This is a genomic window from Streptomyces sp., assembly GCF_031181705.1.
GTDB lineage: Bacteria > Actinomycetota > Actinomycetes > Streptomycetales > Streptomycetaceae > Streptomyces.
In genome coordinates this window covers 1-57,171 of the sequence record NZ_JAPSKN010000012.1, presented here as the reverse complement: position 1 = coordinate 57,171, position 57,171 = coordinate 1, and the positions used below count along the sequence as shown (strand labels likewise).

The following is a 57,171-nucleotide window of genomic DNA, read 5'->3' as shown; positions in this document are numbered from 1 at the left end:
ACGGCGAGCGCGTCGGCGACCTCCGCGGCGTTGTGCTCCCAGGTGTTCTCCACCCGCAGCTGGAAATGCCGCTCGGACCAGTCCACGGAGCTCGTCCGGTGCACCGGCCACTGCCGCCCGGTCACGCTCCCGGCGTCCTGCCGGCCCAGCGCACTGCGCAGCTCGAAGTCCGCGCCCTTGCGGTCGATGGAGGCGACGACGCACACCGGGTCCTCGCCGGCCAGCTCCAGCAACGGCGTGACACGGGGCAGCGGCGCCCATTCGGCCCAGTCGCCGCCCCGCGGCGGACGCACCAGCGGCGGGTCGAGAACCACCTCGCCGGCACGGGCGAACAGGGCCCGGCCGTGTGGCTCGGACGAGTGCCGCAGATCCTCGATCGCGCTCTGCACGGCCCGGCAGGTCGCCTCGTCCGCGCCCTGCGCGGCGAGGTGCCGTGCCATCGCCTGGGCCGTGAGGTGTCGCTCGTGGGAGGTGTCCTCCGTATGCCGGGAGGTGTCGACGTACACCGAGGCCCAAGGGCCGGGGTGTTCGTACAGTGGGTGCAGGAAAGCGAGATCCATGGCTCCTCCGGATGCCGCTCCGGGGCAGTGCTCAGTTGCTCCCGGGGCGGGTACCCGGACCGCATGAACGAACACGACGAGCGGGGCGACACGATGACCGGAGTGGACCCTGACCGGCTGGACGACCAGCAGCTCATGAAGGAGCTGGAGACCATCCACCGCACGCGCCACGACACACTGCTGTACGGCTCGAACGACGCGCTGCGGGCCCACAACGAGCGCATGGCGCAGCTGGAGGGCGAGTACCTGCGCCGCAACCCGAACCGCCCGGTGGCCGCCGGCCGCACGCGCGAAGGGGCCCGGGAGCGCGGGAGCGGGGAGTCGGCGACTCCCACGACACCCGGCACCTGAGCCCCGCACGGCACCGCACACGACACACGGAGCCGCCCCACGCCGCCGAGGCGTGGGGCGGCTCCGTACCTCCGTGACGCCCGCGCCCGGCGCCGCCGCCGTCAGGCGGCCTCGCGGGCGAAGACGTCGAGGAACGTCTCGCAGAACACCTTCAGATCGTCCGGCTTGCGGCTGGTGACCAGCTTGTTCGCCCCGTGGTCGCAGACCTTCACCCGCTCGTCGACCCAGGTGCCGCCCGCGTTGCGGATGTCCGTCCGCAGGCTCGGCCACGAGGTCAGCACCCGGCCGCGCACGACGTCCGCCTCGACCAGCGTCCACGGCGCGTGGCAGATCGCCGCGACGGGGCGGCCCCGCTCGAAGAAGTCGCGCACGAACGCGACGGCCTCGCCGTCCATGCGCAGGAAGTCCGGGTTGGCCACGCCGCCCGGCAGCACCAGCGCGCCGAACGAACCGGGTGACACCTCACCCACGACCTCGTCGACCGGGAAGGTGTCCGCCTTGTCGAGGTGGTTGAACGCCTGGATCTCCCCCTCCTTCGTCGACACCAGCACGGGCTCGTGACCGGCGTCCTTCGCCGCCTGCCACGGATCGGTCAGCTCGACCTGCTCGACGCCCTCGGGTGCGACCAGAAACGCGATACGCATGGTGTTCGACGTCCTTTCCTGTTGCTTGTCTGCTGCTTCGGCTCCGCTGCCCGGATCCGGGCTAGCTGCCGCGGGCGTCCGGCTCGGCGCGGCTGATGTCCGCCAGCGCCGACGCGGGGTCCTCGGCCTCGGCCACGTCGCCGAGGCTGACGATGCCGACCGGCAGTCCGTTCTCCACCACCGGCAGCCGGCGCACGGCGTGCTCGCGCATCAGCGCCACCGCCGTCGTCACCCGGTCGTCCGGCGTCACGGTGACCGGGTTCTTGGTGCACACGGCCCGGGCGCTCACCGTCATGGGGTCGGCGCCGTCCGCGACGGCCCGCACCGCGATGTCACGGTCGGTGAGCACCCCGACCACGTCCTGCCCGTCGGCCACCACCACATCGCCGATGTTCTGCGTGCGCATCAGCTGCGCCGCCTCGACGAGCGAGGCGTCCGGGCGCACGGCGACCACACCCGCAGTCATCACGTCCTTCACCAACTCGGCCTTCACCGGTGTCTCCGTCCGTTGCCGGGCCGACGGGGGCACCGCGGCGCACCCGCCGGCGCGGCCGCGGTGCCCCCGCACGGCCCCTACGCGTACTCCTCCGGACCGGTCTCCCGGGCCCGGACCAGGGCCTCGGCCAGCTCCTGGACATTGCCGTAGCGCTCCTGGTGCGGCAGCCGCTCCAGCGCCTCGACGAGCGCGTCGGGCGCCTGACGGCCGCGCACCTCGCGGGCCAGCTCGCGCGCACTCGCGGGGAACGCCCTGCGGCCCAGGATCCGCGCCAGGTCCAGCCGCACCGACTCCAGGGACGTCGGCCCCCGGCCCGGCGTCACCGGCCCGTATGCGACGTCGGGGTCGTCCTCGGCGGCCGGCTCCGGGTCGTGCCACTCCTCACTGCGCGTGGGATGCCCGGACCTGAGCAGACCCTGCAGTTCGTGCTTCATCTCGTCGTCCCGGTGGACGCTCAGCCGGTCGCTGCCTCGCTGCATGTCTCCCTCCAGACCTTCGGGGGTCCGCACCGCGTACCCGAACACCGGGAGCCGACACGGATCCGGCGGCCCGGGATCCGCGGAGCGCCCCGGTTTGCGCCACCGGCTGCGGGAGACCCGGACCGCACCCCCCACACCTCCCTGGGGAAGGACACGCCATGGCGTTGCTCACTGTGCTCATTCCGCTGCTGATGCTCGGGGTGGTGCTGGGCTTGGGCCGATACGAGGAACTGCTGCTGCCACAGGGCGACACCGGCCGGCGCGAACCGGCCGGCGCTGCCCCCGCCACCGCGGCCGCTACTTCTTCTCCCGCCCCGGCAGGAACTCCTGCACCTTCGCCCTGAAGCCGCGCCTGACCACCGGTCCCCGGTCCGCGTCACCCTTCAGCAGCGACGCGGCGGTCGCCTCCATCTGCTCCCAGGTGGCGTGCGGCGGGACCGGTGGGACGGCCGGGTCGGTCAGGAACTCGACCACCGCGGGACCGTCCGCCTCCAGCGCGGTGCGCCAGGCCGCCTCGACGTCCTGCGGCTTCTCCACCCGGATGCCGGTCAGTCCCAGCGACCGCGCGAACGCCGCGTACTGCACGTCAGGCAGCTCCTGCGACGGCAGGAACGAGGGCGCGCCCCCCATGGCCCGCAGCTCCCAGGTGACCTGGTTCAGATCGCGGTTGTTCCACACCCCGATCACCAGCCGCGGATCGTCCCACAGGTGGCGGTACTTCGCCGCGGTGATCAGCTCCGCCATGCCGTTCATCTGCATCGCACCGTCCCCGACCAGCGCGATCGCCGGCCGGTCCGGATGCGCGAACTTCGCACCGATCACGTACGGCACCGCGCAGCCCATCGTCGCCAGCGTGCCGGAGAGCGAGCCGCGCATGCCCGCCCGCATGGTCAGGTGCCGCGCGTACCAGTTCGCCGTCGAGCCCGAGTCGGAGGTGACGATCGCGTTGTCCGGCAGCAGCGGGTCCAGCGCCCGGGCCACGTGCTCGGGGTTGACCGGATCCGCCTCCAGCGCGGCCCGGCGCTCCATGACGTCACGCCAGTGCGCCACGTTGTCGCACACCGTGTCGTACCACTCACGGCCGCGGCCTGCCTCGATCAGCGGGATCAGCCGCTCCAGGGTCACCTTGGCGTCGCCGACCAGGTTGACCTCGTAGGGGTAGCGCATCCCGATCATGTGCGGGTCGATGTCGATCTGCACGCCCCGCGCCTTGCCGAACTCCGGCAGGAACTGGGAGTAGGGGAACGACGAGCCGATCGTCAGCAGCGTGTCGCAGTCCCGCATCAGCTCGTACGACGGGCGCGTGCCCAGCAGGCCGATCGAGCCGGTGACGTAGGGCAGTTCGTCGCTGATGACGTCCTTGCCGAGCAGCGCCTTGGCGACGCCCGCGCCGAGCAGTTCGGCGATCCGCTCCACCTCGGCCCGCGCGCCGGCCGCGCCCTGGCCGACCAGGATGGCCACCTTGTCACCGGAGTTGAGGATCTCGGCCGCCCGCCGCACCGAGTCGTCGGACGGAACCGCCGTCCACCCACTGCGGTCCAGACTGGACGGCACCATCTTGAACTCGTGCGACGGCGGCGCGTAGTCGAGGTCCTGCACGTCGCCGGGGATGATGACCGCGGTCGGGCAGCGCCGCGCGTACGCGGTGCGGATCGCCCGGTCCAGCACGTTCGGCAGCTGCTCGGGCACCGTCACCGTCTCCACGAAGTCCGAGGCGACGTCCTTGAACAGCGTGTGCAGGTCCACCTCCTGCTGGTAGGAGCCGCCCATCGCGCTGCGGTGCGTCTGCCCGACGATCGCCAGCACCGGCACGTGGTCCAGCTTGGCGTCGTACAGGCCGTTCAGCAGATGGATCGCGCCCGGCCCCGACGTCGCGGCGCACACCCCGAGACGGCCGCTGAACTTGGCGTAGCCGACGGCCTGCAGCGCCGACATCTCCTCGTGCCGCGACTGCACGAACCGCGGCTCGTTCTCGGCCCGGCCCCACGCCGCGAGCAGGCCGTTGATGCCGTCACCCGGGTAGCCGAAGACGTGCTCCACCCCCCACTCGCGCAGCCTGCGCAGGACGTGGTCGGAGACCTTGCTGCTCATGTACGACCTCCCGGACGCGTGACGACACCGTCGGCCGTACGAGTCACCCTGTGCGACGGCAAAAAACGCGGACGTCCCGGCGTGGTCCGCGCCGACGCGCGCCCACGGCGACCGTCCGGCCCACCGGCTGAGCGGCACCCTGGGGTTCACGGACCCGGCGTTCACCCGGTCGGCGGGTGCCGTCCCGCTAATGGGGGTCGGCCGCGCGCGGCGCCGCGCCGGGCTCGTTGTGATGGCGGCAGGGCCTTCCTGCCGTCGCCCGAAGGAGCTCGCTCCATGCGCCGCACCCTCCACGCACTGTCCGTCGCCGCCCTGGCCGGTCCGGCCCTGGCGGGCTTCGCGCCGGCCGCGTCCGCCGAACCCGCCGCCGAGGTCGCTCCCGCCACCGTCCGGCCCGGGGGCACGCTCACGATCTCGGTCACCTGCGATCCGGACGGGGAACCCCCGCCCGAGAGCATCGACGCCACCTCACAGGCCTTCGACGAGGGCACGGTGGCGCTGCACAAGGTCAGCGGCAACGACGACGAGTTGTCCGGCCCCGCCTACCGCGGGACGGCCCTCATCGCCTCCGCCGAGAACTTCGAGGGCGATCCGGACGCCCTCGGCGAGGACTCCGCGTGGACCGTCGACGGCACCTGCCCGGCCGCACCCGGCGGGGAGGGCAAGCAATGGAGCGCGACCTTCACGGTGGCCCACGGAACCGGTCCGCACCCACCGTCCCCCCGGCCCACCCACAAGCCCACGCACCACCCCTGTCCCGAACCGTCGCACCACCGCGAGCCCCATCCCGGCGCGTGCGGTGAGGCGCCCGTCCAGCGCGGCGTGCGGGCCGGTGACGGCGGCGCCTTCACCGACTCCGTGCCGGCCCTGGTCGCCGGCGGGCTGCTGATCGCGGGCGCGTGCGGCGCCGCCGCACACCGCCTGCGCAACCGGGGGAGCGGCACACACCACTGACCTCGACCCACCCACTGACCACCCACGCACACCACTGACGCCCGGCGCACACCACCGCGCCCCCGGCGTGCACCACCGGTCTCCGGCGTGCACAGCGGGCCCGCGAGCCCCCCGCTTCCCCGGCCCCGCCCCGCTCATGCTGTGACCGTCACGACCCGGGCGGGGCTCATGCGGCGGCTGTCCTGTGGGTACTCAGTGGCCGAGGGCACGAGCCGCACCGTACGGACCACCGGGCAGCGGACGGCGCAGGCGCCGAAGGCGACCCGACACGGCGGCACGAGTCACTGCGGAGGTACGGATGCGGCGGACGGACCCGGAAGGCCACGGCCCGGTCCGGTTCGGGCCGTCGATCCCCGAGGACGGCCTGCCCGTGCTGCCGGAACTGGCCGCCGTGCTGGCGTCGGCGGCCTCCCGCGGCGGCCACGAGCCGGTCGGCGGCGGCCCCGCCCTCCGCGAGGCCGCCTGTGGCTACTGGGACCGGCGCGGACTGCACTGCGACCCCGGCCGCGTCGCCGCCGCCCCCGGCGCGCCCGCCCTGCTCCTCGCCCTGACCGCGGCCCTCGGCGGCGACGTCCTCGTGCCGAGACCCTGCGCCGCCTGGTGGGCGCCGTACGCACGCCTGCTGGGGCGCCCCGCCTTCCAGGTGCCGACCCCGCCGGAGAGCGGCGGCGTCCCCGACCCCTACGCCCTGCTGGAGACCGTGCGCCGGGTCCGTGCCGAGGGCGGCGACCCGCGGCTGCTGGTGCTGTCCGTCGCCGACGACCCCACGGCCACCGTGGCCCCGCCCGAACTGCTGCACGAGACCGTCGAGGCCGCCCAGGGACAGGGCCTGCACCTGGTCAGCGACGAGACCTGGCGCGACACCCTGCACGAACCGCACGACACCGTGCTGCTCAGCCCCGCCGAGATGCTGCCCGACCGGGTCGTCGTCGTCTCGGACCTGGCCGGTGCCCTCCTCCCGCCCGGCTGGCCGGCCGCCGTCGCCCGCTTCCCGGCCGGGGACGAAGCCGACGGCCTCCACGCGCGCGTGCTCGACGTGCTCACGGCCCTCGACGGGCGGGTCGCCGCCCCGGTCGCCGCGGCCGCCGGGTACGCCCTCGCGGAACCCGGACCGGTCACCGGGCGCGTGACCGCCGCCGTGCGCCTGCACGCACGCCTGGCCGCCGCCGCGCACGACGCCGTGGTCTCCGCCGGCGCCCTCGCCCGGCCCCCGCGGTCCGGCCGTCACCTGTACGCCGACCTCGGCCCGCTGCGCCCCGCCCTGGCCGCGCACGGCGTCGGAGACGCGCAGGAACTGGAGGACTTCCTCAGCGCCCGGCTCGGCATGCCCGCGCCGGGCGGCCACCGTTTCGGCGACGGCCTCGAAGCCCCGCGCGTGCGGCTCTCCACCGGCGCACTGATGGGCGGCTCCGACACCGAACGCGCGGAATGCCTCACCTCACCCACGCCGTTGGAACTGCCGCACGTGCAACGCGCGTTGATCCATCTGAAGTCGGTCTTCGACGATCTCCGCGACGACGCTCAGCGAGGGGAGCCTGCGCGATGACGCAGCAGTCCGAGTCGACCACCAGCACGGCCACCGGCCCGGCCACCCGGGACACCGGACCAGCGGCCCTCCCGTCCCCCGTGGCGGCCCCGTACCCGCCGCTGGCCCAACCCCGGCCGCTGGCCGAGCGCCGGGTGTGGCCGCGCACCTTCCACGACCGGCTGACCGCCCCGCTGCCCGGCCTGAAGGCCATGGCCCGCTTCGCCCGCGAAGGCGCCGTGAGACCCGGCCCGGAGGGCCTGGCCGACATCCCCCGCCTGCCCTACGCCCCGGCCCCGCTGCCCCGCGTCGACGCCCGCACGGTCGCGGTCACCTGGGCGGGACACGCCAGCTGGATCCTGAGGATCGGCGGGCTCACGGTCCTCACCGACCCGGTCTGGTCCCGCCGCATCCTCGGCACCCCGGCCCGCATCACGCCCGTCGGCGTCCCCTGGGAGGACCTGCCGCGCGTCGACGCCGTCGTCATCAGCCACAACCACTACGACCACCTGGACGCCCCCACCCTGCGCCGCCTCCCGCGCGACACCCCCGTGTTCGTCCCGGCCGGGCTCGCCCGCTGGTTCCACCGCCGCCGCTTCACCCGCGTCACCGAGCTCGACTGGTGGGAGGCGGCCGAACTGAACGGCGTCCGCTTCGACTTCGTCCCCTCCCACCACTGGTCCAAGCGCACCCTCACCGACACCTGCCACAGCCTCTGGGGCGGCTGGGTGCTCACCGACCAGGACGGCCAACGCGTGTACTTCGCGGGCGACACGGGATACGGCCACTGGTTCTCCCGCATCGGCCGCCGCTACCCCGGCATCGACCTGGCGCTGCTGCCCATCGGCGCCTACGACCCCCGCTGGTGGCTCAGCGACGTCCACTGCGACCCGGAGGAAGCGGTCCGGGCGGCCCAGGACCTGGGAGCGACTCGGATGGCCCCCATGCACTGGGCCACGTTCGTGCTGTCGGCCGAGCCCGTCCTGGAACCCCTCACGCGCGTGCGGGCGGCCTGGGAGAAGACGGGCCTGCCCCGCGAGAACCTGTGGGACATGCCGGTGGGCGCCTCGAAGGTGCTGTAGGGAAACGCCCTCGACGGGGCGCGGGGAGCCGCGCGAGCAACCACCGGCCACCCGCGCCCCGGGCACGACCACGCCCCCACGGCGTCACCGCACCCGCCGCACCACACTCGGCACCACGCTGATCAGCAAGGTCAGCCCGATCGCCGCCACGACACCCTCCCACGGCTCGTCGAACAACGACCCGCCGAGAATCCCGATCAGCTGGTACGTCACGGCCCAGGCCAGGCAGGCAGGGAAGTTCCCCCGGGAGAACCGCCGCAGCGGCCACTTCGCCAGCAGACACGCCAGCATCACCGGAATCCGCCCGGCCGGCACCAGCCGGGACAGCACCAGCACGGCGACCCCGTGCGAGGCCAGCTTCTCCTGCGCCTGCGCCAGCCGGTCCTCCGGCGCCCGCGCCCGCAGCGCCTCCAGCCAGCGCGAGCCGTTCTTCGACGTCAGCCCGCGCCGCCCCAGCCAGTACAGCGCCGCGTCCCCGAGGAACGCCGCCAGCGACGCCGTCACGAACACCATCGCCAGCGAGAACGGCGCCGTCTGGTGCACCGCGACCACCGCGGCCGAACTCACCAGCGCCCCCGTCGGGATCACCGGCACCAGCGCCCCGAGCAGCACCAGCACGAAGAGCGTCGGGTACCCGATCGCCTGCTGCGTCGCCTCCGGCAGCACGGACGCCGGCGTGACGGCCGGCACCGCGAGCAGGGGCAGCCCGGCCGCAGCCGCGGGCGCGGACCACGTCACAGAGCCGCCTCCAGCCGCACACTCTCGCCGTGCCGCAGCCGGTGCACCGCCGCCTCGGGCGCGTACCGGGCGGCCAGCCGGACGAACTCGTCCCCCGGCGCGTGGAACTCGTGGGGGCGCACGGCGTCCATCCCGATCGGCCAGTACGTGCCGTAGTGCACCGGCACCGCGCTGCGCGCCCCGAGGCGCGCCAGCGCCTGTGCCGCCCGGCCCGCGTCCAGATGCCCCTCGCCCAGGTACGGCCCCCAGCCGCCCACCGGCAGCAGCGCCGCCTCGACCGGCCCGACCTCCTTGGCCATCTCGTCGAACAGCCCGGTGTCCCCGGCGAAGTAGGTGCGGGCCTCGCCGGATATGACATAGCCGAGGGCGGGGGAGCGGTGCGGCCCGAGCGGCAGCCGCCGCCCGTCGTGCCGCGCCGGCACAACCCGTACGACGACGTCCCCGACCCGCGTCTCGTCGCCGGGCGCCACCTCGGCGACCCGCAGGTGCGTGAGCCGGCGCAGCGCGGGCACCGCCCGGCGCGCGCCCCGGGGCACGAGCAGGCGCGTGCCCGGCGCGAGCCGCATCAGCGACGGCACGTGCAGGTGGTCGGCGTGCAGATGCGAGATCAGAGCGACGTCCGCGCGGTGGGCGTCGGGGGGCGGCAGGTCCCCGCGCCGGCGACGCAGGTGCGCGAGCCGGCGCGCGAACAACGGGTCGGTGAGCACGCGCACGTTCGAGTCCTCGACGGTGCAAGTGGCGTGACCCCACCAGGTGATCTCCACCGGCACTTCTTTGCCTCCTTCGCGCGACTCCCCGAAGCCTACGTGCAGGAGTAGGGTCGGCGGCGAAACCCGGAGGTGAGGGGGGACGCCATGGGGCCGGTGCGGGTCACGGCGATCGCGAGTCTGACGCCGCTGGAGGAACTGGACCACGACCCGTTCCTGGTCGACTCCCGCAGCCAGCACGCGATGTGCGCCCGCTGGGCCGCCGAGCGGGGCTACACGGTCAGCCGCGAGTTGCTGGTGCGCGGGCTGCGGCCCGACCACGAGGCCCTGTGGGACGGCGTCCGGCCCGGCCTCGACCTGTTCGTGGCGCCCAGCCGGCGGGTCCTGGAGAGCGCGCTCGCCTCCGTCGAGGAGTTCACCGCGGAGTGCGCGCGGCGCGGCGTGCGGGTCGAGACGGTGGGCCACGCGGAACCGGCGTACGACGCGGCGATGAAGGCGTGTGTGCACCGCCGGCTGTCGATGCCGACGGCCGGGTACGACGGCCGCTGAAGTTCCCGGCGGGGGGTATGAGCCGGGGACGAAGGAGCCCTCCCGGGCGTTGTGACAGGGTGGGGGAGAGCCCGTGGACGCGGCGGGCCGGGACGTGAGGTGGCTGGGCGTGCGGGGCGTGCGGTGGCGGCGGGCCGCCAGTCAGGTGGGGCGCAGCGTCGCCGTGTGGGCGGTTTCCACCGTCACGATGCTGGTGCTCGCCGGCATCCTGCCCGACTTCCGGCTCCGCTCGGCGGACGGCGACAGCGCGACCGACATCGCCGTCACGGCCGCGTTCGGCGCCGGTGCCTTCGGCGTGCTGTCGGCCGTGGTGTGGCCGCTGCTGGTGCGGCTGCTGCTCCTCGTACCCGCGCTCGTGCTCGGCCTGTTGGTCTTCTTCCTGAACGGGGCGCTGCTGCTGCTCGCCCTGAACCTCAACCCCGCCGAGCGCGGCGCCGCCGACCCGGAGACCGCCGTCGTGGTCGCCGCGGTGATGTCGGCCGTGGCGTCCGCGACCGGCGCAGCCCTGGCCGTCCGTGACGACGACGCCTACCGCCGCCGGCTCTACCGCCTCTCCGACCGCCGCCGCCGCCGGTCCGGACCGCCCTGCCCGTCCAGCCCCGGTACGGTCTTCCTGCAACTGGACGGCGTCGGCCACGACACCCTGCTCGACGCGGTCGGCGAGGGCCTGATGCCCACCGTCGCCCGCTGGCTCGACCCGGGCCCCGGCGGCCGCCCCAGCCACCGGCTCACCCCCTGGCGCACCGACTGGTCCAGCCAGACCGGCGCCAGCCAGCTCGGCATCCTGCACGGCAGCAATCACGACGTCCCGGCCTTCCGCTGGTACGAGAAGGACACCCGCGAGATCGTCGTCTGCAACCGCCCGACCAGCGCCGCCGAACTCCAGCGCCGCGCCGTCGGATACGCCGGGCACGGCGGCCTGCTCACCGTGGACGGCGCCAGCCGCGGCAACCTCTTCGGCGGCGGCGCCGACCAGCAGGCCCTGGTGCTGTCCATCGCCACCCGCCGCCGCAGCCGCGAGAACCGCTCCCGCGACGGCTACTTCGCCTACTTCTCCGACCCGGCCAACGCCGTGCGCACGGCACTGTCCTTCCTCGCCGAGGTCGGCCGGGAGATCGGCGAGTCCACCCGGGCCCGCCTCCGCAAGCAGCGGCCGCGCGTCTCCCGCGGCGGCCTCTACCCGCTCGTGCGCGCCTTCGCGACCGTCGTCGAGCGGGACGTCGTCGTCGCCGCCGTCACCGGCGACATGCTCGCCGGACGCACCGCCGTCTACGCCGATCTGGTCGCCTACGACGAGGTCGCCCACCACTCAGGGCCCGCGAGCCGCGACGCGCGGAAGGTCCTGCAGCGCCTGGACCGCTGCCTCGCCCTGATCGAGAACGTCGCCGAGCACGCCCCGCGCCCGTACCGGATCGTCGTGCTGTCCGACCACGGCCAGAGCCCCGGCGAGACCTTCCGCTCCCGCTACGGCCTCACCCTCGGCGACCTCGTGCGGGCCGGCTGCGGACTGCCCGTGCCGCGCCGGGCCGAGCGCACCCGCAGCGGCGCGGAGGCCCGCGCCGCCGTCCGCGCCGCGCTGCGCATACCGGTCGAGGAGGGCCGCGAGCGGCACCGGCCGGTGCGCCGCGAGGAACCGATCGTGCTGGCCTCGGGCAACCTCGGTCTGGTCTCCTTCCCGGACGTCACCCACCGGATGAGCAAGGAGGAGATCGACGCCCGCCACCCCGCGCTGCTGCCGACCCTCGCCAACCACCCCGGCATCGGCTTCCTGCTGGTGCGCAGCGAGCAGCACGGCGGGGTCGTCCTCGGCGCGTACGGGGCCGAGATCCCGCTGGCCGACCTCGACCACGACCCGGGCCCGCTCGCCGCGTTCGGCCCGGGCGCCGCCGACGCGGTCCGCCGCACGCACTCCTTCCCGCACGCCGCCGACATCATGGTCAACTCCTTCCACGACCCGGTCGACGGCGAAGTCCTCGCCTTCGAGGAGCAGATCGGCTCCCACGGCGGGCTCGGCGGCGCCCAGGGCAAGCCCTTCCTGCTGTCGCCGCTCACGCTGTCCGCGCCCGTCGGGGACGGGGCGGAACTCGTCGGTGCCGAGCGGGTGCACCGGGTGCTGCGGCGCTGGCTGCGCGAGTCGAACGGACCGCAGGTGCCGCTGGAGGCCGGCGAGCAGGAGCGCGCCGCCTGAAAATCGGCTGCGCCTCGCGGGCCGTACGCCCACACTGTTCGTGCCGGACGTCGCGGACCTGCGCGTCCTTCTCGAACACCCGCAAGGAGTCGCTGCTTTGCAGGCAGCCGTCACGGTCACGCCCGCCCGCATCCCCGACCTGCTGCTCGGCCTGGCCACGGTCCGGCCGGTCTTCATCTGGGGCGCCCCCGGCATCGGGAAGTCCTCCCTCGTGCGGAACTTCGCCGAGTCGCTGGGTCTGGAGTGCGTGAGCCTGCTGGGCACCCAGCTCGCCCCCGAGGACCTCATCGGCGTCCCGCAGATCCGCGACGGCCGCTCGGTGTTCTGCCCGCCGGAGGCCATCGCCCGGGACGAGCCGTACTGCCTGTTCCTGGACGAGCTCAACGCGGCCACGCCGGACGTGCAGAAGGCGTTCTACTCGCTGATCCTGGACCGCCGCATCGGCAGCTACGAGCTGCCCGAGGGCTCGATCGTCATCGGCGCCGGCAACCGCGCCACCGACAACGCGCTCGCCCGGCCCCTCGCCTCCGCGCTGGTCAACCGGCTCACCCACGTCCATCTGGAGGCCTCAGCGAAGGACTGGCTGGCCTGGGCCGGCGGCAACGGCATCCACCCGTGGGTCGTGGACCACCTCACCGACCGGCCCGACCACCTGTGGTCCAAGCCGCCGAAGACGGAGGAGCCGTTCTCCACGCCCCGCTCCTGGCACATGCTCTCCGACGCCCTGCACTCCTTCGGCCGGGACCTCGACGAGGAGACGCTGCGGGTCCTCGCGCACGGCACACTCACGCCCGCCCACGCCCAGGCCTTCTGCGGCTACGTCAAGATCGTGCGCAGCCGCTACGGCATCGAGGCGATCATCAAGGGCGACGCCCGCTGGCCCAACCGCCCGGAGGACCGCGACCTGCTCTACTACCTCGCCGACTCCTTCCGCGGCCGTCTGGTCAAGGAACTGCCCGTCAGCAAGGAGCACATGTCGGCCAACGGCCGGCAGACCGCCTACCGCGCCAAGTCGCTGCTGGTGCAGCTCGCCGAGATCTCCGTCGAGGTCGCCCAGACCGTCATCGCCTCCGACGCCGACGGCAACCCCGTGCTGCCCTCCTGGTTCCTCGTCGAGGCGGCCAGGGACATGCCCCGGCTGGTGGAGGCGCGGCGGTGAGCCGCGCCCACGGCAAGGACCAGCGCAAGAAGAAGCGGGACCTCGCGGGGGAGGCGTTCGCCGAGGGCATGCGGCTGATGCGGGCCAACCCCGCCCTCGCGGCCGTGGAGTTCGACGTCTGCCGCCAGGAGGAGTGCCGCTTCGCGCCGCGCGACGGGCTCGTCGCCGTCGACTCCGACGGCGACCTGCACGTCCACCCGGACCGGCTCGCCGAGCCCGCCGCCTGGTCCTGGGCGCTCGCCCACGCCGTGCTGCACCTGGGCTTCGGGCACGTCCCCGCGGTCAAGGGCGAGCGCGTCCAGCCCGACCGCTTCGACCTCGCCGCCCGCTGCGTCGTCGTCAACCGCTTCCTGCTCGGCTTCACCGTCGGCGAGACTCCTGAACACCTGCCCGCCGCCTACCCGGACGGCGACGAGGAGCAGCTCGCCGCCCGCTGGCGGCGCGACGGACTGCCCCCGGTCTACGAGCGCTGCGGCACGGCCGGCGGCGAGCCCGACCAGGTGCTGGTGCCGTGGACGGGCTGGTCGCGGCCGCCCGACTGGCAGTTGGCCTTCGCCACCGCCCTGACCCGGACGGTGTCCGCCGCGATGGACATGGCGGGCGGGCGCCGCGACAGCCTGGACGGCGAGACGCCAGCTCAGCGCCCCTGGCAGCGGGCGCTGAGCTGGTTCATCTCCTCCTACCCGCTGCTCGGCGGCATCGCGGCCGGCATCAAGCTGGTCGCCGACGCCGAACTCGCCCGCGCCCACGGCATCGCGGTCGCCGCGGTCGACGCCGAGGCGGGCGAGATCTACATCAACCCCCTGCGCGGTTTCGAGGACGAGGAGTGGCGGTTCGTCCTCGCCCACGAGATGCTGCACGCCGCCCTGCGCCACGGCGACCGCTGCGGCACCCGCGACCCCTACCTGTTCAACGTCGCCTGCGACTACGTCGTCAACGGCTGGCTGACCGAGATGGAGGTCGGCACCATGCCGGAGGGACTGCTGTACGACCCGCAGCTCGCCGGCCTGTCCGCCGAGGAGGTCTACGACCGCGTCGCCGGCGACTTGCGTCGGCGGCGCCGCCTGGCCACCCTGCGCGGCAAGGGGGTGGGGGACATCCTCGGCGGTCCGCTCGGCTCGCCCCGGGACTACGTCGACCTCGACGCGTTCTACCGCCGCGGCCTCGCCCAGGGCCTGGACCTGCACCAGCGGCAGGAGCGCGGTTTCCTGCCCGGCGGGCTGGTCGAGGAGATCCGGGCGCTGAGCCACCCGCCGCTGCCCTGGGACGCGCGCCTGGCCCGCTGGTTCGACGAGTTCGTGCCCCGCCCCGAACCCGTCCGTTCCTACGCCCGGCCCTCGCGGCGCCAGGCGTCCACGCCCGGCATCCCGCGCGCCGGGCGGTACTTCCCGCCCGAGGAGATCGCCCGCTGCACCTTCGGCGTGGTCCTGGACACCTCCGGCTCCATGGACCGCGTCCTGCTCGGCAAGGCGCTGGGCGCGATCGCCTCGTACGCCGAGGCACGTGACGTCCCCGCCGCCCGGGTCGTGTTCTGCGACGCGGCCCCGCACGACGCGGGCTATCTGCCCGTGACGGAGATCGCCGGGCGGGTCCGGGTGCACGGCCGCGGCGGCACCGTCCTGCAGCCCGGCGTCGACCTGCTGCACCGCGCGGACGACTTCCCGCCCGGCGCGCCCGTCCTGGTCATCACCGACGGCTGGTGCGACACCCTGCGGGTGCGGCGCGAGCACGCCTACCTGATCCCGGCCGGAGCGCGGCTGCCGTTCAGCGCCAGAGGACCGGTCTTCCGCGTGAGTTGAGCCGGAGTGTGATCGGATGGGGTGAGGAACCCCGAACGACCGGGTTCCGGATACTCATCGAAAGGATGCGTCATGGCAGCCACGCGCTCCGCCCACACCGTGTGGGAAGGCAACCTCTTCAAGGGCAACGGTGTCGTCACCTTCGACTCCTCGGGCATCCTCACCGAGCAGCCGGTCTCCTGGGCGGCCCGTACCGAGGAGCCGGGCGGGAAGACCAGCCCGGAGGAGCTGATCGCCGCGGCCCACTCCAGCTGCTTCTCGATGGCCTTCTCCAACATCCTCGACAAGGCCGGCACCCCGCCGACCAAGCTGGTGACCTCGGCGGACGTCACCTTCCAGCCGGGTGAGGGCATCACCGGCATCCACCTCACCGTCGAGGGCACCGTCCCGGGCATGGACGAGGAGGCCTTCCTCGCCGCCGCGGAGGAGGCCAAGGTCGGCTGCCCGGTCAGCCAGGCCCTGAAGGCCACGCCCATCACCCTGACCGCCAAGCTCGCCTGACCCGATCCACCGGCGTCACACGGGCCCGCCCTCGGGGGCACGGCCCGTGTGCCGCCCGTGGCCCGGTGCGGCGCGGGCCGGGCCGGGTCGACCTGGCGGGTTCGCCCGGCGGGCGTCGCCGGTTCGCCGCGCGGGGCCGGGGTGGAGAACCAGTCGCTTCGCCACCGACGGGCCGGAAGGAACGCGATGCCGCCGGGAACGTCCACCAGCGCTCGGTGCATCTCCCACCCGTCCGCGGGCGTCAACGCACTCCGACTGGACCTCGCCTTCGGCGTCGAGGCCTACGTCGACGAACTGCCCTTCGTCGTCCCCCTCCCGCCCCCGCGCTCGCTCTCCCGGAGTCCCCGGCCATGACGCCACGCCCCGCCGTCTCCGCCCACCGGGGCGGCTCCGAGCGCGCCGGCGCCGCCACCTGGGAGGCGTACCGGGACGCGCTGGAGTCCGGCGCCGAGTACGTCGAGTTCGACGTCCGGCGCACGGGCGACGGTGTCCTCGTCGTCCACCACGATCCCCGGGTCGGCCCCGCCGGGCCGCCGCTGTCCGCGCTCACCCACGCCGAGCTGAGCGAGCGGGCCGGATATGACGTGCCCGTGGTCGAGGAGGTCATGGCGCTGATCGCCGGGAAGCTGGTGGCACACCTGGACCTGAAGGAGGTGGGCTACGAGCGGGAGGTGCTCGACCGGGCGGTCGCCCTGCTGGGCGAGGACGGCCTCGTCGTGACGACCCTGGAGGACCGTTCCGTCGCCGCCGTCGCCCGGTCCCACCCCCGGGTGCGCACCGCCCTGTCCCTGGGCCGTGACCGCAGCGAGCTGGCCCTGGCCCGGCTGCCCGGGACCCGGCTGAGCGAACTGTTCCCGGCCCGCCGCATCCGGGCCTGCGGCGCCCACGGCGTCGCCGTGCACCAGCGGCTGGCCAGGGCGAACGTACTGCGCGAGGCGGCCCGGCGCGGCCTGTTCACCATGGTGTGGACGGTCAACGACGACACCCTCATGCGCGCCTTCCTCGCCCACCCGCGCGTCGACGTGCTCGTCACCGACCGGCCCCGGCGCGCGGTGGCGCTGCGCGGGCCGATCAGCCCCACGCGGCATTGACAACGGCGCACTCAAGTTTTGTGCTGGAGAGTGTGGCGGAGCGCCCTGGCGGAAGGGGACAGCGATGGGACGTGCGGTCGGGATCGACCTCGGAACCACGAACTCGGTGGTCGCCGTGCTGGAGGGCGGTGAGCCCACCGTCATCGCCAACGCGGAGGGGGCCAGGACCACGCCCTCGGTCGTGGCGTTCGCCAAGAACGGCGAGGTGCTGGTCGGCGAGGTCGCCAAGCGGCAGGCCGTGACGAACGTGGAGCGCACGGCCCGCTCGGTCAAGCGGTACATGGGCGACGCGCAGTGGCGCTTCCCCGGGCAGGGCGACATCGACGGAACCCGTTACCGCGCGCAGGAGCTGTCCGCGCGGGTGCTGCAGAAGCTGAAGCGCGACGCCGAGTCCTACCTCGGCGAGGATGTCACCGACGCGGTGATCACCGTCCCCGCGTACTTCGACGACTCCCAGCGGCAGGCGACCAAGGAGGCCGGGGAGATCGCGGGCCTGAAGGTCCTGCGGATCATCAACGAGCCGACGGCCGCGGCCCTCGCCTACGGCCTGGACAAGGAGAACGACCAGACGGTCCTCGTCTTCGACCTGGGCGGCGGCACCTTCGACGTCTCGCTGCTGGAGATGGGCGAGGGCGTCATCGAGGTGAAGGCCACCAACGGCGACACGCACCTGGGCGGCGACGACTGGGACCAGCGCGTCGTCGAGCACCTGATCAAGCGCTTCAAGGGGCAGTACGGCGTCGACCTGGCCAAGGACAAGATGGCCGTGCAGCGGCTGCGCGAGGGTGCCGAGAAGGCGAAGATCGAGCTGTCCAGCTCCACCGAGACGACGATCAACCTGCCGTACATCACGGCCTCCGCCGAGGGGCCGCTGCACCTGGACGAGAAGCTGACCCGGGCCCAGTTCCAGGAGCTCACCGAGGACCTCCTCGACCGCTGCAAGGCCCCGTTCCACCAGGCGGTCCGGGATGCCGGCGTGCAGCTCTCGGCGATCGACCACGTCATCCTCGTCGGTGGCTCGACCCGCATGCCCGCCGTGACCGACCTCGTGAAGGAGCTGACCGGCAAGGACCCGCACAAGGGCGTCAACCCCGACGAGGTCGTGGCCCTCGGGGCCGCGCTCCAGGCGGGCGTCCTGCGCGGCGACGTCAAGGACGTGCTGCTGCTCGACGTCACCCCGCTGTCCCTGGGCATCGAGACCAAGGGCGGCATCATGACGAAGCTGATCGAGCGCAACACCACCATCCCCACCCGGCGTTCGGAGATCTTCACCACCGCCGCCGACAACCAGCCCTCGGTCGGCATCCAGGTCTACCAGGGCGAACGCGAGATCGCCGCCTACAACAAGAAGCTCGGCGTCTTCGACCTCACCGGACTGCCGCCGGCCCCGCGCGGCGTCCCGCAGATCGAGGTCGCCTTCGACATCGACGCCAACGGCATCATGCACGTGTCCGCCAAGGACATGGCCACCGGCCGCGAACAGAAGATGACCGTCACCGGCGGCTCGGCCCTGCCCAAGGACGACATCGACCGCATGATGCGCGAGGCCGAGCAGTACGCCGAGGAGGACCGCAAACGCCGCGAGGCCGCCGAGACCCGCAACCAGGCCGAGCAACTCGTCTACCAGACCGAGAAGTTCCTCCGCGACAACGCCGACAAGGTCCCGGCCGACACCACGGCGGAGGTCGAGGCCGCCGTCGCCGCCCTCAAGGCACGACTCGACCGGCAGGCGGACACCGCCGACCTGCGCACCGGCGTCGAGGAACTCGCCGCGGTCAGCCAGAAGATGGGCCAGGCGATGTACGCCCGGTCCCAGCCCCAGCAGGCACCCACGGAGGACACCCCCACCCCGCCACAGGACGAGGAGGGCGTGGTCGACGCGGAGATCGTGGACGACGAGCAGGACCGCCGTGACGAGAAGGGCGGCGCCGCCTGAGGCGGGTCCGCGCAGTCCCTCCCGCCCCGCGACGCCCCTAGCGCTCCGGGGCGGTGGGCGGCAGGGTCGCGCACACCGCGTCCAGCACGGTCGCGTACGGCGTGCCGAAATCGGTGAGGCGGACGCGGAGCAGGTCCAGGCCGTCGTGGTGGTCCGCCAGGAGCTGGGTGTCGCCGGTGCGGGCCGCGCACTCCAGGACCGCCGGGAGGAAGTCCGGCGGTTCCTCACCGGTGGTCTCCAGGCCGTGCGACCGGTACAGCTCCTCGGAGGGCGTGGGGGCCGCCTCGCGCCACGCGCTGAGATACAGGCTGTGGTCCGGCTCCGCCTCGAAGACCTCGACGTAGTGCGCCGCCAGCTCGCGCGGCGGGGTCAGCGCCGCGTGGTCGGCGAACTCCCGCAGCTGCGGGGCGGCTTCGCGCAGCAGCGGCAGCCGGGTGCGGAAGTCGTCGTCGGGGAACATCAGGCACAGCGCGGCCGCCTGGTACAGCACCTCGAATCCGGGCATCGGATCTCCTTCGCGTGCGCTCCCTGGGCTGCCCCGTGATGCCGACGCTAGGGGCGGGCCGGGGGGCGCACCTGCCGGCGGCGCCCGTACGGGTCAGTACCCGTGCCATGACGTCGGGCGGGGAGCGACCTGGGACGGGATCGGGCAGCCGCCTCAGAAGCTGTCGCGGTACCGCCGCAGCAGCGCCTGGGTGCGCTGCGTGGAGCCGGCGCGGGCGGTCATGTGGTCCAGGACCTCCAGGTGCGCCGAGACCTCCTTGCGGGAGTCGAGGTACAGCGCGCCGGTCAGGTACTCGGTGAACACCATGTCGGGCAGCTCGGGCTCGGCGAAGCGGAACAGCGAGAACGGCGCGTACGTCCCCGGATGCGGACCGTCCGCGAACTCGGCGACCTGGAGTGTGACGCGGTCCCGCGCGGCGTACTCCAGCAGCTTGTCCAGCTGGTCGCGCATCACCCGCCCGTCGATGCTCACCGGGCGGCGCAGCACCGTCTCGTCCATGATCACCCACAGGTGCGGCGGGTCGGCGCGCTCCAGCAGCCGCTGCCGCTCCATCCGCAGCGACACGTGCCGCTCCACCGCCTCGGCACCGGCGTTCGCGATGGTGCCGGTCTCCAGCACGGCACGCGCGTATCCCTCGGTCTGCAGCAGGCCCGGCACGAAGTGCGGCTCGTAGGACCGGATGATCCGGGCGGCGCCCTCCAGGCTCACGTACAGGCTGAACCACTCGGGCAGCACGTCGTGGAACCGCTGCCACCAGCCGGGCCGGTTCGCCTCCTCGGCGAGTTCGACGAACGCGCTCACCTCGTCCTCGGCGACTCCGTACGCGGTCAGCAGGATCTGCACGTACGGGATCTTCAGCGCGACGTCGGCGGTCTCCATCCGCCGGACCGTCGCCGGGGCGACGCGCAGCACCCGCGCGGCCTCCTCACGGCTGAGGCCCGCCGCCTCGCGCAGCTCCTGCAGCCGTCTGCCCAGCACCACCTGGCCCACGGTGGGTGCGGCCCGCCGTTCACTCACGCCACGCCTCCCCAACGTGCCACGTCCGCGATCAGTGTGGCACGCCCGGCCGTCCGCATCACAGGCCCGACGGCGAGGAGATCGCGGAGCAGGGGCGCGCGGCGGCATTACCCCACGGGTAATCGACCGGCCGCCGCCCGCGCGGGATCGTGAGCACACCGGGTCCCGGGCCGGCGCACTCCGGCCCGGGACCCGGCCCCGGCCGCACCACCCGCCCGGCCGCACACCAGCCGCCCGGACGAGCCCACACGTGCCGGCCCGGTCGGGCACCGCAACCGACGGAGGATGACGCCCCATGTCCACGACCCAGCTCGCCGCGCTCGCCCGGACCATCGAGCCGCAGTCCGCGCTGCGCCGCTTCCTGGCCCTGGACGCCGTCGTGACCGGCGCCAACGCGCTCGCCTACCTCGCCCTGTCCGGCCCGCTGGGACGGTTCCTCGGGGCCGACGCGACGCTGCTGCTCGCGCTGGGCGCCTTCCTCGCCGTGTACGCGACCGGCGTGGGCCTGCTGGCCGCCCGCCGCCGGCCGCCGGCGCCCGGTGTGCGGGCGGTCGTCGAGGCCAACCTCGCCTGGACGGTGCTGAGCCTGGTGGCCCTGGCGCTGTGGCTCTCGCCGAGCACGGCGGGCGCCGTGTGGACGGTCCTCCAGGCGCTGACCGTGGCCGGCTTCGCCGTGCTCCAGCACCTCGCCCTGAAAGCCCGTCAGGAAATCGACTGCTGAAGGTACTTGGCGGTCGCCGGGTCGGCCGGGAGCAGCGTCTCCACGGCCAGCTCGGCGACGGTCACGTCCATCGGCGTGTTGAACGTGGAGATCGAGGAGATGAACGACAGGGTCCGCCCTCCGTGCTCGATCCGCAGCGGCAGCGCGAAGTACGGCACCGGCTCGTCGGGGTCGTCGGCCGGGTCCTCGTCCGGCACCGGATACGCCGCGACCTCCTCGTACAGCGCTCGCAGCGGCTCAAAGCGGTGCAGCGCGATCTGCCGTTCCATCTGCTCCAGCAGATGCCCGCGCCAGGCGCGCAGGTTCCGGATCCGGGGTGCGAGGCCCTCTGGGTGCAGCGCCAGCCGCATCGCGTTCAGCGGCGGCTCCAGCAGGGCCGGCGAGACGCCGTCGACCAGCGCCGTGACCCCGCGGTTGGCCGCCACCACGTCGTAGCGCGCGTCCACCACCAGCGCCGGATACGGCTCGTACCCGCCGATCAGCCGCTCGATGCCCTCGCGCAGCGGGCCCAGTGCCGGGTCGTCCAGCGGGGTCTTTGGGTAGCGCGGGGCGTAACCGGCCGCCAGCAGCAGCGCGTTGCGCTCCCGCACGGGGACGTCCAGGTGCTCGGCCAGCCGCAGCACCATCTCCTCGCTGGGCCGGGACCGGCCCGTCTCGACGAAGCTGATGTGGCGGGCCGAGGAGTCCGCGCGCAGGGCCAGCTCCAGCTGGCTGACCCGCCGCTGCTCCCGCCAGGCCCGCAGCAGGGGACCGACGCCCCGCTGCGCGGTGGACGGGTGAGTGGTCATGCCGGGACCGTATCCGAGAACCGGCCGCGGCGGACAGGGCGCGGCGCTCTGACCAGGGTCTCGGACGTCGCGTTGTGGCAGGCTGAGAGGCGACGAGGACACCCGCAGCGAGGGAAGGAGCACAGCCCATGCCCGTCGAACCGCTGTCGCGCCAGGAGATCGAGGGCCGGCTGGCCGAACTGCCCGGCTGGTCCCTCGACGGGGACCGCCTCACCCGCTCCTACCGGCTCGGCTCGCACTTCGCCGCGACGGCGATGGTCGTCCACATCGCCCAGGTCCAGGAGGAACTGGACCACCACTCCGACCTCACGCTCGGCTACCGCACCGTCGCCCTGTCCGTGCACACGCACAGCGCGGGCGGCGCCGTCACCGAGAAGGACTTCGAGCTCGCCCGCAGGGTGGAGGACCTGGCCCCCGGACACGGGGCACACTGACCGCGTGCTCGACTACGACAAGGAAGCGGAGCGGTACGACGCCTCCCGCGGCGGCGAGCCCCGGGCGGCGGCCGCCGCCGACGCGGTGCTCGGGCTCGTACCGCGCCAGGCGCGCGGCCTGCTCGACGTCGCCTGCGGCACCGGCATCGTGACCCGGCGGTTCGCGGCCGCGCGCCCCGGCATGCGGGTGACCGGCGTCGACCTCACCCCCGCGATGGTCCGCCAGGCCGCCGCCCGGCTGCCCGGTGCCGTCGTCCGCGCCGACAGCCGCCGACTGCCCTTCCGGGACGGGCAGTTCGACGCCGTCTGCACCGTGTGGCTGCTGCACCTGGCCGCCGGGCCCGCCGACGTGCGGGCCATCGTCGGCGAGTGCGCCCGGGTGCTGCGCCCCGGCGGTGTGTACGTCACGACGGTCGACAAGGCCGCCTCCCACAACGTGGGCAGCGACATCGATGTCGTCCTGTCCCCCCGGCCGCCCAGCCCGGTTCGCGACGCGGCGGCGGACGTCGAGGCCCATGCCGCCGCCCACGGCCTGGTCCCGGCCGGGCGGGCCCGGTTCACCGGACACGGCCAGGGCCGCAGCCCGCGCCGCACGATCGCCGACCTGCGCCGGGGCTGGTTCGTCACCCTGCCGCCGGGCGAGCCCCTCGCGGAGGAGTTCGCCCGGCGGCTGGCGCGCCTGCCCGACCAGGACCGGCCGCGCCCCGATCCGGTGTTCAGCCTGCGGGCGTTCCACAAGCCCGGGTGAAGTCCCTGACCCGGCCGGTCAGCCAGTTCGCCCCGGGGTCCGCCGGGAACGCCCGCTCCCGGCGGGCCGACGTCGTGGAGACGACTGTGAACGCCTCGGGCCGGCAGAACGCGTGCCGGTCTCGGCGCGCGCCCTCCCGGGGGAGGTCCGTCAGGTCACCGTGCAGCTCTGGTCGCCCAGTCGGAACGCGGTCGGTTTCGTGTTCGTCCCCGACCAGCTCGCCGTGAAGCCGAAGCTCACCGACGCGCCCTTCGCCACCGTGCCGTTCCAGCCGACGTTCCTCGCCGTCACCGCCGCGCCCGACTGCGCCGCCTCCGCGTTCCACGCCTGGCCCAGCTTCTGGCCGTCGGCGAAGGACCACGTGAGGGACCAGCCGGTCCAGGGGCCGGTGCCGGTGTTGGTGAGCTGCACCTCGCCCTGGAAGCCGCCCGACCACTGGCTCGTCACCTTGTACGTCACCGCGCAGGCGCCGGTGGGCGTGGGGCCGGGGCCCGGGTCCGTCGTCCCGCCGCCGGAGGTGTCGCCGTAGATGACGCCGCGGCCGTTCGTGGAGACGTAGACACGGCCGTAGACCCGCGGGTCGCCCGTGATCGCCGCGCCCGTCCAGCCCCACTGGTGGGCGTCGTCGTTGACGCGGGTCCAGCTGGCGCCCTTGTCCGTGGAGCGGAAGATGCCGCGCACCCCGCCGATCTTCGCGCTGGTGTAGAGCGTCTGGTAGGAGGCGCCGGGCGCGGCCTTGCCGAAGCCGACGGTGTCGGCCTGCTCGACGCCGGGCAGCCTGGTGAAGCTCGCCCCGCCGTCCGTGGAGTGCCACAGGCCGTACGCGCCGTCCGCCGCGCCGCCCGCCAGCCACACGTCCCCCTTCCCGCCCGGCAGCGCCTTGAAGCGGACGCTGTCACCGCTGGGCAGCCCGGTGGCCGGGGACGCCTCGAACGTCGCCCCACCGTCCTTACTGATGTAGAACTTCCCCGACTTGAAGCCGTAGAAGGTCTTGGCGTCGACCCGGTCCGACTCGACGATCGCCCCGGCCGGGATGCCGCTCGACGCCTGCCACGAGGTGCCGAAGCCGGTGGTGTGGTGCACGCCGGCGCCGTTGGGGCTCCACACGAACCGGCCGCCGTCCGCGGCCGACGCGACCGTGCCACCGCCGCTCACGCCCGACGGGTCGGTCCCCGCGAACCAGTTGGCCCCGTTGTCCGTCGAGAACGCGATGTGCGGGCCGGTGTCCAGGTTGCCCACGCGGACCACGGTGTCCGGGTTCGACTCGGCGAAGTCCAGGCTGGTGGTCGTGGTGAAGTTCGGCTGGGTGAACATCATCGGCGGGACCTTCGTCAGGTCCGTGTGCCGGAAGCCGCCGATGTCACCGAGCGCGCTCAGCAGCGGGGCTCCGGACGGGGGAGAGGCGAGGTCGTTGACCGCCGTCTCCTCCAGCCCGCGCACCATCGGCTTGACGGTGAACTTGCCGCCGCTGTCCCAGTTGCCGAGGTTCTCCGTGCCGTAGATCGTCGCACCCGTGCCGTACATCATGCGGTTCGAGTCGAACGGGTCGATCTCCAGCGCCTCGGTCATCCAGCCCAGCTTCGGTGTCTGCTCGGGCGGCTGCGGGTTCGCGCCCCAGGTCAGCCACGGCGACGACGAGACGTCCATGGTGTAGCGGTTCTCGCGGTTCGGGTACGACGTGTAGTCCCACGCCCTGGTCCAGGTGGCGCCGCTGTCCGTGGAGCGGAAGATCTGCGTGTCCGGCCACCAGGCGCTGTACGCGGTCGCCATCACCGTGCCCGGTTTCTGCCGGTCCACGGTCAGCCCGCTGAAGCCGTGGAAGGTGTCGGCCTCGGCCACCGGGCTGATGTCCGTCCAGGTGCCCGTCCCCGTCGCGTAGCGCCACACCTGGCCCTTGCCGCCGTCGTACGGGCCGCCCTTGTCGCTGTACGCGAGGTAGAGGTGGCCGTTCTTCGCGTCGAGGACGCCCTTGTGGGCCAGGTACCCGGTCGGCTGGCCCGCGAGCCGCTGCCAGGTCGCGCCCGCGTCCGTCGACCGGTACACCGCGTTGTCCTTGTCGGCGACTCCGACGTAGACGGTCTTCGTGGCGCTCCCGGCCGTGCCCGTGGACTCGTCGAAGGTGACCCACACGATGCCCTGGTTGTCGGACGCGTAGCCGGACGTGTCGCTCGGATCCTGGACGTAGTCGCCCACGTTGGGGAAGTTCGTCACCTGCGACCAGGTCACCCCGGAGTCCGTCGACCGCCACAGCCCCTTGCCGCTGGGCGCGCCCAGGTACAGCACGCTGTTGCGGTGCGGGTCGACGGCCAGCCGCTCGCCCATGCCCCGCCCCGGCATGTTGCCGCCCAGCTTGAACGGCAGGTCCGTCTTCTGCCAGCTCGCCCCGCGGTTCGCGGAGCGCATGATCGCGCCGTTCTTCGGATCCCAGCCGTTGGTGTACGTCCCGACCGCCGCGTACACGCGGTTCGGGTCGACGGAGTCGGAGGCGATGCTGACGACGCCCGTGTGCCCCCAGTCGTCCCAGCCGACCGAGTCCAGCAGCGGCGTCCAGGACTTCGAGGACTCCTGCCAGCGGTAGGCACCGCCGATGTCCGTACGGGCGTAGGCCAGGTTCTTCTCCGTGCGGTTGAAGACGATCCCGGGGACGAAGCCGCCCCCGTCGATCCGGGCGTTCTTCCACGTGTAGGTGTCGGCGGCGAGCCTCGGCTTCGGCGGGTCGGCGGCCAGCGCGGTGGGGGCGCCGCCCGACAGCAGCCCGGCCGCCAGCGCCAGCACGGCCGTGAGGATGCGGGTTCTTCGCACGGCGGGGTTCCTTCCGGTGAGGGGGAACGTGCGAGAGCCGGGCGGCTCCAGTGCGGGTGGAGCCGCCCGGCTGGGGTGGCCCCGCGTCAGGTGCGGGGCCGCGTACGCGGAGCTTCGGGCGCCGCTTCGGGGGCGCGGGGGCTGCATCGGTGTGCGGCTCCGCCGCGCGGGCGCGACCAGCCACAACGGACCCGCAGCCGACCACGGACCCACCCGCGGAGCGCCCGGCGGGGGCTATTCGAGAAGCTCCGCGTACGAGCCCATGGCCAGGGCGATGTCCGCCTGGGCCCAGAACCGGTGGTACGTGAACGACGGCACGGCCCCGCCCGCCAGATAGGCCTCGATCTTCGACCACGCGGGGTCGTCCTCGTAGAAGGACCGGATCGAGTCGAACGTCGACGACGCGTTGATCGCGTCACCGTTCGGCATCGTGCCCGTCCAGCCGCTCGGAACGTGCACCGGGTCGTCGAACCGGTTGTAGTCGGCCCGGCTCTCCGGGACGGCGATCCCCAGCGCGTCCTGGTGGTTGTCCCACATGCCGTCCAGCAGCTTCTTCGCGGCCGCCGCGGCCTCGGAGTCACCCGAGCGGTCGGCGTAGTACGTCAGCGTCTTGGCGTACGCGGCCGCCACCCCGACGTCGTTGGTGTAGTCGACCACGCTGACGTGCAGCCCGCTGTTGGAACCGGGGCTCGACGCGTTCCAGGTGTCGGGCTGGCCCGACCACTGCAGCGTCGACGGGATGCGGAACGTGCCGTCCGGGTTGAACGTGGTCTTGGACAGCGCCCAGTCGACCCACTTGTCGAGGACCGTCTTGGCCTGCGCGTTGCCCGTCTGCTGGTACAGCTCGGCCACGCGCTCCATGGACCACGCCTGGAAGCCGAACCACTGGTTGGACGGCGGGTCGTGGTAGACCGGCTTCTCGTCGTAGTACATGCCGTAGAACGTCGACTTGCCCGCCGGCGGGGTCGCGTAGCGGCCCGCCCAGCTGTTGGTCGCGCCGCCCGCGATGGCTCCCTCGTCCGACTGCAGCCAGCGGTAGAACTCCAGTTGCCGGTCCAGGGACTTGGCCCAGTCCGCCGCGCCCGTCGCCGACTTGGGCTTCAGCGGGGCGTAGTTGGCGAGCGCGTACGCCGCCAGCGGGTTCTGGTAGCCGCCGTGGGCGTGGCTGGAGCCGATGCGCCAGGCCCAGCCGGCGCTGGTGTCGGTGGCTCCGCCCCAGGCGTAGTACCAGGACATCAGGTAGAAGGAGGCGTCCTTGCCGGTGCCCGCCGGGCAGGTGGTGGGACCGACGCAGTTGCCGACCTTCTTGAAGTACTTGTCGAACATGGAGTAGCGCAGGTAGTCGCCCATCTTGGCCGCCTTGGCGACCGTCGCGGAGACCTGCCCGCCCTTGCCCTGCTCCTTGGCCCACAGGTCCGCCCAGTAGGCGGCCTGCACGGCCCGGGCGTCGGCGTCCGGCGCGTTGGTGAACTTCCACTGCTTGGCGTAGGAGGCGTCACCGGTGAACAGGTCCAGGAAGCCGTTCTTGCCGCCGTACTTGAAGGCGTCGCAGGTCGGCTGCGGCACCGTCTCCCACACCGACTCCTGCGCGCCGCGCTGGAAGGTGTTGATGTACGACGGGCCGGTGTCCGACGGGCCCGCCTCGCACTTGCCGGGCGCGTTGCCGAAGCCGTAGACGTTGTCCACGTCCTGCAGCCAGTGCATGCCGTAGACGTCGTCCGTGCCGTACGCGCTCTTCAGCTCGGCCGCGATCGGGTCCGGGCCGACCGGGACGCCGGAGTCGAGCTTGGCCGGGTACTCGGCGGGGGTGTCCAGCTCGGGCGCGTAGGTCGCCGGCTTGGAGGCGTTGTAGAAGGAGTTGGTCGGCTGGTCGGCCTTGGTGGGGATCATGTACTTCTCCATGAGGTCCCACGCGCCGTTGAACTTCGACCAGTCGCCCGTCACCTTGCCGTACATGGCCTGCAGCCACAGCAGGTAGCTGTACGCCTCCGAGGTGGTCTCGTGGCCGTGGTCCGGCGCCTCGACGATCAGCGTCTCGACCGAGTGGTACGGGATGCCCTCGGGGGAGAAGTAGCCGTTCGCCGGGTTGGTGATCTTCCCGTAGAGCTCCAGGAAGCGGGCCTCGTACGCCTTCGTCGCGCCCAGCTGCGTCACCGTGACGGCGGCCTTGGCGTGGCCCGGCGCCGTCGACTCGAACACGGCCGATCCGGAACCGGAGTTCGCGGCGGTGACCGTCACCTTCTGCGCGGTGTTCCAGTTCTGCGGCGTGAAGGTGAGGGAGGCACCGGACGAGACCGACAGGTTCGTGTTGCCGCTCGCGCGGGCCGAGGACACGGTCACGTTGGCGGCGGGCTGCTTGGACAGCTTCACCTCGTACGTGCCCGACGTGCCGGACCGCACGCCCAGTTGGAGCGGTGAGGCGACCACGGCCGGGCCGGAGGCGACGGTGATGCCGACCGGGGTGGAACTGGCCGAGGCGCCCAGGCTGTCGTACGCCTTCGCCACCAGGGAATGACTGCCCACGGTCAAGTTGGAGACCGAGAGCGCGTAGGGCGCGCTGGTGTCCGTGCCGAGCAGCGTGGTGTCGTCGTAGAACTCCACCTTGCCGATCGTGGCGTTGTCCGCCGCGGCGGCCGTGGCGGCCAGCGGAACGGCCTCGCCCTGGGTGTAGACGGCTCCGGCGGCCGGGCTGGTCAGCACCGCGATCGGCGGCTGGTGCGCGCCGGTGCAGGGGGTGCCGTTGACCGAGAAGGACGTCGGCGCGGTGTTGGTGCCGCTGTAGCCGAACTGGGCGCCGGTGGAGACGGCGGCGCCCGCCGCGACCCGGGCGTTGTGCGCGGCGTTCTTCACGGTGATGTTCTGCCCGGACTGCGACCAGCTGCCGTTCCAGCCGTTGGCAAGTTTCTGGTTGCCGGAGTAGGCGTAGGTCAGCGTCCAGCCGTCGATGGCGTCCGTGCCGCGGTTGGTGAGGGTCAGGTCCACCGTGAACCCGGAACCCCAGTCGTTCGTCTTGTAGTCGACGCTGCACTGGAGCGGCGCCGCCTGAGCGGGCGTCGACCCCGAGGAGAGCATCGTCAGCGGAAGCGCCAGAGCGGCGAGGGCGGCGGTCCACAGGCGCCGCACGGCTCTGCGTCTGAGGGGTGGGGGATGCATGGTGCTGGTCCTCCTTGCGGCTCGGAGAAGTCAAGGCCTGAACCAGTGGGAGCGCTCCCATAGTGAGGACGGGCCAAGGGGCGGTCAAGGTCCGTGAAGAGTCGAAAAGATTCGACGACACCGGTTGCGGGAAAGTCGGCGACTCCCCTGTTCCTTGCCGGCACTTGGCGCTACCTTCCTTGACACCAGTGGGAGCGATTCCATCAGTCGACGCGTCCGTCACGGCGGGCCCGACCTGCAAGGAGTCGCTCATGCGACACCTCTCGCGTTCAGTACTTGTAGCCGCCGCCCGCGCGGCCGCGCCCTGCTGCGCGTGCGCCGGTGCCGGGGTCCTCGTGTCCTTTCGGAGCGCGCCCTGAACGGCCGACACCCCCCAGCGAAAGGGACACCCGCACTCATGAGCCGTACCAGAACAGCGTTACTGGCCGCCATGGCCCTGGTCGCCGGCGCGACCGGCACCGCGTTCGCCGTCGACCCCGGCGGCCCCGGCACCGCCGCCGTCCCCTGCACCGTCGACTACAAGATCCAGAACCAGTGGAGCACCGGCTTCACCGCCGCCGTCACCCTCACCAACAACAGCGCCGCCAAGTCCTCCTGGTCGCTGAAGTGGTCCTACGCCGGCAACCAGAAGGTCGCCAGCGGCTGGAACGCCAAGATCAGCCAGAGCGGCGCCGACGTGACCGCGGCCAACGAGAGCTACAACGCCCAGCTGGCGACCGGAGCCTCGGTGAGCTTCGGCTTCCAGGGCAGCTACAGCGGCAGCAACGCGATCCCGGCCACCTTCACCCTCGACGGCGTGACCTGCAACGTCGACGACGGCGGCTCCGGCGGCCCCACGGATCCGCCGGACCCGGGCGGCCCCGCCAACCGGGTGAACAACCCCTACGAGGGCGCCAAGGTGTACGTGAACCCGCAGTGGTCCGCCAAGGCCGCGGCCGAGCCGGGCGGCAGCCGCATCGCCAACCAGCCGACGGGCGTCTGGCTGGACCGGATCGCCGCGATCAACGGGGCCAACGGCAGCATGGGCCTGCGCGCCCACCTCGACGAGGCGCTGCGCCAGAAGGGCTCCGGCGAGCTCGTCGTCCAGCTCGTCATCTACAACCTGCCCGGCCGCGACTGCGCCGCGCTCGCCTCCAACGGCGAGCTGAAGCCCGACGAGATCGGCCGTTACAAGACCGAGTACATCGACCCGATCAAGGCGATCCTCGCGGACTCGAAGTACGCCTCGCTGCGGATCGTCACGACCATCGAGATCGACTCGCTGCCCAACCTCGTCACCAACACCGGCAGCCGTCCCACCGCCACCCCGCAGTGCGACGTGATGAAGGCCAACGGCAACTACCAGAAGGGCGTCGGCTACGCCCTGAACAAGCTCGGCGACGTGCCCAACGTCTACAACTACGTCGACGCCGGCCACCACGGCTGGATCGGCTGGGACGACAACTTCGCCCCCAGCGCGGCCTTGTTCAAGGAGGCGGCGACCACGGAGGGCGCCACCGTCAACGACGTCCACGGCTTCATCACCAACACGGCGAACTACAGCGCCCTGAAGGAGAACAACTTCTCCGTCAACGACAACGTGGCCGGCAAGTCCGTCCGCGAGTCGAAGTGGGTCGACTGGAACCGCTACGTCGACGAGCTGTCCTTCGCCCAGGCCTTCCGCAACCAGCTGGTCTCGGTCGGCTTCCCGTCCGGCATCGGCATGCTGATCGACACCTCCCGCAACGGCTGGGGCGGCACGGCCCGGCCCAGCGGCCCCGGCGCGCAGACCTCCGTCGACACCTACGTCGACGGCGGCCGCTACGACCGCCGCATCCACATCGGCAACTGGTGCAACCAGTCCGGAGCCGGCCTCGGCGAGCGCCCGCAGGCCAACCCGGCCGCCGGCATCGACGCCTACGTGTGGATGAAGCCGCCGGGCGAGTCGGACGGCGCCAGCAAGGAGATCGCGAACGACGAGGGCAAGGGCTTCGACCGGATGTGCGACCCCACGTACACCGGCAACCCGCGCAACGGCAACAACCCGTCCGGTGCCCTGCCGGACGCGCCGCTGTCCGGGCACTGGTTCTCCGCCCAGTTCCGGCAACTGATGCAGAACGCGTACCCGCCGCTGTCGTGAGCGGCTGACACCCCGTCCCCACGGGTCCGCCGGGGCCTTGCGCCCCGGCGGATCGGTGCGCGGGATTTTGCGGGAGCGGCAACAACGGTGGTCCTCTCGCGGTGCGCCGGCGCACGCTGGCCGCATCCGAGCGAGAGGCTGACCACCATGGCGCACGACCACCACGACACCGCACACGAGCACCGGCACGACCAGGGGCACGGCCACGGGCAGGGTCACCACGGCCACACGGACATCGACTGGGCCGGGATGGGCCCGATGCTGGAGTCCTCGGCGGAACTGTTCGCGTCCCTGTACGAGCGGGCCCTGGGATGGCTGGCGCAGGAGGTGACCGAGCCGGGGCTGATCGTCGACGCGGGCAGCGGGCCGGGCGTGGTGGCGTGCCTGTTCGCGGAGACGTTCCCGGGCGCGCGGATCGTCGCGGTGGACGGCGCCGAGCCGCTGCTGGAACGGGCCCGGGCCCGGGCCGAGCGGCAGGGGGTCGCCGACCGGTTCGGCACGATCGCCGGGGAACTCCCGGACGCGCTCGGCGAACTGGACTACCCGGCCGACCTGCTCTGGGCCGGCCGCAGCCTGCACCACCTCGGCGACCAGCGCGCCGCGCTCGCCGCGTTCGCGCGGCGGCTCGCGCCCGGCGGCACGCTGGCCGTCATGGAGGGCGGGCTGCCCCCGCGCTACCTGCCGCGCGACATCGGCATCGGCCGGCCCGGCCTCCAGGCGCGGATCGACGCGGTCGAGGCGGAGTGGTTCACGCGGATGCGCCAGGAACTGCCGGGCCATGTCGCGGAGACGGAGGACTGGCCCGCCCTGCTGGCCGCCGCCGGCCTCAAGCCCACCCGGTCGCACACGTTTCTGCTGGACCTGCCCGCACCCGCCTCGGACCGTGCGCGCGCCTATGTGATCGCGTCCCTGTCGCACATGAGGGACCGGCTCGCGCAGGCCCTGGACGCCGAGGACATCGCGACCCTCGACCGCCTCCTCGACCCCGGCGACGAGGCGAGCCTGCACCGCCGCCCGGACGTGTTCGTGCTGGAGGCGCACACCGTGCACACGGCGGTCCGGACGGTCTGACGCGCGCGGGGTCTTGACTTCGAGAGCGCTTGAACTGATGGACTCCCGGCATCGCTCATCCGACCGCATCGCAGGGGGAACACCATGTCCGAGTCTCAGGTCGCGCTCATCACCGGCGGCGGCAGCGGTATCGGCGCCGCCGTCGCACGGCGGTTGCTGGACGCCGGGTACCGGGTCGCCGTCACCGGGCGCGGAGAGGAACGGCTGCGGGCCTTCGCCGAGGAGCTCGGGCGGCCCGAGGAACTGCTGACGATCGCCGGGGACACCGCCGTGTACGACGACGTGCGGTCCGCGGTGGAGACCACCCTGGAGGAGTTCGGCCGGCTGGACACGGTCGTCGCCAACGCCGGCTTCGCCACCCACGACTCGGTCGCCGAGGGCGACCCGGCCGGCTGGACCGACATGGTGCTGACCAACGTCCTCGGCCCGGCCCTGCTGATCAGGGCATCCATCGACGCCCTGAAGGAGACGCGCGGGCGGATCGTGCTCGTCGGCAGCGTCGCCGGGTTCGTGTACACGCCGGGCAACATCTACGGCGCGACGAAGTGGGCCGTGACCGGGCTCGCCGAGAACACCCGGCGGCAGGTGACCGAATGGGGCGTGGGCGTGACCCTGATCGCGCCCGGCCGTACCGAGACGCCCTTCTGGGACACCTACGGCAGCCTCCCGCCCGGTCACCTCCTCACCGCCGGCCAGATCGCGGACTCGGTGGTCTGGGCGATGCGCCAGCCCGCCGGCGTCGACGTCAACACGGTGGTCGTACGGCCGGTGGGGCAGCCGGTCTAGCGGGCAGGCCCGGAAACGGCGGCGGCCCCGGTCCGCGGCCGCCAGGGCTTGGGGACCGGGGCGCCGGTGACGCGGTTCAGGAGCCGTTGAACTCGGCCGGGTCGGGGCCCAGGCGCCGGTCCTCGTTCAGGGCGCTGATGGCCGCCAGGTCCTCGTCGTCCAGGCTGAAGTCGAAGACCTCGATGTTCTCCCTGATCCGCGAGGGCGTCACGGACTTCGGGATCACCACGTTGCCCAGCTGGAGGTGCCAGCGCAGTACGACCTGCGCGGGCGTGCGGCCGTGCTTGCGGGCGATGGCCACGATCGCCGGGACCTCCAGCAGGCCCTTGCCCTGGCCGAGCGGCGACCAGGCCTCCGTGGCGATGCCCTGCTCCGCGTGGTACTCACGGGCGTCGTGCTGCTGCAGGTGCGGGTGCAGCTCGATCTGGTTCACCGCGGGGACGACCGAGGTCTCGCCGATCAGCTTCTCCAGGTGCTCGGGCAGGAAGTTGGAGACTCCGATGGCCCGGATCCGGCCGTCGGCGTGCAGCTTCTCGAACGCCTTGTAGGTGTCGACGTACAGACCCCGCTCCGGCGTCGGCCAGTGGATCAGGTACAGGTCGACGTAGTCCAGGCCGAGCTTTTGAAGCGACGTGTCGAAGGCGCGCAGCGTGGAGTCGTACCCCTGGTCGGCGTTCCAGAGCTTCGTGGTGACGAAGAGCTCCTCGCGGGGGAGACCGGAGGCGGCGACGGCCTTGCCGGTGCCCTCCTCGTTGCCGTAGATCGCCGCTGTGTCGATGCTGCGGTACCCGGCCTCCAGCGCCGTCGTGACGGCCGCCTCGGCCTCGTCGTCCGGCACCTGCCAGACGCCGAAGCCCAGCTGGGGCATCTCGACGCCGTTGTTCAGGATGATCGGGGGGACCTTGCTCACGAGCTCTCGATCCTTCGGTTCGTGGTCAGTGGTGCTCCCATCGTCAACGATCACGAGCCGTGATGCATTCCTGACGGGAGAATTCACAACCGACGCATGCCCCGCCGGAGCGGACGTCACGCCCGGTACAGCGCCTCGACCTCGTTCTCGTACGCCTTCTCGATCGCCTTGCGCTTGAGCTTCAGCGACGGGGTCAGCAGCCCGTGCTCCTCGGTGAACGGCTGGGCCAGGATGCGGAAGGTGCGGATCGACTCGGCCTGCGAGACCAGCGTGTTGGCCGCGACCACCGCGCGCCGCACCTCCGTCTCCAGGTCCGCGTCGCGCACCAGTTCCGCCGGGGACATCCGCGGCTTGTTCCGCATGGCCAGCCAGTGCTCCACGGCCTCCTGGTCCAACGTCACCAGGGCGGCGATGTACGGGCGGTCGTTGCCGACCACGATGCACTGGTTGACCAGCGGGTGGTCCCGGACGCGTTCCTCCAGCACACCGGGTGAGACGCTCTTTCCGCCGGAGGTGACCAGGATCTCCTTCTTGCGGCCGGTGATGGTGAGGTAGCCGTCCTCGTCGAGCGAGCCGAGGTCGCCGGTGGCGAGCCAGCCGTCGTGCAGGGCCTCGTCGGTGGCCTTGGGGTTGTTGAGGTACCCCTGGAAGACGTTGTGGCCGCGCAGCCAGATCTCGCCGTCGTCCGCGATGTGCACGGTCATGCCGGGGATGGGCTGCCCGACCGTGCCGAACCGGGTGCGCCCGGGCGGGTTGGCGGTGGCGGCGGCGGTGGACTCGGTCAGGCCGTAGCCCTCGTAGATGTGCACGCCGGCTCCGGCGAAGAACAGCCCGAGCCGGCGGTCCATCGCCGAGCCGCCGGACATGGCGTGCCTGATGCGGCCGCCCATCGCGGCGCGGATCTTGGAGTAGACGAGCTTGTCGAACAGCTGGTGCTGCATGCGCAGGCCCGCCGAGGGTCCGGGCCCGGTGCCCCAGGCCCTGGCCTCCACGGCGTCGGCGTACTTGATGGCGACGTCCACGGCCTTCTCGAACGGGCCGGAGCGCCCCTCCTTCTCGGCCTTGCGGCGGGCCGCGTTGAACACCTTCTCGAAGATGTACGGCACCGCGAGGAAGAAGGTCGGCCTGAACGCGGCCAGGTCCGGCAGCAGGGCCGCCGCGTTGAGCTGCGGCTGATGACCGAACTTCACCCTGCCCCGGATCCCCGCGACCTGGACCATCCGCCCGAAGACGTGGGCGAGGGGCAGGAACAGCAGGGTCGCCGCCTCGTCGCCCTTCCTGGAGTGGAAGACCGGCTCCCAGCGCTCGATGACCGTGTCCGCCTCGTACATGAAGTTGCCGTGCGAGATGACACAGCCCTTGGGGCGGCCGGTGGTGCCCGAGGTGTAGATGATCGTGGCGACCGAGTCGGGCGTGACGGCCTGCCGGTGGCGGTGCACCACCTCGTCGTCGAGGTGCGCGCCCGCGTCGTACAGCTCGTCCACGGCGCCCGAGTCCAGCTGCCACAGGCGGCGCAGCTGCGGCAGCCGGTCGATCACGGTGGCGATCGTCATCGCGTGGTCCTCGTGCTCCACGACCGCGGCCGTCACCTCGGCGTCGTAGAGCATCCAGAAGCACTGCTCGGCCGAGGAGGTCGGGTAGACCGGCACCACCTGTGCGCCGATCGTCCACAGCGCGTAGTCGAACAGCGTCCACTCGTAGCGGGTGCGGGACATGATCGCGACCCGGTCGCCGAACCGGATGCCGCTCGCCAGCAGCCCCTTGGCCAGGGCGAGGACCTCGTCGCGGAAGGCGGCGCTGGTGACGTCCCGCCACTGCCCGGACTCGTCCTTGCGGCCGAGCGCGATGTGCAGCGGGTCCTGCTGGGCATGCTGGAACACCACGTCGGCCAGACCGCCCACCGGGGGTGCCAACGCCAACGGAGGGTTGGAAAACTCGCGCAAACCCCGCTCCCCGCTCCTCAGCGCTTGTGATGAGTGACGCTCCGCACAGCGCCGTGAAAGCTACCCCAAGCAACCAAGGTGCGGGAGGGGGGCCGAAGGTGAGCAGCGCTCTCGTCCGCGCTGGTCAGCGAGGGAAAATACGCTCACATGGGGAAGGGTCGGACAGATTCCTGACGGTTGAGTAAGTTTCGGTCCCGTAATCTCCACCGAATCTGTACGACTCCGGCGGCAGGGTGCCCGGGCACCGCCGCGGCGTCTGTTCAGTCAGCGCGGCGCCGGCGGATTGTGTCACTCCGGCTCGTCACAGGCCCTTGCGCGCGGTGCGGTGCAGCCGGTCCCCGCCGGACAGGAGCGCCGCCGCCAGGGCGTCGGCCGCGCCCTGCGCGGAGGGCCGGCGGCGGCCGTGCACCACGACGAAGTCGACCTGCCCCAGCTCCGGCAGCCCCGCCCGGTCCGGGACCCGGACCAGCCCCGGCGGGATCAGGCCGCGGGAGTGGGCCATCACGCCGAGCCCCGCACGGGCCGCCGCGACGAGGCCGTTGAGGCTGCCGCTGGTGCACACCACCCGCCAGGCGCGGCCCTGCCGCTCCAGCGCCTCCAGGGCGAGCGCGCGGGTGATGCCCGGCGGCGGGTAGACGATCAGCGGCACCGGGCGCTCCGGGTCCAGCCGCAGGCGCTCCGCGCCGATCCACACCAGCCGGTCGTGCCGCACCAGCTCACCGCGCGGGTCCTCGGGCCGCCGCTTGGCGAGGACGAGGTCGAGCTTCCCGGCGGCCAACTGCTCGTGCAGCGTCCCCGACAGCTCCACCGTCAGCTCCAGGTCGACCTCCGGGTGCTCGTGCCGGAAGCCCTCCAGGATCTCCGGCAGCCGGGTCAGCACGAAGTCCTCCGAGGCGCCGAAGCGCAGCCGGCCGCGCAGCCGGGTGCCCGTGAAGAACGCCGCCGCCTGCTCGTGCACCTCCAGGATCCGGCGCGCGAAACCGAGCATGGCCTCGCCGTCCTCGGTCAGCTCCACCGAGTGGGTGTCCCGGGTGAACAGCCTCCGCCCGGCCGCGTCCTCCAGCCGCCGCACGTGCTGGCTCACCGTCGACTGCCGCAGCCCGAGCCGCCGCGCGGCCTGCGTGAAGCTCAGGGTCTGCGCCACCGACAGGAACGTCCGCAGATGGGAGGGGTCGTACACGCGGCCGAGCTTATCGCGCACCGTGATGACAGTCAGAGCGGCGTACGGGATTCCCGATCGCCATGCGCGGGAGCACGATGGAAGGGGGACGCTCCGGCCCTGCCGGGGTCCGCCCGTCCCGTCCGTACCGAGTGAGTGGAGCCTCGTGAAACGCCTGCGCCGGCCGCGCCGGATGCCGATCGACCCGTACATCCTCCTCCTGCTGGCGACGGTGGGCCTCGCCGCGCTGCTCCCGGCGCGGGGGACGAGTGCCGAGGTGGCCTCCGGCGCCTCCACGGCGGCGATCGCCCTGTTGTTCTTCCTGTACGGGGCCCGGCTGTCCACCCGCGAGGCGCTGGACGGACTGCGCCACTGGCGGCTCCACGCCACCGTCCTGGCCTGCACCTTCGTCGTCTTCCCGCTGCTGGGCCTGGCGGCCCGCGCACTGGTGCCGGTGATCCTGACGCACCCCCTCTACCAGGGGCTGCTCTTCCTCACGCTCGTCCCGTCGACCGTGCAGTCCTCGATCGCCTTCACCTCGATGGCCCGCGGCAACGTGCCCGCCGCGATCTGCGCGGGCTCCTTCTCCTCCCTCGTCGGCATCCTGGCCACCCCGCTGCTCGCCGCTTCCCTGCTGGGCGGCAGCGGCGGCGGCTTCTCCGCGGACTCGCTGCTGCGGATCGTGCTGCAACTGCTCGTGCCGTTCCTCGCCGGGCAGCTGCTGCGCCGCTGGATCGGCGGCTTCGTCACCCGCCACAAGAAGGTCCTCGGCCTGGTGGACCGCGGCTCGATCCTGCTCGTCGTCTACACGGCGTTCAGCCAGGGCATGGTCCAGGGCGTCTGGCACCGGGTCAGTCCGCTCAGGCTGGGCGCCCTGCTGGTCGTCGAGGCCGTCATCCTCGCCGTGATGCTGCTGCTGACCTGGTACGGCGGTAAGGCGCTGGGCTTCGGCCGGGAGGACCGCATCACCCTGCAGTTCGCCGGCTCGAAGAAGTCCCTGGCGGCCGGACTGCCCATGGCGAGCGTCCTGTTCGGCGCGCACGCCTCGCTGGCCGTGCTGCCGCTGATGCTCTTCCATCAGATGCAGCTCATGGTCGGCGCGGTGATCGCCAAGCGCCGCTCGCACGACCCCGGCGCGATTGAGGTCAGCGCGCCGGAGCCAGCCGCAGGGTCACGAACCGGGGTCGGTACAGGGACACGTTCCGACTGAGCCGCTCGGCGGCGCCGGTGATCTCCAGCCAGTTGACGTCGTAGCTCAGCACGAGCCGTCCCTCGCCGCTCAGCACCGGGTGCGTCTGGGGGTTGTAGGCGGCGACCTGGCCCGGCGGCAGGGACGGGCTGAACTCCTCCACCGGCCCGTGCCACGGCCCCTGCGGGGAGCACGCCCAGTACGCGGCCACGGTGGTCAGGCCCCTGGTGCCGGTGGCCATCGTGAACAGCATGTACGTGCCGTCGTCGCGGACCACCGAGAAGGCGCTGCCCACCCCCCGGCGCCGCCCGTCCCCGAGCACCGGCCGGAGGCGGGCGCCGGCCGTCCAGTCCGAGCCGTTCCAGTACTGCCAGGCGGCCGGGTCGGCGAGTAAGCCCTCCGGCACCCGGGCCGCGTAGGCGTGCGAGGCCGGGCGGGAGGCGGCCCGGCCGTCGTCGCCGCCGAAGACGTACGTCCAGCCGTCCTCCGCCACCAGCGTGGTGCCGAACAGCACGCGCCGGGACGGGTCGGGAACCAGCTGCTGGTCGAGGACCTTGACGACCGACTCCAGACGCAGGTGGGGCAGGGAGAGGGTGGCGACCTCGGTCGCGGTGGGCACGCCGTAGATCCACGGGGAGGGGCCGGCCGTGCGGACCCACAGCAGCACCCGGACGACCTTCTCGGCGGAACCGGGGGAGCGGGGCTCGACGCGGGCCGCGACCGGCCAGCGCCACTGGTTCGGCGCCGGGTCGGCGAAGAGCGGGGCGGGCAGCGTGGATGCGAGCCGGCCCTCCCGCATCAGCACCGCCGAGTTGCGCACCAGCGGCGCGGTGGTGTCCCGCCAGGCGTAGGACTCGCCGTGCGGGTTGGGCGGGCCGTGCACCCGCCCCAGGTAGGTGTCCGAGAACAGCCACAGCACGCGGCCGTCCGGCAGCCGCACCGAGTGGGTGCCGTCCCCGCCGGTCCAGTCGTCGGTGCGCGAGGAGTCGTCGCCGTAGCGGGTGAACTCGCCGGTGAGGTGCTCGTCGGCCTGCCAGGAGCGGACCGTGCGCGCCCGGCAGGGAACGCCGTCGGGCTGCGCGTCCTCGTCGTCCGGCAGGGCGATGAGCAGCGCGGCCCCGAGAACCAGGACCAGCAGCAGGCCGATCCCGGTTCCCGTGCGCTGTCGTGCTCGTGCTGCGTATGCGTCGTCGGGCACGCCGTGACGTTAGTTGCTGCCGCTCACCTGGTCCATGGGGAGCCACAGCACCGTGCCCCGCGCGGCCGCGCCCGAGGCGCCGGCGGCCAGCTCCCGGTCGGACAGGGCCCGGTTCCACACGCGGACGTCGTCGACCGCCCCGGTGAGGTGTGCCCTGCTGTCCATGCGCTGGCCGATGTGCACGCCGAAGGGGGAGTTGCGGCTGACCGAGCCCGCCACGTCCGCGGTGCTGAGGGCCTCGCCGTCCAGGAAGAGCGTCAGCCGCCCGCCGCCGCGGCGCAGCGCCAGATGGTGCCAGCGGCCGTCGTTGCGGGCGCCGGTGCTCCACACCGAGGCCGTGCGGACGGTCGCCGCGCCCGAGCGGGTGGTGATCAGCGCCCGGACCCGGTCGCTCGCCGGCTCGCCGCGCAGCCAGACCTGCGGCTGGGTGCCGCCGATGCCGCCCATCCACAGGAACGGCTGCTCGCCGGCCGTGGCGGTGTAGCGGAAGAACAGGGACGCCGTGAAGTCCCCGTCACCGAGAGGCAGTTGGGAGCGGTATGGCAGGCGTACGGCATCGTCGGTGCCGTCGAAGGACATCGCACTGCCCCGCACCCCGGCCGTCCGCCCGGCACCGCCGAGGACGGCCGCCGGTCTGGCGCCCGCCGCCGCGTCCCGGGTGGTCGGGTCGGCGCCCCGGCGGGGCTTCAGCCAGTCCTCGGTGAAGCGGGCGAAGCGGATCTCGTCCCGGGCGTCGGCCGCGCCGCCCTCGTACAGCAGGCCTACGGCCGAGCCGTCGATCTCCGCCATGTCGGAGTAGCCGGACCAGTCCGTGGTGACGACCGTGCCCCGGTCCACGCTCTCCCAGGTGCGGCCGCCGTCGTAGGAGGAGCGGACCATCATGGTGCGGCGGCGGTCGGGGTCGGCCGGGGCCGACAGCAGCATGCGGCCGCCGAGGCGCAGCGTCGCGCCCTGCACCTGCGGGGTGTAGAGGTCCGGCAGGGCGCGGAAGGGCGTGGCGAAGCTGTCGCCGCCGTCCGTGCTGAAGGTCTGGGCGCGGTGGCCGAGGTCGGTGCCGTCCTGCTCCCGGCCGCTGACGAGGAGGGCGCCGTCGGCGCGCTCGGTGAGCGTCACCTCGGACGGCTTCTGCCGGAAGGTGCCGTCCTCCTCTATGGGCCAGGTGTCGGTGGCACCGATCCGCCAGTGGTCGCCGCCGTCGTCGCTGACGACGAGTGCGGCGTGGTTCGCCGAGACGCGACTGCCGTTCCACGTCTCGGTGTTGACGCCGAACACCAGCCGCCCGGCGTGCTCGCCGCGGGTCAGCTGGATGCCGTGCACCGGGCCCGTGGCGTACCAGGAATTCCAGTCGCCGGGAAGGATCTCGTCGCTCAGGTCGCGCGGCCGTGACCAGGTCCGGCCGTCGTCGTCGCTGTACTGCAGGTGCGGGGTGCGGTCGCAGGGGATCCGGCAGTTCCCGGCGTCCGTGCGGCCGGTGTTGTACGTCTCGGCCAGCAGGATGCGGCCGGTGCGGCGGTCCACCAGGGGCGCCGGGTTGCCGTGCGTGTCGCCGGCGCCCTCGTTGACCACCTGGAGCGGGCCCCAGGTGCGGCCGCCGTCGGTGGAGCGCTTGAGGACGATGTCGATGTCGGCGGCGTCCCCGCAGTTGAGGACGCGGCCCTCGGCGAAGGCGAGCAGGGTGCCGCTGGTGGTGCGCACGATGGCCGGGATCCGGAAGCAGGCGTAACCGGGGTCCTGGGAGGCCTTGAAGAGGACCTGCTGCTCGAACTCCGGTGACGCCGTCGCCGGTCCGGCCTCGGCCGGTGCGGTGGGCGCGAGCAGCGCCGCGGCGGCCAGAGCGGCGGTCAGGGTGGATCTCAGACGGGTGCGAAGACTTGACGGCATGGTGCGACCTGCCCTTCATGCGTCTGTCGGCTGGAACCACCGGGGCGCGGGAACAGACATTCGGTCATCCGGACATCCCACGTCCCATGCAGGGGCCACAGACGGTACTTGGCTTCTCCGACCCCCCACAAGAACCGTGCGTCAGGGGATCAGGACGACCTTGCCGAGGTTGGACCGCGCCTCGATCTCCCCGTGCGCCTTGGCCGCGTCCTCCAGGGCGAACTCCCCGTGCACGGCCGGCCGGAGCTCACCGGCCGCGAACAGCCGCCACAGCTCCTCGCGCCACTGCTCGTACAGCTCCGGCCTGCCGCGGGCGACCCGGGCCGTCTGGAAGCCGATGACCGACTTGGCGCCCACGAGCAGGTCGTACGCCCGGATGGTGCCGCCGCCCGAGCTGTACGCCACCAGCCGTCCCTCCGGGGCGAGCGCGGCGAGGGCCGGGGTGAGCACCTCGCCGCCGACGGCGTCCAGGACGTAGTCGACGGGCGTGCCCCAGCTGTCGTCGCCGTAGGTGATGACGTGGTCCGCGCCGAGGCCCCGTACGAAGCCGGCCTTGGCGGGGTCGGATACGGCGCCCACGATCCGCCCCGCGCCGCGCGTCCCGGCCAGTTGCACGGCCAGGTGGCCGACGCCGCCGGCCGCCGCCGTGACCAGGGCCGCCTCGCCCGGCTCGGGGCGCGCCGCCTCCAGGGCGCCGAGCGCCACGAGACCGCTGCGGACCAGGGCGACCGCGGTGACGGCCCCGGCGTCGCGCGGGACGGGGGAGGCCATCGCCTCGTGCAGGAGCGCGAAGTCGGCGTAGCCGTGCCCGAAGCACAGCCCGGTCACCCGGTCGCCGGTGGAGAAGCGGCTGACGCCCTCGCCGACGGCCGTGACCTCTCCGGCGACCTCGCCGCCGAGCGGGACCGGTTCGGCCGCCTCGGTGACCTTCCGGACGACCGGGAGCGTCACGCCGATCGCCTCCGCGCGTACGAGCAGCTCTCCGGGGCCCGGCTCGGGGACCGGGGCCTCCTCGACGAACAGGGGGCCGCCTCGGGATTCGTAGCGGACGCGGCGCATCGCACCTCCGGGGTCACGGGTCGTCCCCGCGGATCGTTGGGCATCCCAACGGATTCGTTGGGATGCCCAACGGTATAGGAGGATCATAGGAGGAACCAACGATTTCTTGGCTAGGCTGCGCCCATGTCGGAAGCTCCCCTCCCCGCGATCCGCTCCCTGCCCAGCTGGCTGCTCGGCCGCGCCGCCGCCCGGGGCCGGGCCCTGGTGGCCGCGGCCCTGGCCGAACAGGACATGCGGATGTGGCACCACGTGGTGCTGTCGGCCGTCCGGGACCTCGCCCCCGTCGCCCAGGCCGACCTCGGCCGCGCGGTCCGTCTCGACCCCAAGGACCTGGTCGGCGTCCTCGACGACCTCCAGGCGGCCGGCCTCGCGGTGCGCGAACCCGACCCGCGGGACCGCCGCAAGAACGCGGTGTCCCTCACCGCGCGGGGAGCCCGGTTGCTCAAACGCTGCGAGAAGGCGGCCCGGGCCGCCAACGACGAGCTGCTCGCCCCGCTGTCGGCGGCGGAGCGGGAGCAGTTCACCGGGATGCTGCGACGGATATCCGGCACGGGCGACTGACCGCCCGCGCGGGTGGAGACCGAGACGGGGCCCCTGCGGCGCAGGGGGCGCTCCCCGCCGGTCGGGGCCCCGCCGCCGTGCAGCGGGGCGAACCTGCTCAGCCCTGGGCGGCCGCGGCCCGCACAGCGATCCGGTCCTCACCCGCGTACACGTTCATGGAGCTGCCCCGCAGGAAGCCCACCAGCGTCAGGCCCGTCTCGGCGGCCAGGTCCACCGCCAGCGAGGACGGTGCGGACACCGCCGCCAGCACCGGGATGCCCGCCATCACGGCCTTCTGCGCCAGCTCGAAGGAGGCCCGGCCGGAGACGAGCAGGATCGCCCGCGACAGCGGCAGCTCCCCGTTCTGCAGGGCGCGGCCGACCAGCTTGTCCACCGCGTTGTGCCGGCCCACGTCCTCCCGGACGTCCAGCAGCTCGCCCTCCTCGGAGAACAGGGCCGCCGCGTGCAGGCCGCCGGTGCGGTCGAAGACCCGCTGGGCCGCGCGCAGCCGGTCGGGCAGGCTCGCCAGCAGCTCGGGGGTGACCCGGACCGGCGGGGTGTCGGCGATGGGCCAGCGGGCCGTGGTGCGCACCGCGTCCAGTGACGCCTTGCCGCACAGGCCGCAGGAGGACGTCGTGTAGACGTTGCGTTCCAGCGTGATGTCCGGGATCACCACGTCCGGGGCGGTCCGCACGTCCACGACGTTGTAGGTGTTCGAGCCTCCCCCGCTCTCGGCTCCGCTCGAGCGGGAGGTGCCCCCAGCCGTCGCCCCGGCGCAGTAGACGATGTTCCGCAGGTCCGCCTGCCCGGCCAGTACACCCTCGCTGACGAGGAAGCCCGCCGCCAGCGCGAAGTCGTCGCCGGGGGTGCGCATGGTGATCGCCAGGGGCTTGCCGTTCAGCCGGATCTCCAGCGGTTCCTCGGCGACGAGCGTGTCCGGACGGCTGGAGACCGCCCCGTCCCGGATGCGGAGCACCTTGCGTCGTTCCGTGACTCGTCCCATGTCCTGATCAGTCCCGGTTCTGTACGTGCTGGTAGCCGAAGCGGCCCTTGATGCAGAGATTGCCGTGGGTCACCGGGCTGTCGTGCGGCGAGGTGACCTTGACGATCTCATTGTCCTGCACGTGCAGCGTCAGGTTGCAGCCCACTCCGCAGTACGCGCACACCGTGGTCGTCTCCGTCTGTCTCGACTCGTCCCAGGTACCCGCCGCGCGCATGTCGAACTCGGACTTGAAGGACAGCGCGCCCGTGGGGCACACCTCGATGCAGTTGCCGCAGTACACGCACGCCGAGTCGGTCAGCGGGGCGTCGTGCTCCACGGCGATCCGGGCGTCGAAGCCCCGCCCGGCGACCGAGATCGCGAAGGTGTTCTGCCACTGGTCGCCGCAGGCGTCGACGCACTTGTAGCAGAGGATGCACTTGTCGTAGTCGCGCACGTAGAGGTCGTTGTCGACCCTCGGCTCCTCGTCCAGCCGGGCCGCGTCCGGGCCGAAGCGGTCCGGTTTCGCCTCGTACTCCTTGAGCCACTCGGCGACCCGGGGCGTGGTCGACAGGTCGACGGAGGACGCCAGCAGCTCCAGGACGATCCTCCGGCTGTGCCGGGCCCGCTCGGTGTCGGTGCGCACCTCCATGCCCGGCTCGGCCCTGCGGGAACAGGCCGGGGCCAGGGTGCGCGCCCCCTCGACCTCCACGACACAGACCCGGCAGGCGTTCTTCGGCCGCAGCGTGTCGCCCTCGCACAGGGTGGGCACGTCCTTGCCCGCGGCCCGGCAGGCGTCGAGGATCGTCGAGCCCTCGGGGACCCGGACGGGCTCGCCGTCGAGGGTGAACTCCAGCAGCCGGCGCGGGATCCCCAGCGGTGTGACGGTCATTCGTACGCCCCCAGACGGTCGATGGCGGATTCCACGGCGTTCCACGCGGTCTGCCCCAGACCGCAGATGGAGGCGTCCCGCATGGCGCGGCCGACCTCCCTGAGCAGGGCGATGTCGCCCGCGGCGGCGGCGCCCGTGCGCTCCGCGATCCGGTGCAGCGCCTCCTCCTGCCGCACGGTCCCGACCCGGCAGGGCACGCACTGCCCGCACGACTCGTCGCGGAAGAACTCGGCGATGCGCAGCAGCAGCCGGGGCAGGGGCACGCTGCCGTCGAAGGCCATCACGACCCCCGAGCCCAGGGTCGTGCCGGCCTCGCGGGTGCCCTCGAAGGTGAGCGGGATGTCCAGCTCGTCGGCCCGGACGAAGCCGCCCGCCGCCCCGCCGAGCAGCACCGCCCGCAGCCCGTCCCGCACCCCGGCCAGCGTGAGCAGCTCGCCCAGGGTGGCGCCGAACGGCAGCTCGTAGACACCGGGCCGCTCCACGGTCCCGGACACGCAGAACAGCTTGGGCCCGGTGGACCGCCCGGTGCCGATCGCCGCGTACGCCGGGGCGCCCAGGGTCAGGATCGGCAGGACGTTGACCAGCGTCTCGACGTTGTTCTCCACCGTCGGCTTGCCGAACAGGCCCTTCTCCACCGGGAACGGGGGCTTCGAGCGGGGTTCGCCCCGGTAGCCCTCGATGGAGTTGAACAGGGCCGTCTCCTCACCGCAGATGTAGGCGCCCGCGCCGCGCCGGATCTCGATGTCGAAGGCGTACCCCTGCCCGAGGACGTCGTCGCCGAGCAGTCCCCGCGCACGCGCCTGCGCGATCGCGTGCTCCAGGCGGTGCAGGGCGCGCGGGTACTCGCCGCGCAGGTACAGGTGGCCCCGGTGGGCGCCGGTGGCGTACCCGGCGATCGTCATCGCCTCCACCAGCGCGTACGGGTCGCCCTCCATCAGCACCCGGTCCTTGAAGGTGCCCGGCTCCGACTCGTCGGCGTTGCAGACGAGGTAGTGCGGGTGGTCCGGCTGGGAGGCGGTGGCCTGCCACTTGCGGCCGGTGGGGAAGGCGGCGCCGCCGCGCCCGACCAGGCCCGAGTCGGTCACCTCGCGGATGACCCCCGCCGGACCGAGCTCGAAGGCCCGGCGCAGGGCGGTGTAGCCGCCGTGGGCGCGGTAGTCGTCGAGCGAAGCCGGGTCGACCACGCCGACCCGGTGCAGCAGCATCAGACCGTCCTGCCCGGCCTGCGGCACCGCCGACTCGGCCGGGGGCTCCTCCGGCGCCGAGTCGGGGGCGCTCGCGGCGAGCACGGCGTCCCCGACGGTCGCCGGCGCCGACACCGCCGTACGGACCGGGTCACCGGCCTTGACCGCGAGCGCCGCCGGGGCGCGTTCGCACAGCCCCAGGCACGGGCTGCGCTGCACGCTCACCCCGCTGCCCGGGCCCAGCCGCTCCTCGGTCCCCGCGCACAGCTCAGGCGCCCCGGCCGCCGCGCACGCCAGGTCCGTGCACACGTGCAGCACGGTCGCCGGGCGCGGCCTGACGGAGAACAGGGCGTAGAAGGTGGCGACCCCGTACGCCTCCGCCGGCGGCACCGTCAGCCGCCGGCACAGGTAGCCCAGGGCGCCGTCGCTGATCCAGCCGACCCGGTCGTTGATGGCGTGCAGCCCCGGCAACAGCAGGTCGCGGCGGTCCCGGGCCTCACGTCCGCCCCGGGCCCACCGCAGGTCCGCGTCGGAACGGTCGGCGCCCTCCCAGGAGGACTCCGGGGGTCCGAGCAGGGCGTCCACGGCCGCCCGTTCCTCGTCCGTCGGTCTGCTGTCGCCGAAGTGCAGGTCCACGGTGCGTCACCCCACGATGGTCGCGATGGGCAGCTTCTCGATCCGGATCGCCGACGCCTTGAACTCCGCCGTCCCGGCGATCGGGCAGTTCGCCTCGATCGTCAGCGCGTTGGTGTCCACCTCGTCCGGGAAGTGCATGGTCATGAAGGCGAGCCCGGGACGCAGGGCGGGGTCCACCCACACGGGCGCGGTCACCGACCCGCGCCGCGAGGTCACCTGCACCCGCTCACCGACGACGACGCCGTAGCGCTCCGCGTCCTCCGGGGACAGCTCGATGTACTCGCCGCGGCGCAGCGGCGAGGCGTAACCGCCGCTCTGCACCCCGGTGTTGTACGAGTCCAGCCGCCGCCCGGTGGTGAGCCGGATCGGGTAGCGCTCGTCGGTGAGGTCCACGGGCGGGTCGTGCTGCACGATCCCGAACGGCGCGAGCCGTCCGCGCCGGGCGGGGTCGGGGTCCCACAACCGGCCGTGCAGGTACGTCGGTTCGAGTCCGTCGGTGCTGGGGCAGGGCCACTGGATGCCCTGGTGCTCCGCCAGGCGCTCGTACGTCATGCCGTAGTGGTCGGGCGAGACCGACCGCAGCTCGTTCCACACGGTCTCGGCGTCGGCGTACTTCCAGTCGTGGCCGAGGCGGGCGGCCAGGTCGCAGAGGATGTCGATGTCCTCGCGGGCCTCGCCGGGCGGGGTGACGGCCCGGCGCACGCGCTGGACCCGCCGCTCGCTGTTGGTGGTGGTGCCCTCGGTCTCCGCCCAGCCGGCCGTGGCGGGCAGGACGACGTCCGCCAGCTCGGCCGTCTTCGTCAGGAAGATGTCCTGCACGACCAGGAAGTCGAGCGCCTGCAGCCGTCGCACGGCCTGCTCGCTGTCGGCCTCGGACTGGGCCGGGTTCTCACCGATGCAGTAGACGGCCTTGAGGGTGCCGTCCTCCATCGCCTCGAACATCTCCGTGAGGTTCAGGCCGTAGTGCGGCTGGATGACGGTGTCCCAGGCCGACTCGAACTTCAGCCGGGTGTCCGGGTCGAGGATGTCCTGGAAGCCCGGCAGGCGGTTGGGGATCGCGCCCATGTCGCCGCCGCCCTGCACGTTGTTCTGCCCGCGCAGCGGCTGCAGGCCCGAGCCGTAGCGGCCGACGTGCCCGGTGAGCAGGGACAGGTTGATCAAAGCGCGGACGTTGTCGGTGCCGTTGTGGTGCTCGGTGATGCCGAGCGTCCAGCACAACTGGGCGCGCTCGGCCCGGGCGTAGGCGTGCGCCAGTTCCCTGACGGCCGCCGCCGGGACGCCCGTCACCTTCTCGGCGAGCGACAGCGTCCACGGCTCGACCAGGGCCTTGTACTCCTCGAAGCCGGTGGTGGCCCGCTCGACGAACGCCTCGTTGGCGAGCCCCGCGTGGATGATCTCGCGGCCGATCGCGTGCGCCATCGGGATGTCCGTGCCCACGTTGAGGCCCAGCCAGCTCTCGGCCCACTCCGCGGTGGAGGTGCGGCGCGGATCGACCGCGTACATCCGGGCCCCGCCCCGGATCCCCTTCAGCACGTGCTGGAAGAAGATCGGGTGCGCGAAGCGGGCGTTGGAGCCCCACATCACGATGACGTCGGTGTGCTCGACCTCCTCGTACGACGACGTGCCGCCGCCCGAGCCGAACGCCGCCGACAGGCCCGCCACGCTCGGGGCGTGGCAGGTGCGGTTGCAGGAGTCGACGTTGTTGGTGCCCATGACGACCCGGGCGAACTTCTGGGCCACGTAGTTCATCTCGTTGGTGGCGCGGGCGCAGGAGAACATGCCGAAGGCGCCGCGGTTGCGTTCCAGCCCCCTCGCCGCCCGGTCCAGCGCCTCCTCCCAGGTGGCCCGCCGGAACGGCTCGTCACGACAGTCGCGTACCAGCGGGTGCGTCAGCCGGGTGTAGGTCTTCGGTTGCCGCTTCCTCATATGAAGCTCCTGACACTCCTCATGCGGCGCTCCTCAGCGCGAGCAGGTCCGAGATGGCGTGCACGGTGCGCAGGGTGGGCACCTCCACGCCGGTGATCTCCGCCAGCTCGACGACGGCCGCGAGCAGCACGTCGAGTTCGAGCGGCTTGCCGCGCTCCAGGTCCTGGAGCGTGGAGGTGCGGTGGTCGCCGACGCGCGCGGCGCCCGCCAGCCGGCGCTCGATGGACACTCCGACGTCGCAGCCCAGGGCCTCGGCGACGGCGAGGGTCTCGGTCATCATGATCTCGATGACCCTGCGGGTGCCGCCGTGCAGGCACATCTGCCGCATGGTCGCGCGGGCGAGCGCGCTGATCGGGTTGAAGGAGATGTTGCCGAGCAGCTTGAGCCAGATGTCGTTGCGCAGGTCCGGCTCGACCGGGCACTTCAGGCCGCCCGCCTGCATGGCCTCGCCCAAGCGCAGACAGCGCGCCGAACGGCTGCGGTCGGGCTCGCCGACGGAGAACCGAGTGCCTTCCAAGTGCCGTACGACGCCCGGGCCTTCGAGCTCGGTCGCCGCGTAGACCACGCAACCGACGGCCCGTTCGGGCGCGAGCACCGCACTGACCGCGCCGCCCGGGTCCACGCTCTCGATCCGGTGGCCGTCGAAAGGGCCGCCGTGGCGGTGGAAGTACCACCAGGGGATGCCGTTCTGGGCCGCCACGACGGCCGTGCTGCCGTGCAGCAAGGGTGCGATCAGCGGCCCGCACGCCGCGTACGCGTTCGCCTTCAGGCCCAGGAACACGTAGTCGACCGGGCCCACTTCGGCCGGGTCGTCGGTCGCGTGCGGGTGCGCGGTGAAGTCGCCGCGCGGGCTGCGCACCCGGACTCCGTGCTGCCTCATGGCCGCCAGATGCGGTCCACGGGCGATGAGATGCACGTCGGCACCCGCGCGGTGGAGCGCGGCGCCGACGTAGGCGCCGATGGCACCGGCGCCGAGAACTGCGACTTTCATGACGAGGGAGCTCCGTCCGGTCGAGGGTACCGAGGAACTGCCGAGACTCTGTCGACGAAATATTGTCTACAGTATGGAACTTGGGGCGGCAAGGGTCCGCGCACCGACCGTTCGGCGCAGACCGCATACCGCTCACCGCATACGGTCGACGCGCCGCCTTCTCAACCGCCCCGCGGATCCCTACCGTCCGGGGTTCATGAGTCCCCCCGTCGCGCCCGTGGGCTGGAGCCGCTGGCTCGTCCCGCCCGCCGCTCTGTCCGTACACCTCTCCATCGGCCAGGCCTACGCCTGGAGCGTGTTCAAGCCGCCCCTGGAGTCCGCCCTCGGGCTCAGCGGCACCCAGAGCGCGCTCCCCTTCCAGCTGGGCATCGTCATGCTGGGCCTGTCCGCGGCCTTCGGCGGAACGCTCGTGGAGCGCAACGGCCCGCGCTGGGCGATGACCGTCGCCCTGGTCTGCTTCTCCTCCGGTTTCCTGCTCTCCGCGCTCGGCGCCTCCCTGGAGCAGTACTGGCTGATCGTCCTCGGCTACGGCTTCGTCGGCGGCATCGGCCTCGGCATCGGCTACATCTCCCCGGTCTCCACCCTCATCAAGTGGTTCCCGGACCGGCCCGGCATGGCAACCGGCATCGCCATCATGGGCTTCGGCGGCGGCGCGCTCATCGCCTCGCCGTGGAGCGCCCAGATGCTGGAGTCCTTCGGGTCCGACAGTTCCGGCATCGCGCTGGCCTTCCTCGTCCACGGGCTGTCGTACGCCGTCTTCATGCTGCTGGGCGTGCTTCTGGTCAGGGTCCCGCGCGATGCCCCGCAGGCACCGGGAACCGAGCGGCAAGCCCGCACCGGCCCGCAGGTGTCGGCGAACCAGGCCATCCGCACCCCCCAGTTCTGGTTCCTGTGGATCGTGCTCTGCATGAACGTCACCGCCGGCATCGGCATCCTGGAGAAGGCCGCGCCGATGATCACGGACTTCTTCGCGGACACCTCCACGCCGGTGTCGGTGACGGCCGCCGCCGGCTTCGTCGCGCTGCTCTCGGCGGCGAACATGGCCGGGCGCATCGGCTGGTCGTCGACCTCCGACCTCATCGGCCGCAAGAACATCTACCGCGTCTACCTCGGCGCCGGCGCGCTCATGTACACCCTGATCGCCCTGTTCGGCGACTCCTCCAAGCCCCTGTTCGTCCTGTGCGCGCTCGTCATCCTCTCCTTCTACGGCGGCGGCTTCGCGACGATCCCGGCGTACCTGAAGGACCTCTTCGGCACCTACCAGGTCGGGGCCATCCACGGGCGGCTGCTCACCGCCTGGTCCACGGCCGGGGTGCTCGGGCCGCTCATCGTCAACTGGATCGCCGACCGGCAGGAGCAGGCGGGCCGGCACGGCGCGTCCCTGTACGGCCTGTCGTTCGTCATCATGATCGGCCTGCTCGTCGTCGGCTTCGTCGCCAACGAACTCGTCCGCCCCGTCGCCCCCCGCCACCACGTCCCCGCCCCGAGGGAGGCCGCTCATGCCGAGCGACAGCAGTCAGAGCCCGCCTAGCCCCGACCGGCGGTGGCTGATCGCCCTGGCCTGGGTGTGGGTCGGGGGCCCGCTCGTCTACGGGCTGTACGAGCTGGTCCGCAAGGCGACGCAGTTGTTCACCGGGTAGCCGTTGAGCAGGTGCCCGGGCGTCCGGGCTCCTGACGGAAGCCGACAACCAGGGCGCCCGTTTCCTGTCGCCTCGGCTGCCGTCGTACCCGCGAGTCACTGATCACACTGGTGGATCCGCTGCCCAAGGAAACGAGGGGGACCCACCCAATGAACGGCTCGCGCATCGCCGCCGTCGGCCACTACCAGCCCGCCAAGGTGCTCACCAACGAGGACCTGGCGGGCCTGGTGGACACCACTGACGAGTGGATCAGGAGCCGGGTGGGCATCCGCACCCGCCACATCGCGGGCCCCGACGAGCCGGTCGACGAACTGGGCGCGCACGCCGCCGCCAAGGCCCTCGCGGGCGCCGGGCTGACCCCGGACGACATCGACCTGGTGCTGGTCGCCACCTCCACCGCCGTCGACCGCTCGCCCAACATGGCCGCCCGGGTCGCCGCCCGGCTCGGCATCCCGCAGGCCGCCACCATGGACCTCAACGTGGTGTGCGCCGGCTTCACCCACGCCCTGGCCACCGCCGACCACGCCGTGCGGGCCGGGGGTTCCAGCCGGGCGCTGGTCATCGGGGCCGACAAGATGTCCGAGGTGACCGACTGGAGCGACCGCACCACGTGCGTGCTCGTCGGGGACGGGGCCGGGGCGGCGGTGGTGGAGGCCGCGGACGAGCCGGCGATCGGTCCCGTGCTGTGGGGCTCGGTGCCCGAGATGGGCAACGCCGTACGGATCGAGGGCACCCCGCCGCGCTTCGCGCAGGAAGGGCAGAGCGTCTACCGCTGGGCGACCACACAGCTGCCGCCCATCGCGCGCCGGGCGTGCGAGCGGGCCGGACTTCAGCCCGCGGACCTCGCCGGGGTCGTGCTGCACCAGGCGAACCTGCGCATCATCGAACCCCTCGCCGAGAAGATCGGCGCCGTCAACGCCGTCGTCGCCCGCGATGTCACCGAGTCCGGCAACACCTCGGCCGCGAGCATCCCGCTGGCCTTCTCCAAGCTGGTCGAACGGGGCGAGATCACCACGGGCGACCCGGTCCTGCTGTTCGGCTTCGGCGGGAACCTGTCGTACGCGGGTCAGGTCGTGCGCTGCCCCTGACTCCCACCGGCCACGCGGGGCGTGACGGGGCCGATGTGACGCGGCCGATGTGACGCGGCCAACTCCCCGGAACCCTGGCGCCTGTGCGCCGTAGACTGTAGACGAAAGACAATCGATACTGACTCTGCGGCGACACCGGCGTCGGCCGCGCTGTGCACGGCCCTGCCGAGGAGGGGGACCGCGATGCTGTCGACAGGCCTGCCCCAAGGGGCGGTACCCAAGCTGGAACGCCCGGGTCCGCTGCGCGACCGCGTCTACGAGGCACTCCTCGAACTCATCACCACCCGCGCCCTGCAGCCCGGCCAGCACCTGGTCGAGAGCGAGCTCGCCGGGCATCTGGGCGTGTCCCGGCAGCCGGTGCGCGAGGCGCTGCAGCGGCTCAACACCGAGGGCTGGGTCGATCTGCGGCCCGCCCAGGGCGCGTTCGTGCACGAGCCGACGGAGGAGGAGGCCGACCAGCTCCTGACGGTCCGCACGCTCCTGGAGGCCGAGGCGGCCCGCCTCGCCGCGGCCAACGCCGACAGCGCGGGCATCGCCGCCCTGGAAGCGCTGTGCGCGGAGGGCGAGAAGGCCGTGGAGGCCGACGACGTGGACGGGGCCGTCGCCATGAACGCGCGCTTCCACGCCAAGATCATGGAGCTGGCCGGCAACACGGTCCTCGCCGAACTCGCCGCCCAGGTCGACCGGCGCGTGCGCTGGTACTACACCCCGGTGGCCCGTCAGCGCGGCCACCAGTCCTGGATCGAGCACCGCGAACTCATCGCCGCGGTCACCGCCCGCGACGAGCAGCGGGCGACCCGGCTGATGCGCGAACACACCGAGCACACGCGGCGGTCGTACCACGAGCGAGCGCGTTCGTAGGCTCCGGCCGACCGGCGGCGCATCCCCCTGGCCCGCACCACCCGGGCCCCCGTCGGCCTGCCCTTTTCGCTGCCCCGGCCGCTCCCGGCACGCCCGGGAGGGGAGACTTCCGCCCCCATCTTTGTCCTCTGAGTGGAAAAAGTGAGGGCCAATTCCTGCGCGACTTCTTCCCACTCCCGGCAGCCGCTGCTACGTTCCCTCCGAAAGCACGCCACCGAGGTGGCGGAAAACCGGCGCGCACAGGCCGATAGGGGCGGGGAGGGGCTCGTGAGACGTATGACCGCACGACCCGGAAACGCCCACCAGGCCCGACTGCTCAAGCTCCTGCGCGACGGCGGCCCCAACTCCCGCGCCCAGCTGGGCGACCAGGTCGACCTCTCACGGTCCAAGCTCGCCGTGGAGGTGGACCGGCTGCTGGAGACGGGGCTGGTCGTGGCCGACGGACTCGCCGCCTCGCGCGGTGGCCGCCGCTCCCACAACATCCGGCTCAACCCCGAACTCCGGTTCCTCGGCGTCGACATCGGCGCGACCTCGGTCGACGTCGCCGTCACCAACGCCGAGCTGGAGACCCTCGGGCACATCAACCACCCCATGGACGTGCGCGAGGGCCCGGTCGCGGTCTTCGAGCAGGTCCTGGCCATGGCCGCGAAGCTGAGGGCCTCCGGGCTCGCGGAGGGGTTCGACGGCGCCGGCATCGGCGTCCCGGGCCCGGTCCGCTTCCCCGAGGGCGTCCCGGTCGCACCGCCGATCATGCCCGGCTGGGACGGCTTCCCCGTGCGGGAGGCGCTCAGCCAGGAACTCGGCTGCCCGGTCATGGTCGACAACGACGTGAACCTGATGGCGATGGGGGAGCAGCACGCGGGCGTCGCCCGCACCGTCGCCGACTTCCTCTGCGTCAAGATCGGCACCGGCATCGGCTGCGGCATCGTCGTCGGCGGTGAGGTCTACCGCGGTACGACGGGCAGCGCCGGTGACATCGGGCACATCCAGGCCGTCCCCGACGGCCGCCCCTGCGCCTGCGGCAACCGGGGCTGCCTGGAGGCCCACTTCAGCGGGGCGGCCCTGGCCCGCGACGCCCTGGAGGCCGCCCAGCAGGGGCTCTCGGCCGAACTGGCGTCACGGCTGGAGACGAGCGGCGAACTGACCGCCGTCGACGTCGCCGCCGCGGCCGCCGCCGGGGACGCCACGGCCCTGGAACTGATCCGTGAGGGCGGCAACCGCACCGGCCAGGTCATCGCCGGCCTGGTCAGCTTCTTCAACCCGGGCCTGGTGGTGATCGGCGGCGGGGTGACCGGACTCGGCCACACCCTGCTCGCCGCGATCCGCACCCAGGTCTACCGCCAGTCGCTGCCGCTCGCGACCGGCAACCTGCCCATCGTCCTGGGCGAACTGGGACCCGCCGCCGGCGTCATCGGCGCGGCCCGGCTCATCAGCGACCACCTGTTCTCTCCCGCCTAAGCGCACGTCAGCACGTCGGCACCACGCTTACGGTACCGAGCCCTGCCCTGCCCTGAACCGGCCCGCACGCCCGCCAAGGGGACCTCATGGCACCAGAACCACCGCTGCTCAGCATGTCCGGCATCACCAAGTCGTTCCCCGGAGTCCGGGCCCTCGACGGCGTCGACCTCGACGTCGTGGCCGGCGAGGTGCACTGCCTGCTCGGCCAGAACGGCGCCGGCAAGTCGACCCTCATCAAGGTCCTGGCCGGCGCCCACCAGCCCGACACCGGCACCATCCGCTGGCGCGGCGAGGACGTCACCCTCCGCTCGCCGATCGCGGCCATGCGCCTCGGCATCGCGACGATCTACCAGGAACTCGACCTGGTGGAGCACCTGTCGGTCGCCGAGAACGTCCACCTCGGACACGAGCCGACCACCGCCGGCTTCGTCGTGCGGGGCAGGACGGCCAAGGCGTCGACCGCCGCCCTGCTCAAGCGGCTCGGCCACGCGGAGATCGACCCGGGCCGCCTGGTCGGGGAGCTCTCGGCCGCGCAACAGCAGATCGTGTCCATGGCCCGGGCGCTCTCCCACGACGTGCGGCTCATCGTGATGGACGAGCCGTCCGCCGCCCTCGACCCGGACGAGGTCGACAACCTCTTCCGCATCGTCGGCGACCTGACCGCCGCCGGGGTCGCCGTCGTCTACATCTCCCACCGCCTGGAGGAGATCCGCCGCATCGGCGACCGGGTCACCGTCCTGAAGGACGGCCGGGCCGTGGCGAACGGGCTCCCCGCGAAGTCCACCCCGACCCGCGACGTCGTCGCCCTGATGACCGGCCGCAACGTCGAGTACGTCTTCCCGGACCGGCCCGTCGCCCCGCCGTCCGCGGAGCCCGTGCTGAAGGTGCGGAACCTGTCCCGCCAGGGGGAGTTCGAGACACTCGACCTGGAGGTGCGGCCGGGTGAGATCGTCGGCCTCGCCGGACTCGTCGGCTCGGGCCGCTCCGAGATCCTGGAGACCGTCTACGGCGCCCGCAAACCGACGACCGGTCAGGTGCTGGTCGACGGCAGGCCCTTGAAGCCGGGCAGCGTCCGGGCCGCCGTCCGGGCCGGGCTCGGGCTCGCCCCCGAGGAACGCAAGGCGCAGGCCCTGCTGATGCTGGAGTCCGTCACCCGCAACGTGTCGGTCTCCTCCATGTCCCGCTTCTCGCGCGGCGGCTGGATCGACCGCGGCGCCGAACTCGGTGCCGCCCGGGCCGCCACCCGCGAGCTGTCGCTCAGGCCCGACAACCCGTCGGTGCCCGTGCGCACCCTGTCCGGCGGCAACCAGCAGAAGGCCGTCCTGGCCCGCTGGCTGCTGCGCGGGTGCAAGGTGCTGCTGCTCGACGAACCCACCCGCGGCGTCGACGTCGGCGCCCGCGCCGAGCTCTACGCGGTCATCCGCCGCCTCGCCGACGAGGGCCTCGCCGTGCTGCTGGTCTCCAGCGAGGTGCCCGAGGTGCTCGGCCTCGCCGACCGCGTCCTGGTGCTGCGCGAGGGCCGGGTCGTCCACACGGCGCCCGCGCGTGAGCTCGACGAACACCGCGTACTCGACCTGGTCATGGAAGGAAGCCCGGCGTCATGACGCAGCCCGTCTCCCCGCCCCGGGACAGCACCGCCGCCAAGGTGCCCCAGGCCCAGCCCCCCGCCTGGCGCGGCCTGATGGCCCGTGCCGACGTCCGCACCCTGTCCCTGCTCGGCGTCCTCGCCGTGCTGGTCCTCATCGGCGGCATCACCAAACCCGACGAGTTCCTCGACACCCGCAACCTGCAACTCGTCCTCACCCAGGCGTCCGTCATCGGCGTCGTCACCGTCGGCATGACCTTCGTCATCGTCTCCGGCGGCATCGACCTGTCGGTCGGCGCGATCGTCGCCCTCGCCTCCGTGTGGGCCACCACCGTCGCCACCCAGGAGTACGGCTTCGCCGGCATCCTCTTCACGGCGGTCGTCGTCGGAGTCGGCTGCGGGCTGGTCAACGGGGTGCTCATCGCCTACGGCGCGATGGTGCCGTTCATCGCCACCCTCGCCATGCTGGCCTCCGCCCGCGGCCTCTCCCTGCAGATCACCGACGGCAAGACGCAGATCGTCACCGTGCCCTCGGTCCTGGACCTCGGAGAGCGCGACGCCTACGTCCTCGGCATCCCGCCGCTGGTCATGGTGTTCGCCGTCGTCACGGTCATCGGCTGGCTGGTGCTCAACCGCACCACCTTCGGCCGCCGCACGGTCGCCGTCGGCGGCAACCCGGAGGCCGCCCGGCTGGCCGGCATCGACGTCCGCCGCCAGCGGCTCTACCTCTACCTGCTGTCCGGGCTGTGCTGCGGCATCGCCGCCTTCCTGCTCATCGTCCTGTCCGGCTCCGGTCAGAACACCAACGGCAACCTCTACGAACTCGACGCCATCGCCGCCGCCATCATCGGCGGCACCCTCCTCACCGGCGGCCGCGGCACCATCACCGGCTCCGTCCTCGGCGTCCTGATCTTCACCACGATCACCAACATCTTCGCCCTGAACAACCTGCAGAGCGACGTCCAGCAGATCGCCAAGGGCGCGATCATCGTCGCCGCCGTGCTGGTCCAGCGCCGTACCGCGAGCACGACCTGAGGAAAGGGTTCACCGCCATGCCA

49 protein-coding genes (1 of these 49 only partly in view) are annotated in these 57,171 nt (G+C 72.8%); 26 read left to right on the top strand and 23 right to left on the bottom strand.

Annotated elements, in window-relative coordinates; all coding sequences use genetic code 11:
- On the bottom strand, positions 1-560 hold the 5' portion of the coding sequence (locus RIN80_RS04750; RefSeq protein WP_309094204.1) for a Vms1/Ankzf1 family peptidyl-tRNA hydrolase. It extends 541 nt beyond the left edge of the window; 560 of the gene's 1,101 nt are visible here — the first part of the coding sequence; the start codon lies at positions 558-560; the stop codon falls past the left edge of the window.
- Positions 561-623: 63 nt separating this feature from the next.
- Between RIN80_RS04750 and RIN80_RS04745 the strand changes: the two genes are divergently transcribed.
- Entirely contained in the window at positions 624-911 is a 288-nt protein-coding gene (locus RIN80_RS04745) for a DUF6158 family protein (RefSeq protein ID WP_309094203.1), read from the top strand.
- 101 nt (positions 912-1,012) lie between these two features.
- Here RIN80_RS04745 and RIN80_RS04740 read toward each other — a convergent pair whose 3' ends face one another.
- From RIN80_RS04740 to RIN80_RS04725, 4 genes are all read right to left on the bottom strand, one after another.
- Complete coding sequence (locus RIN80_RS04740) at positions 1,013-1,555, bottom strand: type 1 glutamine amidotransferase domain-containing protein (protein WP_309094202.1); 543 nt, start codon at positions 1,553-1,555, stop codon at positions 1,013-1,015.
- A gap of 61 nt (positions 1,556-1,616) precedes the next feature.
- Positions 1,617-2,048: a CBS domain-containing protein gene (locus RIN80_RS04735; RefSeq protein ID WP_309094201.1), complete on the bottom strand. Its 432-nt coding sequence runs from the start codon at positions 2,046-2,048 to the stop codon at positions 1,617-1,619.
- A gap of 80 nt (positions 2,049-2,128) precedes the next feature.
- The gene (locus tag RIN80_RS04730) at positions 2,129-2,530 is read right to left on the bottom strand and encodes a DUF2795 domain-containing protein (RefSeq protein ID WP_309094200.1); all 402 of its coding nucleotides are present in this window, start codon (positions 2,528-2,530) and stop codon (positions 2,129-2,131) included.
- A 297-nt stretch (positions 2,531-2,827) separates the two neighbouring features.
- Positions 2,828-4,621 carry a thiamine pyrophosphate-requiring protein gene (locus tag RIN80_RS04725; RefSeq protein WP_309094199.1) on the bottom strand — a complete coding sequence of 598 codons (1,794 nt, stop codon included), beginning with the start codon at positions 4,619-4,621 and terminating at the stop codon, positions 2,828-2,830.
- A 276-nt stretch (positions 4,622-4,897) separates the two neighbouring features.
- On the opposite strand from RIN80_RS04725, the gene RIN80_RS04720 reads away from it, so the two are divergent.
- The 3 genes from RIN80_RS04720 to RIN80_RS04710 all read left to right on the top strand — a co-directional run bounded on the left by RIN80_RS04720 (position 4,898) and on the right by RIN80_RS04710 (position 8,182).
- Positions 4,898-5,575 carry a hypothetical protein gene (locus RIN80_RS04720; protein WP_309094198.1) on the top strand — a complete coding sequence of 226 codons (678 nt, stop codon included), beginning with the start codon at positions 4,898-4,900 and terminating at the stop codon, positions 5,573-5,575.
- A gap of 298 nt (positions 5,576-5,873) precedes the next feature.
- Positions 5,874-7,121, top strand: a complete 1,248-nt coding sequence (locus RIN80_RS04715) for an aminotransferase class I/II-fold pyridoxal phosphate-dependent enzyme (RefSeq protein ID WP_309094197.1) — start codon at positions 5,874-5,876, stop codon at positions 7,119-7,121.
- Positions 7,118-8,182 carry an MBL fold metallo-hydrolase gene (locus RIN80_RS04710; RefSeq protein ID WP_309094196.1) on the top strand — a complete coding sequence of 355 codons (1,065 nt, stop codon included), beginning with the start codon at positions 7,118-7,120 and terminating at the stop codon, positions 8,180-8,182. Before RIN80_RS04715 ends, RIN80_RS04710 begins: the two co-directional genes overlap by 4 nt.
- An 84-nt stretch (positions 8,183-8,266) precedes the next feature.
- On the opposite strand, the gene RIN80_RS04705 is transcribed toward RIN80_RS04710, so the two are convergent.
- Together RIN80_RS04705 and RIN80_RS04700 are read right to left on the bottom strand one after the other, a co-directional pair.
- A complete protein-coding gene (locus RIN80_RS04705; protein WP_309094221.1) occupies positions 8,267-8,881 on the bottom strand; it encodes a VTT domain-containing protein in 615 nt (204 codons plus the stop codon).
- Between the two features lie 35 nt (positions 8,882-8,916).
- Positions 8,917-9,690, bottom strand: a complete 774-nt coding sequence (locus RIN80_RS04700; RefSeq protein ID WP_309094195.1) for an MBL fold metallo-hydrolase — start codon at positions 9,688-9,690, stop codon at positions 8,917-8,919.
- A gap of 84 nt (positions 9,691-9,774) precedes the next feature.
- Between RIN80_RS04700 and RIN80_RS04695 the strand changes: the two genes are divergently transcribed.
- From RIN80_RS04695 to dnaK, 7 genes are all read left to right on the top strand, one after another.
- Positions 9,775-10,176: a hypothetical protein gene (locus RIN80_RS04695; RefSeq protein WP_309094194.1), complete on the top strand. Its 402-nt coding sequence runs from the start codon at positions 9,775-9,777 to the stop codon at positions 10,174-10,176.
- Between the two features lie 109 nt (positions 10,177-10,285).
- On the top strand, positions 10,286-12,364 hold the full coding sequence (locus tag RIN80_RS04690; RefSeq protein WP_309094220.1) for a phage holin family protein: 2,079 nt from the start codon (positions 10,286-10,288) through the stop codon (positions 12,362-12,364).
- A 97-nt stretch (positions 12,365-12,461) separates the two neighbouring features.
- Entirely contained in the window at positions 12,462-13,523 is a 1,062-nt protein-coding gene (locus RIN80_RS04685) for a MoxR family ATPase (RefSeq protein WP_309094193.1), read from the top strand.
- 68 nt (positions 13,524-13,591) lie between these two features.
- Positions 13,592-15,322: a hypothetical protein gene (locus RIN80_RS04680; protein WP_375141615.1), complete on the top strand. Its 1,731-nt coding sequence runs from the start codon at positions 13,592-13,594 to the stop codon at positions 15,320-15,322.
- 72 nt (positions 15,323-15,394) lie between these two features.
- Positions 15,395-15,823 (top strand): OsmC family peroxiredoxin, encoded by a 429-nt coding sequence (locus RIN80_RS04675; protein WP_309094191.1) that lies wholly within the window; start codon positions 15,395-15,397, stop codon positions 15,821-15,823.
- Between the two features lie 350 nt (positions 15,824-16,173).
- On the top strand, positions 16,174-16,914 hold the full coding sequence (locus tag RIN80_RS04670; RefSeq protein ID WP_309094190.1) for a glycerophosphodiester phosphodiesterase family protein: 741 nt from the start codon (positions 16,174-16,176) through the stop codon (positions 16,912-16,914).
- 64 nt (positions 16,915-16,978) lie between these two features.
- Positions 16,979-18,850, top strand: coding sequence for a molecular chaperone DnaK (gene dnaK, locus RIN80_RS04665; protein WP_309094189.1), 1,872 nt, complete (start codon positions 16,979-16,981; stop codon positions 18,848-18,850).
- A gap of 37 nt (positions 18,851-18,887) precedes the next feature.
- Here dnaK and RIN80_RS04660 read toward each other — a convergent pair whose 3' ends face one another.
- On the bottom strand, positions 18,888-19,355 hold the full coding sequence (locus RIN80_RS04660) for a molecular chaperone TorD family protein (RefSeq protein WP_309094188.1): 468 nt from the start codon (positions 19,353-19,355) through the stop codon (positions 18,888-18,890).
- A 153-nt stretch (positions 19,356-19,508) separates the two neighbouring features.
- Positions 19,509-20,372 (bottom strand): helix-turn-helix transcriptional regulator, encoded by an 864-nt coding sequence (locus tag RIN80_RS04655; RefSeq protein ID WP_309094187.1) that lies wholly within the window; start codon positions 20,370-20,372, stop codon positions 19,509-19,511.
- A 295-nt stretch (positions 20,373-20,667) separates the two neighbouring features.
- Between RIN80_RS04655 and RIN80_RS04650 the strand changes: the two genes are divergently transcribed.
- Positions 20,668-21,093 carry a hypothetical protein gene (locus tag RIN80_RS04650; protein ID WP_309094186.1) on the top strand — a complete coding sequence of 142 codons (426 nt, stop codon included), beginning with the start codon at positions 20,668-20,670 and terminating at the stop codon, positions 21,091-21,093.
- Here RIN80_RS04650 and RIN80_RS04645 read toward each other — a convergent pair.
- A complete protein-coding gene (locus tag RIN80_RS04645) occupies positions 21,075-21,881 on the bottom strand; it encodes a helix-turn-helix transcriptional regulator (RefSeq protein WP_309094185.1) in 807 nt (268 codons plus the stop codon). The two genes, RIN80_RS04650 and RIN80_RS04645, sit on opposite strands and share 19 nt — an antisense overlap.
- Before the next feature lie 128 nt (positions 21,882-22,009).
- Between RIN80_RS04645 and RIN80_RS04640 the strand changes: the two genes are divergently transcribed.
- On the top strand, positions 22,010-22,315 hold the full coding sequence (locus RIN80_RS04640; protein ID WP_309094184.1) for a 4a-hydroxytetrahydrobiopterin dehydratase: 306 nt from the start codon (positions 22,010-22,012) through the stop codon (positions 22,313-22,315).
- A gap of 4 nt (positions 22,316-22,319) precedes the next feature.
- Positions 22,320-23,063, top strand: a complete 744-nt coding sequence (locus RIN80_RS04635; RefSeq protein WP_309094183.1) for a class I SAM-dependent methyltransferase — start codon at positions 22,320-22,322, stop codon at positions 23,061-23,063.
- Positions 23,064-23,213: 150 nt separating this feature from the next.
- On the opposite strand, the gene RIN80_RS04630 is transcribed toward RIN80_RS04635, so the two are convergent.
- Together RIN80_RS04630 and RIN80_RS04625 are read right to left on the bottom strand one after the other, a co-directional pair.
- Positions 23,214-25,865 (bottom strand): cellulose binding domain-containing protein, encoded by a 2,652-nt coding sequence (locus tag RIN80_RS04630; RefSeq protein ID WP_309094182.1) that lies wholly within the window; start codon positions 25,863-25,865, stop codon positions 23,214-23,216.
- A 234-nt stretch (positions 25,866-26,099) separates the two neighbouring features.
- Positions 26,100-29,018, bottom strand: coding sequence for a glycoside hydrolase family 48 protein (locus tag RIN80_RS04625; RefSeq protein WP_309094181.1), 2,919 nt, complete (start codon positions 29,016-29,018; stop codon positions 26,100-26,102).
- Positions 29,019-29,415: 397 nt separating this feature from the next.
- Here RIN80_RS04625 and RIN80_RS04620 point away from each other — a divergent pair, with 397 nt between their 5' ends.
- From RIN80_RS04620 to RIN80_RS04610, 3 genes are all read left to right on the top strand, one after another.
- Positions 29,416-31,137, top strand: coding sequence for a glycoside hydrolase family 6 protein (locus RIN80_RS04620; RefSeq protein ID WP_309094180.1), 1,722 nt, complete (start codon positions 29,416-29,418; stop codon positions 31,135-31,137).
- A 147-nt stretch (positions 31,138-31,284) separates the two neighbouring features.
- A complete protein-coding gene (locus tag RIN80_RS04615) occupies positions 31,285-32,208 on the top strand; it encodes a class I SAM-dependent methyltransferase (RefSeq protein ID WP_309094179.1) in 924 nt (307 codons plus the stop codon).
- A gap of 84 nt (positions 32,209-32,292) precedes the next feature.
- Positions 32,293-32,994, top strand: coding sequence for an SDR family oxidoreductase (locus RIN80_RS04610; protein WP_309094178.1), 702 nt, complete (start codon positions 32,293-32,295; stop codon positions 32,992-32,994).
- Positions 32,995-33,070: 76 nt separating this feature from the next.
- On the opposite strand, the gene RIN80_RS04605 is transcribed toward RIN80_RS04610, so the two are convergent.
- The 3 genes from RIN80_RS04605 to RIN80_RS04595 all read right to left on the bottom strand — a co-directional run bounded on the left by RIN80_RS04605 (position 33,071) and on the right by RIN80_RS04595 (position 37,027).
- Positions 33,071-33,862 carry an aldo/keto reductase gene (locus tag RIN80_RS04605; protein ID WP_309094219.1) on the bottom strand — a complete coding sequence of 264 codons (792 nt, stop codon included), beginning with the start codon at positions 33,860-33,862 and terminating at the stop codon, positions 33,071-33,073.
- A 158-nt stretch (positions 33,863-34,020) separates the two neighbouring features.
- On the bottom strand, positions 34,021-35,847 hold the full coding sequence (locus RIN80_RS04600) for an AMP-dependent synthetase/ligase (RefSeq protein ID WP_309094177.1): 1,827 nt from the start codon (positions 35,845-35,847) through the stop codon (positions 34,021-34,023).
- A gap of 301 nt (positions 35,848-36,148) precedes the next feature.
- Positions 36,149-37,027 carry a LysR substrate-binding domain-containing protein gene (locus RIN80_RS04595; RefSeq protein WP_309094176.1) on the bottom strand — a complete coding sequence of 293 codons (879 nt, stop codon included), beginning with the start codon at positions 37,025-37,027 and terminating at the stop codon, positions 36,149-36,151.
- A 172-nt stretch (positions 37,028-37,199) separates the two neighbouring features.
- Here RIN80_RS04595 and RIN80_RS04590 point away from each other — a divergent pair, with 172 nt between their 5' ends.
- Complete coding sequence (locus RIN80_RS04590) at positions 37,200-38,216, top strand: bile acid:sodium symporter family protein (protein ID WP_309094218.1); 1,017 nt, start codon at positions 37,200-37,202, stop codon at positions 38,214-38,216.
- On the opposite strand, the gene RIN80_RS04585 is transcribed toward RIN80_RS04590, so the two are convergent.
- From RIN80_RS04585 to RIN80_RS04575, 3 genes are all read right to left on the bottom strand, one after another.
- The gene (locus RIN80_RS04585) at positions 38,152-39,393 is read right to left on the bottom strand and encodes a DUF4185 domain-containing protein (protein WP_309094175.1); all 1,242 of its coding nucleotides are present in this window, start codon (positions 39,391-39,393) and stop codon (positions 38,152-38,154) included. The two genes, RIN80_RS04590 and RIN80_RS04585, sit on opposite strands and share 65 nt — an antisense overlap.
- Before the next feature lie 9 nt (positions 39,394-39,402).
- A complete protein-coding gene (locus tag RIN80_RS04580) occupies positions 39,403-41,274 on the bottom strand; it encodes an exo-alpha-sialidase (RefSeq protein ID WP_309094174.1) in 1,872 nt (623 codons plus the stop codon).
- A gap of 141 nt (positions 41,275-41,415) precedes the next feature.
- On the bottom strand, positions 41,416-42,333 hold the full coding sequence (locus RIN80_RS04575) for a zinc-binding dehydrogenase (protein ID WP_309094173.1): 918 nt from the start codon (positions 42,331-42,333) through the stop codon (positions 41,416-41,418).
- 123 nt (positions 42,334-42,456) lie between these two features.
- Here RIN80_RS04575 and RIN80_RS04570 point away from each other — a divergent pair, with 123 nt between their 5' ends.
- Complete coding sequence (locus RIN80_RS04570; RefSeq protein WP_309094172.1) at positions 42,457-42,894, top strand: MarR family winged helix-turn-helix transcriptional regulator; 438 nt, start codon at positions 42,457-42,459, stop codon at positions 42,892-42,894.
- A 97-nt stretch (positions 42,895-42,991) separates the two neighbouring features.
- Here the strand turns inward: RIN80_RS04570 and fdhD are convergent, their stop codons facing one another.
- From fdhD to RIN80_RS04545, 5 genes are read right to left on the bottom strand one after another with little or no spacing between them, the layout of a single operon-like run.
- Entirely contained in the window at positions 42,992-43,876 is an 885-nt protein-coding gene (fdhD, locus tag RIN80_RS04565) for a formate dehydrogenase accessory sulfurtransferase FdhD (RefSeq protein ID WP_309094171.1), read from the bottom strand.
- A 7-nt stretch (positions 43,877-43,883) separates the two neighbouring features.
- On the bottom strand, positions 43,884-44,744 hold the full coding sequence (locus tag RIN80_RS04560) for a 2Fe-2S iron-sulfur cluster-binding protein (protein WP_309094170.1): 861 nt from the start codon (positions 44,742-44,744) through the stop codon (positions 43,884-43,886).
- Entirely contained in the window at positions 44,741-46,564 is a 1,824-nt protein-coding gene (locus RIN80_RS04555) for an NADH-ubiquinone oxidoreductase-F iron-sulfur binding region domain-containing protein (protein ID WP_309094169.1), read from the bottom strand. The genes RIN80_RS04560 and RIN80_RS04555 overlap by 4 nt, the downstream gene beginning before the upstream one ends.
- A gap of 6 nt (positions 46,565-46,570) precedes the next feature.
- Positions 46,571-48,490, bottom strand: a complete 1,920-nt coding sequence (locus RIN80_RS04550) for a molybdopterin-dependent oxidoreductase (RefSeq protein ID WP_309094168.1) — start codon at positions 48,488-48,490, stop codon at positions 46,571-46,573.
- Between the two features lie 19 nt (positions 48,491-48,509).
- Positions 48,510-49,481, bottom strand: coding sequence for a 2-dehydropantoate 2-reductase (locus RIN80_RS04545; protein ID WP_309094167.1), 972 nt, complete (start codon positions 49,479-49,481; stop codon positions 48,510-48,512).
- A 196-nt stretch (positions 49,482-49,677) separates the two neighbouring features.
- Here RIN80_RS04545 and RIN80_RS04540 point away from each other — a divergent pair, with 196 nt between their 5' ends.
- From RIN80_RS04540 to RIN80_RS04510, 7 genes are all read left to right on the top strand, one after another.
- Positions 49,678-51,012: an OFA family MFS transporter gene (locus RIN80_RS04540; protein WP_309094166.1), complete on the top strand. Its 1,335-nt coding sequence runs from the start codon at positions 49,678-49,680 to the stop codon at positions 51,010-51,012.
- Positions 50,981-51,121: a hypothetical protein gene (locus RIN80_RS04535; protein WP_309094165.1), complete on the top strand. Its 141-nt coding sequence runs from the start codon at positions 50,981-50,983 to the stop codon at positions 51,119-51,121. The genes RIN80_RS04540 and RIN80_RS04535 overlap by 32 nt, the downstream gene beginning before the upstream one ends.
- 149 nt (positions 51,122-51,270) lie before the next feature.
- Positions 51,271-52,209, top strand: coding sequence for a beta-ketoacyl-ACP synthase III (locus tag RIN80_RS04530; protein WP_309094164.1), 939 nt, complete (start codon positions 51,271-51,273; stop codon positions 52,207-52,209).
- Positions 52,210-52,392: 183 nt separating this feature from the next.
- Positions 52,393-53,070, top strand: a complete 678-nt coding sequence (locus tag RIN80_RS04525) for a GntR family transcriptional regulator (protein ID WP_309094163.1) — start codon at positions 52,393-52,395, stop codon at positions 53,068-53,070.
- A 276-nt stretch (positions 53,071-53,346) separates the two neighbouring features.
- Positions 53,347-54,528, top strand: coding sequence for an ROK family transcriptional regulator (locus RIN80_RS04520; protein ID WP_309094162.1), 1,182 nt, complete (start codon positions 53,347-53,349; stop codon positions 54,526-54,528).
- A gap of 86 nt (positions 54,529-54,614) precedes the next feature.
- On the top strand, positions 54,615-56,132 hold the full coding sequence (locus RIN80_RS04515; RefSeq protein ID WP_309094161.1) for a sugar ABC transporter ATP-binding protein: 1,518 nt from the start codon (positions 54,615-54,617) through the stop codon (positions 56,130-56,132).
- Complete coding sequence (locus RIN80_RS04510) at positions 56,129-57,148, top strand: ABC transporter permease (protein WP_309094160.1); 1,020 nt, start codon at positions 56,129-56,131, stop codon at positions 57,146-57,148. The genes RIN80_RS04515 and RIN80_RS04510 overlap by 4 nt, the downstream gene beginning before the upstream one ends.
- Positions 57,149-57,171 lie beyond the last annotated feature (23 nt).

Coding starts and splice junctions, on each gene's coding strand:
- RIN80_RS04745 (WP_309094203.1), top strand. CDS start 624: ATGAACGAACACGACGAGCGGGGCGACACGATGACCGGAGTGGACCCT.
- RIN80_RS04740 (WP_309094202.1), bottom strand. CDS start 1,555: ATGCGTATCGCGTTTCTGGTCGCACCCGAGGGCGTCGAGCAGGTCGAG.
- RIN80_RS04730 (WP_309094200.1), bottom strand. CDS start 2,530: ATGCAGCGAGGCAGCGACCGGCTGAGCGTCCACCGGGACGACGAGATG.
- RIN80_RS04725 (WP_309094199.1), bottom strand. CDS start 4,621: ATGAGCAGCAAGGTCTCCGACCACGTCCTGCGCAGGCTGCGCGAGTGG.
- RIN80_RS04720 (WP_309094198.1), top strand. CDS start 4,898: ATGCGCCGCACCCTCCACGCACTGTCCGTCGCCGCCCTGGCCGGTCCG.
- RIN80_RS04715 (WP_309094197.1), top strand. CDS start 5,874: ATGCGGCGGACGGACCCGGAAGGCCACGGCCCGGTCCGGTTCGGGCCG.
- RIN80_RS04710 (WP_309094196.1), top strand. CDS start 7,118: ATGACGCAGCAGTCCGAGTCGACCACCAGCACGGCCACCGGCCCGGCC.
- RIN80_RS04695 (WP_309094194.1), top strand. CDS start 9,775: ATGGGGCCGGTGCGGGTCACGGCGATCGCGAGTCTGACGCCGCTGGAG.
- RIN80_RS04680 (WP_375141615.1), top strand. CDS start 13,592: ATGCGGCTGATGCGGGCCAACCCCGCCCTCGCGGCCGTGGAGTTCGAC.
- RIN80_RS04675 (WP_309094191.1), top strand. CDS start 15,395: ATGGCAGCCACGCGCTCCGCCCACACCGTGTGGGAAGGCAACCTCTTC.
- RIN80_RS04670 (WP_309094190.1), top strand. CDS start 16,174: ATGACGCCACGCCCCGCCGTCTCCGCCCACCGGGGCGGCTCCGAGCGC.
- dnaK (WP_309094189.1), top strand. CDS start 16,979: ATGGGACGTGCGGTCGGGATCGACCTCGGAACCACGAACTCGGTGGTC.
- RIN80_RS04660 (WP_309094188.1), bottom strand. CDS start 19,355: ATGCCCGGATTCGAGGTGCTGTACCAGGCGGCCGCGCTGTGCCTGATG.
- RIN80_RS04650 (WP_309094186.1), top strand. CDS start 20,668: ATGTCCACGACCCAGCTCGCCGCGCTCGCCCGGACCATCGAGCCGCAG.
- RIN80_RS04645 (WP_309094185.1), bottom strand. CDS start 21,881: ATGACCACTCACCCGTCCACCGCGCAGCGGGGCGTCGGTCCCCTGCTG.
- RIN80_RS04640 (WP_309094184.1), top strand. CDS start 22,010: ATGCCCGTCGAACCGCTGTCGCGCCAGGAGATCGAGGGCCGGCTGGCC.
- RIN80_RS04625 (WP_309094181.1), bottom strand. CDS start 29,018: ATGCATCCCCCACCCCTCAGACGCAGAGCCGTGCGGCGCCTGTGGACC.
- RIN80_RS04620 (WP_309094180.1), top strand. CDS start 29,416: ATGAGCCGTACCAGAACAGCGTTACTGGCCGCCATGGCCCTGGTCGCC.
- RIN80_RS04615 (WP_309094179.1), top strand. CDS start 31,285: ATGGCGCACGACCACCACGACACCGCACACGAGCACCGGCACGACCAG.
- RIN80_RS04610 (WP_309094178.1), top strand. CDS start 32,293: ATGTCCGAGTCTCAGGTCGCGCTCATCACCGGCGGCGGCAGCGGTATC.
- RIN80_RS04605 (WP_309094219.1), bottom strand. CDS start 33,862: ATGCCCCAGCTGGGCTTCGGCGTCTGGCAGGTGCCGGACGACGAGGCC.
- RIN80_RS04590 (WP_309094218.1), top strand. CDS start 37,200: ATGCCGATCGACCCGTACATCCTCCTCCTGCTGGCGACGGTGGGCCTC.
- RIN80_RS04580 (WP_309094174.1), bottom strand. CDS start 41,274: ATGCCGTCAAGTCTTCGCACCCGTCTGAGATCCACCCTGACCGCCGCT.
- RIN80_RS04575 (WP_309094173.1), bottom strand. CDS start 42,333: ATGCGCCGCGTCCGCTACGAATCCCGAGGCGGCCCCCTGTTCGTCGAG.
- RIN80_RS04570 (WP_309094172.1), top strand. CDS start 42,457: ATGTCGGAAGCTCCCCTCCCCGCGATCCGCTCCCTGCCCAGCTGGCTG.
- fdhD (WP_309094171.1), bottom strand. CDS start 43,876: ATGGGACGAGTCACGGAACGACGCAAGGTGCTCCGCATCCGGGACGGG.
- RIN80_RS04560 (WP_309094170.1), bottom strand. CDS start 44,744: ATGACCGTCACACCGCTGGGGATCCCGCGCCGGCTGCTGGAGTTCACC.
- RIN80_RS04550 (WP_309094168.1), bottom strand. CDS start 48,490: ATGAGGAAGCGGCAACCGAAGACCTACACCCGGCTGACGCACCCGCTG.
- RIN80_RS04545 (WP_309094167.1), bottom strand. CDS start 49,481: ATGAAAGTCGCAGTTCTCGGCGCCGGTGCCATCGGCGCCTACGTCGGC.
- RIN80_RS04540 (WP_309094166.1), top strand. CDS start 49,678: ATGAGTCCCCCCGTCGCGCCCGTGGGCTGGAGCCGCTGGCTCGTCCCG.
- RIN80_RS04535 (WP_309094165.1), top strand. CDS start 50,981: ATGCCGAGCGACAGCAGTCAGAGCCCGCCTAGCCCCGACCGGCGGTGG.
- RIN80_RS04530 (WP_309094164.1), top strand. CDS start 51,271: ATGAACGGCTCGCGCATCGCCGCCGTCGGCCACTACCAGCCCGCCAAG.
- RIN80_RS04525 (WP_309094163.1), top strand. CDS start 52,393: ATGCTGTCGACAGGCCTGCCCCAAGGGGCGGTACCCAAGCTGGAACGC.
- RIN80_RS04520 (WP_309094162.1), top strand. CDS start 53,347: ATGACCGCACGACCCGGAAACGCCCACCAGGCCCGACTGCTCAAGCTC.
- RIN80_RS04515 (WP_309094161.1), top strand. CDS start 54,615: ATGGCACCAGAACCACCGCTGCTCAGCATGTCCGGCATCACCAAGTCG.
- RIN80_RS04510 (WP_309094160.1), top strand. CDS start 56,129: ATGACGCAGCCCGTCTCCCCGCCCCGGGACAGCACCGCCGCCAAGGTG.